We start from the raw sequence: 57671 nt of genomic DNA, 5'->3' as shown, positions 1-57671 counted from the left end.
ATAATCAACTCGTAATCGTTTGGCAGCGCATGATCGAGCAGGCTGGATAGAACGCGCACCACCTGTTCAACGTTTCGCCCCTCGTTGTAAGTCGGAACCACGAGCGAGAAATAAACAGGCTTGGTCGGTCTCTCAAGCTCAGAACTGTACGGAATTCTTAACGCACCAGAGGGCGGCGGGAGCAGGGAAGGAGGGACAATCATGCGACAATTTGAGTAGGACGACAGAGATTATTGGGCAGCTTGATACAGGTTAAGTTGAAACTCATCCAGGCTCATAGTTCCCCGGAGAGATTGAGTCTTGGCGATCGAGAATCGTTCCTCTAAAACTTGCTGAATTTGTTGACGTTCTACAGCCGTAGCAGGCGCAGACCAAATCGGAGCGGCACTTTCAAGCCAAATGACCCGACGATAGCGGGATTGAGCAAGTGCGGTTTTAAGATGGGTCGCGAGTTGACTGGCAGGCTGCGCCAATAAATCCACACGACTGGTAGACGGGATGTAGTACGCCAGACGATTGACGTGCCCCCAAGCCCTGGAGTCCATTGCGATCAGTACCGGAGTCGAGTCGAGTTGAACCGTTTCCGCCACTTGATGAAACATCGATCGGGGTCTCAAAGTCAAATCCCCGGTGTCGATCGCTAAATAAAGCAACAATAGCATGAGAGCTACGATGCCTTGGTTTGCCTTGAGTTGTCGAATTGCGATCGTCATCAGCAATAAACATCCTGGCAGCACAAAAATCAGCGCTCGACCCCATCCAAATCCCAGCGTATATTTTCGCGTCAATACATCGACACAAAATGCTAGGAGCAGGGGAAATATACTCATCCCCAACGTTACCGTCAAGCGCCATTTTTGACCAGACTTCCAAAGATAGATTACAGCGAGTCCGAGTCCGATACTGGCAAATAGTCCCATGAGTGCGATGCTCCCCGGTGTCAGACTGGTTGCCCAGTCGCCGACGATCAGATGCGTCCCTATCGTTTGGAAGAGATCTTGGAGGTGTAAAAAGGCAGGGTTGCCTTCTCGCACTCCGAATCGATCGAGGTCAGCATTTCGCAATTGTTTTAACGTGCCAGAAATTGCCCAAGGAATGGTGAGCAATCCAGCGATCGACATTCTCAATCCATGCTGAAACCAATGTTTGCGATCTAATACAAGGATTAACGCTGCGAGAACGACAACCCAGTAGGCGAATAGATAAAACGTTAGTAAGCCACCTACGATCGACACAATGAAAGCAATTTGCCATTTCCAACGCGGTCGATCGATGATTTCAAGCAGTGCCCAAACGCTGAGAATCGCCCACAAGACGAGCGGCGTATACATTCGGACGTTCAGCGAGTGGAATAGGTAAAGCGGATTCGTTGCTAAAAGTGCCGCGAAGAGTAATCCGCCGCGTCGATCGAGTAGTTTTCGTCCCAATCCGTAAGCTGCCGCGATCGCGCCCACACTCCAAAGCATCGGTAAAGTTCGCATCGCGATTTCGCTATTTCCAAACAGGCGCAACCAAATGTGGTGAGTGAGAAAAAAGATTGGGGGATGGGGTTCTCCGCTGTAAAGACCTCGAACTAAACCTTGTAACGTTTTTAGAAATGCGGAAATTGAACCTTCTGGTGGCAGAGATAAGAGAGTTGTTAACTGCGAAAGCGCGATCGTGCCATCGGGGAGCGCGTATTTCGGTCTTTGACCTGTAGAGAGCAAGAGCGACAATACTTCGTCGTACCAAAATTCGCGAGTTCCGAGATTGAAGAGGCGGAAACAGAGACCGATAACGATCGCACAACCGAGTAGCAATTCTAACGATAGCTTTTTCCGCCAGTAGAGCAGAGCATTGGGATGAATCATGATTTGAATAGCTGGAGGGCTGCAATTAGTCTTCCCGATCGAGGGTTCTCGGCTATGATTCAAGTGCTTAATTTGACAACGGTACTCAGGTTGTCCGGCTCAGATGGCAAAAAAGCGGAAAGGAAAATCTTCGATCGAGACTGATTCAACGCTGAGTTTGAAAGAGCGTTTAGCGGAAAAGCGCAAAGCAATTCAAGCTCGAAAAGCAGCGGTAAGTTTTATCTCAATGGCGACCATGACCTCGATCGTGGTGGGAATGGCGCTTTTTGCGATCGGCGGAATTAAAGGGGGAGGCGGCGGATTTGTCGGTGTTCTTACCCTGATGCTGTCGTTTAAGTTTCCGTGGTACGCGCTTCATGCCTTTCTGATTTATATGCCGTTCGGTGGCACGATCACTTACGCAACCGTCGGAAACAATCCGCTGATGCAGTTGGCGAAAGATGGAATGTACATTCCTGCCCTAGTCGCGATTTATCAGTACTGTAAGCAGCACAAGTTTTCGATGATGATCCCAAAGTCGATGAAGACACCGCTTTTATTGCTGCTGGTGTATTGCGTCTTGGTGCTGCTGTTTGTGAATGGAGCACAACAGTTTACAGGCAGACCTTCTGAGAAGCCTTTTTTCATGGGAATTCTGGGCTTGAAAGTGCTTCTCGGATATGCGCCGCTGATTCCTTGCGCCTACTATCTGATGAAGAGAAAGCAGGATGTCTACAATTTAATGCGAATTACTGTTGTAGTCGTGATCATCTGCTGTGGATTGGCGTTTGTGCAGTACATGATGCTGAAAACTGGACGCTGTAAAGGAACGGTTGGCGAAGGCGCGGAATTATTCAAAGCTTCCCTGGATGCCCGATGCTTTGTCGGTGGAGCGCTACTTTATACACCAGAACAAGGCGTAATTCGGCTCCCTGGAACGTTTGTGGCTCCGTGGCAGTGGGGCTGGTACTTGATTACGAGTGCATTTACGACGTTTGCGGTGACGTTCTTCGATCGTAATTTGATCTGGAAAATTATCGGCGGCATCGGAATGGTGATGACGATTATTATGGCGGTGATTTGTGGACAGCGAATTGCCTTGATGCTCGTTCCCACCGTGATCGTGATTCAGTTATTCACGACTGGGCAGATTGCCAATTTGAAGCGATTTATTCCGATCGGGGTTGGGTTAGCGGGCGCGATCGTGGTTGCGATGGCATCGAATCCAGCCGTGGTACAAGAACGAATCGATAGCGCGGTCGGTCGCTGGAATGCTTCGCCACCTGATGCGTTTATTCAAGAACAGTTTGAAATGGTCGTGTCTGGTGCGAGTCTGTTAGGAAAAGGATTAGGACGAGCTACGAATTCTGCACGGGCGCTGGGAGATACGAGACTGATTGAGACTTATTATCCCAAGGTTATGTATGAGATTGGTCCGATTGGAACCATCCTATTTCTCGTTTTGGTCACGACTTTAACGATCGCATGTTTTCGGGCGTTTCGAGGCATCAAGGATAAGAATATCCGGGGATATGGAGCCGTCTTCTGGACGTTTGTTTTGTGTATTAGCTACAACACTTATTACTATCCGTTGGACGTTGACCCGGTTGCAGTGTACTACTGGTTTTTTGCGGGAGTCGCGTTGAAGTTACCGGAACTCGATCGATTAGAGCCGCTGCCAATCGAAGATCCGAAGAAAAAGAAGAAAAAGCGCAAATAAGGCTCGATCGCACGTGGGCACACTAGGAGCAAATTTTCTTCAAGAGTTTCATGATGGAAGTCTTATTTTGCTTTGATACTCGCTACGAACAGCATTTTGGTGTAGCAGTGACATCGCTGTTAATCAACAATCCTGGACAGGTTTCTAAAGTTCACATCATTACCGATCGAGCAAGTCAATCTCTACAATCCAAGCTCGATCGATTGCAAAAAAATCACGCAGTTCCATTCTGTACTTATGAGATTGATGGCAAGCAATTTAGCAGCTTCAAACTGTCGGCGCATTTCTCGATCGCGGCTTATTTCCGTTTGCTTGCTGCCGAAGTTCTCCCAAGCGATCTCGATCGAGTTCTTTACCTGGATTCCGATTTGGTCGTGACGAGTTCACTTGCCGAATTATGGAGCTTAGACATTTCGGAGTATCCGATCGCGGCTTGGGGTCATCGAGTGGTCACGAACAAAAAGCGCCTAGAGTTGCAAAATGATTACTACTTCAATTCAGGCGTGATGTTGATTAATTTGGCAGCGTGGCGACGGGATCAAATTCCAACCCAAGCCATGCAATTTGTGAATGAACATCCTGAGATGATTCGCTTTGTCGATCAAGATGCTTTGAACAAAATTATTGATGGTGATTTCTTGCAGTTGCCAGAGAAATGGAATTCGCTGGTGGATTTATCGACGGAGCGATCGCAGTTTGGTGAAGATGCAGCGATCGTGCATTTTGTGGGTTCGCTTAAGCCTTGGCAAATCTGGTGTTTGAACCCTGATAAAGCGATTTATTGGAAGTATTTGAAACAGTCTCCTTGGTCGAATGCTTTTCCAACATTGCCGCAAAATTCTAAACAAGCACTTTCAGCGGGTCGCTATGTTTGGAATTATGTTCGTAGAGGTGGATTGAAGCCTAAAGTTGCAAATTAGCAGTTAAATGTTTGCCCGTTCTGAGAGTATCGGAGCGGGCAACAAAATGCCGCACCATGTGGTTCAAGATGTGGATCAAATAGAATTCGCGTTTTAGAGGGTGTTTGAGAAGGATAAAAAGCGGCTTGGCTGCGTTGCCAGTCCGCCCGGAAATGAATCTCCGGGCTAATGGAGGAAACCCCGCTGAAGCGGGCTAAGAGAGTGATACGGAGTTCTTAGCCCAGTTTAGTGGGCTTCCACGATTAGCCCGGAGATGAATCTCCGGGCGGGTAAATGCGATGAACGATTAATTTTCAAACACCCTGTTAGCTCCGCTGACCAACGAAATTCTCAAGGGTTGTACTCGCCTTGGTTGCCGCTTTGCCGATGAAACGATTGAACTTCACCACTGGGCTAGGTGGCTTTAGCGATCGCGGTTTTTCGGCAGGACTTTTGAGAAAACGGTAGTGTAGAAAAACTTCTTTGTGCGGAAGCTGTACGGCTTCTCCTTGGGACAGGCGAGCAAACTCGATCGAGGAATATCCCATGTAGTGCAGTCGATGAATCGGCTTTAGTCCGTCTTGGTTGTACAACACCTGATCCCGCACAACAAACGGATCACCATCGGCACAGTTTCCAGTGCGATCTTGTCCATCAGGGCTAAGTGTGAAATTAAACGCGGGACGATCGAGCCGAAAGGTGAGGTAGCTAAATAAGTCCGCATCACACCACCAAGATTTTTCGTTAATCCAAGCAATCTCTTGATCCTCAATTAGATGTTGCTTGAATACAGCTTGGTTCTGCGCGTTGAGCAGTCCACGTTTAGAACCAAAAAAGCTAGAGCAGTGAATTTTCTTCCGCGCTTCTGGTTCAGAGAGTTGAGTCGCTTGCTGAACGAGTTCCAGATTAAACGCTGCGATCGGGGTTGGTTTCGCGTGTTCCCAATCATCGAAAACAAAATCGTATTCGTGCAGTTTCGCAAACACTTTATCTAAAGGCTGCATTGCCAAACTGTCGGCATCGTAAAACACGAACTCTTCAGCCGGACCATCAAAGGCAGTCATCTTTCGCATTAATGGACTCTTGTACCATTTAGGGCGTTTGAAAGAGGCTTGTTTTGTGATCGGATGGGCAGCCCAAACTTCTTCTGTAAACGCATCCCAACGCTCGATCGAGTCTTTGTTTTCGTAGAAGATTACGTTGTCTCTCGTGTTGATTTCTTGCTTTAAGCGATCGCAGCGATGGTCATAAGGAATGACATAGATTGGAATTTCAGTGCTGACGTTCGCTTCGATGCTATTGATCAATGCAATGAACTGATCGTAGACCACATCATTGGCTAAGGTATAGATTCCACGAGATGACATGACAATAAACCTCATCAGTGCAAAGGCTTCTTTCATCTTTCCCAGAATGATTTAAGAAGAACGATCGCGTTACTGCGGGTTTTCTGAAGTGTGGTGCGTTGGAGTTGTCGGAACTCGATCGGTTAAAAAACTATTTCCGTCAAAGATTTAAAGAAAAAAAGCAACGGAAGCAATAAAATCGCGCTTGTCGTGACGAATGCCGCGATTTTTGTTACAAAGTCGCGATTTTTGTTACAAAGTCGTGCTTGTCGTGACGAATCGCTTGATTGATGTGACGAACGCCGCGATTTTTGTTACAAAGTCGCGATTTTGGTAAGGAACAGCGCGATTTTGGTAAGGAACAGCGCGATCTTGGTAAGAAACAGTGTGCTCTGCTCCACAAAGCGGCTCGCTTTCAGTATTAATGCCAGGAAATTCAGTAGGTTTTTTGCGTACAACAAATCAGAACGCACATTTTCAAGCAAAATTCGCTCTTTGTCTAAGGTTTGGAGTTCAAGTCTCTGGGAACACTAACGGCGTTGTTTCCTCTGGCATTATGACTCAGCCCTTTCTCTCTGTTGTCATCCCGACCTACGGGCGCGAAGAGCCGTTACGCGAGACGCTGATTGATGTTCTGAAACAGGATTATCCGAATTACGAGGTGTTAGTTATTGATCAAACGCCTGCGCATGAACCGGATATCCAGCAGTTTTTAGAAGAGTTAGCCCAGGTTGGAAAGATTCAATGGTTTAAGCTCGATTGGGCGAGTTTACCAGGGGCGAGAAATTATGCAGTTCGTCGATCGAGAGGCGAAGTCCTCGTCTTCATTGATGATGATGTGCAGCTTGAACCTGGATATTTAGCGGCACACGCGAAGAATTATCAGCGCTCAGACAAGATTGGTGCAGTCGCGGGACGAGTATTCGATCGGATGAAGTTAGCCGACTTTGAGGCAGGATTAGAAATTCAAGATTTGCCACCGGAAGCACACGATCCAGGAATTGCTTGGTATCACTTGAACTTAGTCCATACAGTCAAGCCGCAACAAGTTCTAAGTGCCCGTGGCTGTAATATGTCTTACCGCCGCGAAGTGTTTGAGAAATATGGCATCTGGTTTGATGAGCGGTTTCGGGGAAGTGCAGTCCGCGAAGAATCCGATTTCTGTCTGAAACTCCGAAAGACTGGATTAATCATTTGGTACGACCCAGAAGCGTCATTAGTGCATTTAGGTGAAGAAACGGGCGGCTGTCACGATATCAGTACTAAGTCGCTGAAATATCAGATGACCTTTTATCACAATCATTTTTTGATGGGCTTGAACAATCTCACTGTTTCACAAGCCGCACGATTCTTTTTCCGATTATTTGATTGCCATGTATTAGGTCGTCCGCCCTGTCATAAAAGCGGCTCACCGATCAAGATTGTGACGCGATTTGGGTTTTACACCTTGGGCTTTTTGAATGCGATCGCTACAGTTATTCGCTCTCTCTGGGACAACGGACAGATTTACACCCGTCAAGATGAGGTGAAACAATGAAAATCCTTGTTGCCAGCCATTCATATATTGTTGATCTCAACTGCGAAAAGCTCAAAACTTTAGCAAACTTAGAACCAGGAATCGAAGTCACGATCGTCGTTCCGAAGCGATGGAAACCGGGCGGCGTGATGAAAGATACGATCGAGACTCGCTATCGAGAAGAAGGTTCTTTTCGAGTGGTTCCCGTTTCTAACTTCAGTGAGAACAATCAAGGATTATTAACGTTTGGATCTGACCTAATTTCGCTGCTCAAATCGTTCAAGCCGGACATTATTCAAGTTGAACAAGGCTCGAAATCGCTTGCATACGCGCAATCTATCACACTAAATAAATTACTGAATCTCAAAGCGAAGAACGTCTTTTTTACTTGGTGGAATTTACCTTATTCATTAAGGTTTCCAGTCTCATTGCTTGAAGCGTACAACCTGAAAAATACCGATGGAATTGTTGTAGGCAATAAAGACGGAGCGGAAATTTTACGCGATCGCGGTTACACCAAAAAGATGAGCATCATGCCGCAATTAGGTGTAGATGATTCGCTTTTTTGTCCTCAGTCTCAGCCAAAACTTGCTGCACAATTAGGAATTCAACCAGATAATTTTGTTGTGGGGTTTGTCGGGCGATTTGTGCCAGAGAAAGGGATTCTTACTCTAATCAAAGCACTGGAGAAACTTCGCGATCGCAATTGGAAGCTTCTTTTACTCGGACGCGGCGAACTCAAATCAGAAGTACAACAACAAGCCGAACAATTTGGATTTAGCGATCGACTAATTTGGGTCGAAAGTGTTCCTCATGCGGATGTTTATCGCTATATCAATTTGATGAACACATTAGTTTTACCCTCTGAAACAACGTATCAATTTAAGACCTTAACTTCCGCAGGTTGGAAAGAACAATTTGGGCACGTCTTAATCGAAGCGATGGCGTGTCAAGTTCCGGTCATTGGTTCTGATTCGGGCGAGATTCCGAATGTAATTGAACAATCTGGATTGGTATTTCCTGAAGGGAATGTTGAGGAATTAAGCGATCGACTCAAGCAATTAATGGACAACAGAAACTTTGCTGAGGAACTAGGTCAGCAAGGATATCAACGTGCGATCGCGAAATATACAAATCGGGCGTTGGCAAAGGAATTACTGGAATTTTATCGATCGCTCTAACATGAAAATCTTACAAATCGTGCCGTCGATCTCATTAGTCTACGGTGGTCCGAGTCAGATGGTTTTAGGACTATCGAGCGCATTAGCAGAAGCGGGAATCGAAGTGACGATCGTAACAACCGATTCAAACGGCGATGTCGGACAAGCTCCGCTCGATGTTCCTTTAGGCGTTCCCATTGCTGAAAACGGCTACGAAATTATTTACTTTCGCTGTTCTCCGTTTCGACGGTATAAGTTCTCGATCGACCTTCTCCAGTGGCTATCTAAGAACGCTCAGAACTACGATCTCGCCCACATTCACGCGCTATTTTCTCCAGTGAGTTCTTGTTCTGCTGCGGTGGCTCGATCGCGTCAACTCCCGTACATTCTTCGCCCACTCGGAACTCTCGATCCGGCTGACCTTCAGAAGAAACGCCAACTTAAACGTCTCTATGCTGCGGTTTTAGAACGATCAAATCTCGCGAGAGCCGCCGCTGTTCATTTCACGAGCGACCAAGAAGCCAAAATTTCCGAGCGATTTAATACCGTGACACACGATCTCGTGATCCCGCTTGGTGTAAGTTTGCCACCCTCTAATTCAAGTTCAATTCGTGAAAAATTTAGCATTCCAAGCGGTAAGCCGATTCTACTTTTCATGTCGCGAATCGAGCCGAAAAAAGGATTAGACCTGCTACTTCCTGCTCTGGAGAAACTCAACCAAAATTTTCATTTCGTTCTCGCTGGTGCAAACCCTCAAGATCCGATTTACGAAACCGCCATTCGCGATCGCATTCAATCCTCACCGCTGAAAGACAAAACCTCGATCGTCGGTTTCATCACCGGAGCCGAAAAAACCGCTCTACTCGAAACCGCCGACTTATTCGTTCTCCCCTCGTATTACGAGAATTTTGGAATTGCCGTGGCAGAAGCCATGAGCGTCGGAACGCCTGTCGTAATCTCTAATCAAGTGCATATCTGGCAAGAAATCGAGCGATCGCACTCCGGTTGGATCTGTTCTTGCGATGTCGAGAGCCTGACTCAAACGCTCAATGAAGCGCTGCACGATCGAGTTGAACAACTCCGACGCGGCAAAAACGCCCAAATTCACGCCAAACAAAACTATAGTTGGAACGCGATCGCCCAACAAATGATCACCGCTTACGGCGAAATTCAACGCGCCAACAGCAAATCCGCAAACCCATAAAGGCTCACCAACAGGAGCAACGTTGCCATCACCTGAGTCGGACGCGGACGAATCGCTGGAATCAACGCCTCACGCACCAAAATCGACGAGCAAGCCCCCACCGTCAGCACCAATCCCAGCAGCAAATACGCCAACGCAGATTGAGCAATCCAGACACTAAACAACACCATCGACAGTGCCAACATCAGCGTTTCGATTAGCTGGGGAGGATTCTCCTGGCTCATAAACTCGATCGTGTACCAAAAACTCCGCCACTGCCGCATAGACCTTCCCCGCGCCAAAAAACTTGTCATGATCTATCTTTATCAGTTTTGTAAAGTTTTTTTCAAGTCCGCGATCGCAGTTTCGATCTCCACTTGCGGAAACGATCGATAAAACCGACTGACGCTTAAGAAAGGATCGGGAGCCGCCAGCACTAAGACGCGATCGCAATAATCATACAAGCGTTTGGTCAAAACCGCAGGAGCCACAGGCGCACAAATCCAAATTTCTCGTGGGTGCTGTTCTCGTAAAGCTTGTGCTGCCACAGAAATTGTCATTCCGGTCGCGATCCCGTCATCAACTAATAGAGCAATCTTGTCTGTCGCGGTGACATTCGGACGCTCTTGAAATTGTTCAAGCTGTTCTTTTGCTTTCTTCTGAGCGCGATCGACTGCTTCTTGCCAATCCGGAAGGCGGGAATTCAGCGATCGTAAAATGTGCCCATCAGCAGTTACAGCTCCGATCGCCAATTCTGGATCGTTTGGACGAGTAATTTTTTTAGCAACAAAAATATCTAAAGGACAGCGAAGCGCTTGAGCGATTTCGGCTCCAATTCCGACCCCTCCACGCGGCAAGGCGTAAACGACAAAAGGAGCCTCGATCGATTGAGCCTCTTTTAGAACAAGTTGAGCAAGTTGGCGAGCGGCATCGGCTCGATCGTCAAACAAAATGGCATCTGGAGACAATTGCGGTGAGAACATCGTTCCTCCTGCCAAAACCTAAAATCTAATCCCAGCTTAGATCAGGACTCTTGGTTCTGACAGAGACTTACGATTCACCTTCTAAATCGTTCATCCGCACTCTCACCGAATTGGCGTGTGAATGCAGCCCTTCTGCGGTCGCGAGTGTATCCACCGCACTCGCAACTTTTTGAAGTGCGATCGGCGAATATTGAATCAAGCTAGAGTGCTTCAAGAACGTCTCAACTCCAAGCGGTGAAGCATATCGAGCCGATCCAGAAGTCGGAAGCGTGTGATTTGGTCCGGCAAGATAATCACCTACCGCTTCAGGGGTCGAATCGCCTAAGAAAATCGCTCCAGCATGTCGAATGTTTTGCAGCAATTCCCACGGATCAGCCACTTCCAGTTCTAAGTGTTCAGGAGCGAATTCGTTTGAGAGTTCTGCTGCGGCTTCCAGAGACTCGACCACGATCACAATGCCGTAATGCGCGATCGCTTTTTCGGTTAAAATCCGACGCGGATGATCAATTAACTGCTGCTCCACTTCATCCGCAACCTTTCGCGCCAAAATTGGATCGGTGGTAATCAAAATTGCGGCTGCCAGCGTATCATGCTCTGCTTGCGCCAGCATATCCGCAGCAACGTGAGTCGGATGAGCAGTGTGATCCGCAATCACTAGAACCTCTGAAGGTCCCGCCAGCGAATCAATTCCGACCGTTCCATAAACAAGCTTTTTCGCCAATGTGACATAAATATTGCCAGGTCCCGTGATCACATCGACCTTCGGAACCGTCTCAGTTCCATAAGCCAACGCGCCCACCGCTTGCGCTCCTCCCACTCGGTAAATTTCAGTTACGCCTGCTTCTTGAGCCGCAACCAGAACCGCTGGATTAATTGCTTTATCTTTTCCGGGCGGTGTCACCATTACGACTCTTGGCACTTGAGCCACGATCGCAGGAACCGCATTCATCAAAACCGTACTCGGATAGCAAGCCTTTCCGCCTGGAACGTACAAGCCCGCACGATCGACAGGCGTATACCGTTTTCCAAGCACGACTTCATCATCGCCAAAATGCACCCAACTTTTTGGGACACGTTGACGGTGAAACGCCTCAATCTGTTGACGCGCTAGACGAATTGCGGAAAGGAGTTCGCCAGAAACTTGATGATACGCATCTTCAAGCTCACGCGCACTCACCTTCAATTCTTCGGGTGTTAATTCTTGTTGGTCAAACTCTAATGTGTACGCCAATAACGCTCGATCGCCTTGTCGTTTAACAGCTTGCAGTACCTCCCGGACTGTCGCTTCTTTATGTACAACTTGATCGTCATGAGTGCGATCGCAAATTCGTCGCAGTTCAGATCTTGCCTCAGCCCACTGAGTGATAATTCGCAGCATGGAGTTAGAAGTGTCAGTCGTAAAAGAACCCGTCCGAGATGATGCAGGGTTTGAATGATTCTAACGATCTCGCGCCTAAATTGGGGAGCTTCGTCTCGTCTTTATTTAGCTTAACCTGGATTTTAGCGATTCAGACACGATCGTTGGTTAACGGTGCTATAGTATTGTATCTGACTATTTTCTGTCCATTCTAGAAGCTTTCCAAGAGTCACCGTGGCAAATATCAAATCTGCTAAAAAGCGCGTCGAAGTCGCAGAACGCAACCGTCTGCGAAATAAATCCTATAAGTCAGCCATCAAAACGCTGATGAAGAAATACTTTACGGCTGTGGATCAGCTCGCGGCAAGTCCGTCAGATGAAGCGAAAAAGGCAGTCGATGAAGCAATGTCCGCTGCTTACAGCAAAATCGATAAAGCTGTGAAACGGGGCGTGCTCCACCGCAATACTGGCGCTCGTCGTAAAGCTCGTCTCAGTCGTGCCCTGAAGAAGCAAACCGCAGCAGCTTCCTAAATGCAACTGATCGATACTCACGTTCATATCAATTTCGACGCATTCGAGCCGGACTTGGATGCGATCGCTGCGCGTTGGCGTGAGGCAGGGGTCGTTCGTCTTGTTCACTCCTGCGTTGAGCCATCGGAATTCGATGAGATTCGAGCGTTAGCCGATCGCTTTCCTGAACTCTTTTTTGCGGTGGGACTCCACCCGTTAGATGTTGAGGAAAAATGGTCGGATACCTCAGTTTCGGAGATTCTGACCCTCGCGCAATCGGATCAACGAGTGGTCGCGATCGGGGAAATGGGTCTGGATTTTTTCAAGGCAGAGAATCGAGAACAGCAAATCGAAGCATTTCGGACGCAGTTAGCGATCGCGAAACAGTTAGATTTGCCTGCGATTATTCACTGTCGCGATGCCGCTGAAACAATGGCGCAAGTGTTGAGGCAGTTTTGCCAGGAACACGGACAAGTCAAAGGCGTGATGCACTGTTGGGGTGGAACTCCTGAAGAAACTCAATGGTTTCTCGATTTGGGGTTTTACATTAGTTTTAGTGGAACGGTCACGTTTAAGAATGCGAAGCAAATTCATGAATCGGCGCGAATTGTGCCCAGCGATCGTATTTTGATCGAAACCGATTGTCCCTTTCTTGCTCCCGTTCCAAAGCGTGGTGAACGACGGAATGAGCCTTCCTATGTTCAGTACGTGGCGCGTCAGGTGGCAGCTTTGCGGGAAATTCCGCTAGAGCAATTAGCCGCCCAGACGACTCGAAACGCTTGTCAACTCTTTGGTCTAACTGTTCCTGAACTTGCGACAGTTTGAATTTTGTCTTCGATTGAATCGGCTAATGCCCCCTAAATCCCCCAAATTTGGGGGACTTTGAAGGATAAAACCGCTCTAGTCTTCTAGAAATTCTTCTTGCTCTTAGTCCCCCAGAATGGGGGACTTAAGGGGCGAACCCCGAAGCATCGGAGCGCAGAACTGTCTCCATACAGAGATTCTGGCTAAGGGCAACACCCATCCCAGCCGAGCGCGAAAATTCTCCCAAACTGGATCACACAAATTCGCGGGATCGTCAAGACACAAAATGAAAAACTTGCGCCATAATGAGAGGAGTGCGAAAATTACTAGGCTCAATTTTGATCACCCCCAACCTGTTGACTCCTCAACCTCTCTTTTGAGAAGTTGACTCGAAAACGAATCAAGGCTTCGCGGCTCACCTTTTTCGTTCCAACCCTCAGAAACCTTGGAGGCTCAACTGGCTACTACCCCGTTCACTTAACTAAATATTTCGTTGTTTTGGGATTCTTAAGAAGCCCAAACTTTTTGCATTGACATATTTTTGCAATTACCGTAAAATCTGGGATTCGCGATCGCCCGCGACCCTTCAGAGGAGACGCATGACTGAGCAGCTGACGACCTACAACACTCCCGCCTTCGTGTTACCGGATCTAGTCGAGATTCAGCGGGCAAGCTTCCGCTGGTTCCTCGAAGAAGGCTTGATTGAAGAACTCGATAGTTTTTCGCCTATTACTGACTATACCGGGAAGTTAGAACTTCACTTCATCGGAAAGAACTTCAAGCTGAAACGCCCGAAGTACGATGTGGATGAAGCGAAACGCCGGGATAGCACTTACGCGGTTCAAATGTACGTCCCCACTCGCCTCATCAATAAAGAGACCGGGGAAATCAAAGAACAGGAAGTCTTTATCGGAGACTTGCCGTTGATGACCGATCGCGGAACGTTCATCATTAACGGTGCAGAACGGGTGATCGTCAACCAGATTGTCCGTAGTCCTGGTGTGTACTACAAATCAGAAACCGATAAGAACGGTCGTCGGACTTACAACGCGAGTTTGATTCCGAACCGAGGCGCTTGGCTGAAATTTGAAACCGACAAGAATGACTTGGTTTGGGTGCGGATCGACAAAACTCGGAAACTCTCGGCTCAAGTGCTATTGAAAGCATTGGGTCTGACCGATAACGAGATCTTTGATTCGTTGCGCCATCCAGAATACTTCCAGAAAACGATCGAGAAAGAAGGTCAATACGGCGAAGAAGAAGCGCTAATGGAGCTTTACCGGAAATTGCGTCCGGGTGAACCTCCGACGGTTTCAGGTGGGGCACAGCTTTTAGAATCCAGATTCTTTGATCCCAAACGCTACGACTTGGGCAAAGTGGGACGTTACAAGCTGAACAAGAAACTCCGCTTGAACGTACCCGAAACGACTCGTGTTCTCACACCGCAAGACATTCTCAGCGCGATCGACTATCTGATCAATCTGGAATTCGATATCGGCATGATCGACGATATTGACCACTTAGGTAATCGTCGCGTTCGTTCCGTCGGTGAACTGCTGCAAAACCAAGTTCGAGTCGGCTTGAACCGTTTAGAAAGAATCATTCGGGAACGGATGACGGTTTCTGATGCGGATTCTCTGACTCCTGCATCCTTGGTCAACCCGAAACCGTTAGTCGCTGCGATCAAAGAATTCTTTGGCTCGTCGCAGTTGTCGCAGTTCATGGATCAAACGAATCCATTGGCTGAATTGACGCACAAACGCCGGATTAGTGCATTAGGTCCAGGCGGTCTAACTCGTGAACGGGCTGGCTTCGCGGTTCGTGACATTCACCCGTCACACTATGGACGGATTTGCCCGATCGAAACTCCTGAAGGTCCGAACGCAGGTCTGATCGGATCACTCGCAACTCACGCACGAGTCAATCCTTACGGCTTTATCGCCACTCCTTATTACAAGGTGGAAAACGGTCGAGTTCGCAAAGATATCCCTGCGGTTTATATGACTGCGGACGAAGAGGACGATCTGCGGGTGGCAGCGGGTGACATCAACACCGATGAAGACAACAACATCATCGGGGAATCGATCGCAGTTCGCTACCGTCAAGATTTCACAACCGCAACGCCTGAAGAAGTGGACTATGTAGCCGTTTCTCCGGTGCAGATCATCTCAGTTGCGACTTCGCTGATTCCGTTCCTCGAACACGATGACGCGAACCGAGCGCTGATGGGATCGAATATGCAACGACAAGCGGTTCCTCTGTTGCGTCCAGAACGTCCTTTAGTGGGAACGGGCTTGGAAGCACAGGCGGCGCGTGACTCTGGGATGGTAATCGTGAGCCGTTGTGACGGTGAAGTGAGCTACGTTGATGCGAATTCGATTCGGGTTCGTGACGCTCAGACCAATAAAGAGATCGAGTACCAGGTTCAGAAATATCAGCGATCGAACCAAGATACTTGTTTGAACCAACGCCCGATCGTCTTTGTTGGGGATAAGGTGGTCGCAGGTGAAATTCTCGCGGATGGTTCTGCAACTGAGCGCGGTGAATTGGCACTCGGACAAAACATTCTCGTGGCGTACATGCCGTGGGAAGGTTACAACTACGAGGACGCAATTCTGATCAGCGAACGCCTCGTGTATGACGACGTTTACACCTCGATTCACATTGAGAAGTACGAGATCGAAGCGCGTCAGACGAAGCTTGGACCTGAAGAAATCACTCGCGAAATTCCGAACGTTGGGGAAGATTCTCTGCGCCAATTGGATGAAAACGGCATCATTCGCATCGGTGCATACGTTGAAGCGGGCGATATTCTCGTCGGTAAAGTCACGCCGAAAGGTGAATCGGATCAGCCACCTGAAGAAAAACTCTTGAGAGCGATCTTCGGTGAGAAAGCTCGTGATGTGCGCGATAACTCGCTGCGCGTTCCGAACGGTGAAAAAGGTCGGATCGTTGATGTCCGGGTGTTTACTCGTGAGCAAGGTGATGAACTGCCACCGGGTGCAAACATGGTCGTTCGCGTCTATGTCGCACAGAAACGGAAGATCCAAGTCGGCGACAAGATGGCGGGACGACACGGAAACAAAGGAATTATCTCGCGGATTTTACCGATCGAAGATATGCCCTATCTTCCTGATGGCACTCCTGTGGATATCGTTCTCAATCCGCTGGGTGTACCAAGCCGGATGAACGTGGGTCAAGTCTACGAATGTCTCCTAGGCTGGGCGGCTGAATGTCTCGAAGCTCGATTCAAGATCGTGCCGTTCGATGAAATGCACGGTGAAGAGAAATCGCGTGAATCGGTGCATGGCAAGCTCCAAGAAGCTCAAGACTCTCGGATTAAAGCGACCGCCGATGGCTACTGGCTTTATAACCCGGATGATCCAGGCAAGATCCAAGTCTATGACGGACGAACCGGAGAAGCCTTCGATCGAGCAATTACGATCGGTAAAGCATATATGCTGAAGCTGGTTCACTTGGTAGACGACAAGATCCACGCACGATCGACCGGACCTTACTCGCTCGTTACTCAGCAGCCGTTGGGTGGAAAAGCGCAGCAAGGTGGACAGCGATTCGGAGAAATGGAAGTGTGGGCGCTCGAAGCATTTGGAGCCGCTTACACACTTCAAGAATTGCTGACCGTGAAATCCGACGATATGCAAGGACGGAATGAAGCGCTGAACGCGATCGTCAAAGGGAAAGCGATTCCACGACCAGGAACACCGGAATCCTTCAAGGTGTTGATGCGAGAATTGCAGTCGCTTTGTCTTGATGTCGCCGTTCACAAAGTCGAAACCAAGGATGACGGCAGTAGCCGCGATATGGAAGTCGATTTGATGGCAGATGTCAATAGCCGTCGCGCTCCGTCTCGTCCAACCTACGAATCGATTTCGCGTGAATCGCTCGAAGACGACGAAGACTAGAACAACAGAGGGTGTCAGGGGTTGGGTGTTAGGGATTGGGTGTTTAGTCGATGACTTTATCCCCCTAGCATCCAGCATCTAACACCCCAAACCTTTTGTCGCTACATCAACTCAAGGACAACACGATGCCAAAGCTAGAACAGCGGTTTGACTATGTAAAAATCGGTCTGGCATCTCCGGAGCGCATTCGCCAATGGGGAGAGCGGACTTTACCGAATGGGCAAGTCGTTGGAGAAGTCACCAAGCCAGAAACAATTAACTACCGAACACTCAAGCCCGAAATGGATGGCTTGTTTTGTGAGCGGATTTTTGGACCTGCAAAGGATTGGGAATGCCATTGCGGGAAGTATAAGCGCGTTCGTCACCGGGGAATCGTGTGTGAACGCTGCGGTGTAGAAGTAACGGAATCAAGAGTTCGCCGTCACCGGATGGGATACATCAAACTCGCGGCTCCAGTCGCTCACGTTTGGTATCTCAAGGGGATTCCGAGCTATATGGCGATTTTGCTCGACATGCCTCTGCGTGATGTTGAGCAGATCGTTTACTTCAACGCCTATGTCGTTCTCAATGCTGGAAATGCTGAGAATCTGACTTACAAGCAATTGCTGACAGAAGATCAGTGGATTGAGATTGAAGACGAACTGTACAGCGAAGATTCGCAGCTTGTCGGGGTAGAAGTGGGTATCGGTGCGGAAGCATTGAAGCAGCTTTTACAAGACATCAACTTGGACGAAGAAGCAGAGAGACTGCGCGAAGAAATTGCAGTTTCTAAAGGGCAAAAACGCGCCAAATTGATCAAACGTCTGCGGGTGTTGGATAACTTCATCGCAACCGGATCACTTCCTGATTGGATGGTGCTGGATGTGATTCCTGTGATTCCACCGGATCTGCGTCCGATGGTGCAGTTAGATGGTGGACGATTCGCGACTTCGGACTTGAATGATCTTTATCGTCGTGTGATCAACCGGAATAACCGTTTGGCGCGTTTGCAAGAAATTCTCGCACCAGAAATCATCGTGCGAAATGAAAAGCGGATGTTGCAAGAAGCGGTCGATGCACTGATCGATAACGGTCGTCGCGGTCGAACTGTAGTTGGTGCGAATAACCGTCCGTTGAAATCGCTCTCTGACATTATCGAAGGGAAACAGGGTCGATTCCGTCAGAACCTTCTAGGGAAGCGGGTTGACTACTCTGGACGATCGGTCATTGTCGTGGGTCCAAAACTGAAGATTCATCAGTGCGGACTACCGAGAGAAATGGCGATCGAGCTTTTCCAACCGTTCGTGATTCACCGCTTGATTCGTCAAGGCTTAGTGAACAACATCAAAGCCGCGAAGAAACTCATTCAGCGCAATGATCCGACCGTTTGGGACGTTTTAGAAGAGGTGATCGAAGGACACCCTGTATTCCTGAACCGCGCTCCGACGCTTCACCGCTTGGGAATTCAAGCCTTTGAACCGATTCTGGTAGACGGTCGTGCGATTCAACTGCACCCGCTCGTCTGTCCGGCGTTTAACGCTGACTTTGACGGAGACCAAATGGCGGTTCACGTTCCTCTCTCGCTTGAAGCTCAGGCAGAAGCGCGACTCCTCATGCTGGCATCGAATAACATCCTTTCGCCTGCAACGGGTCGTCCGATCATTACACCGAGCCAAGATATGGTCTTGGGTTGCTACTACCTGACCGCAGAAAATCCAGAAGCCACGAAAGGCGAAGGACGTTACTTCTCCAGTCTGGACGATGCGATCACGGCTTATGAACAGAACGAAGTTGAATTGCACTCTTATATTTGGGTGCGATTCGATGGAGAAGTCGAAGGTGGAAACGGTGAACTGATCGAGCAGCAAGAAGTGGATGGCATTGTTACCAAGGTCTACGAATCTTGCCGCAGACGAGAAGATGCAGACGGCAGCGTGATTTCTCAATACATCAAGACCACACCAGGGCGGATTATCTACAACAAGACGGTGATTGATGCGTTAGCGGGCTAGAAGGGAGTCGGGATAAGGGAAATTCTCTTATCCCACACCCCTAACACACATCTCATGGCACAAATGGGGCACAGCATGGCAGAGCAGAACTCAGAAAAGCAAGTTTTTCGCAATCAGGTTATCAACAAAAAAGAACTCACCAACTTGATCGCATGGGCATTCACCCATTACGGCACCGCTCGCACCGCACAGATGGCAGACTTGATCAAAGATCTTGGCTTCCGATATGCAACACGAGCAGGGGTCTCGATCAGCGTCGATGATTTGCAAATTCCACCGACAAAGAAAGCGCTTCTTGATGCCGCAACTGAGACGATTCGCGACACTGAAGAAAAATACACACGCGGCGAAATCACTGAAGTGGAACGGTTCCAAAAGGTAATCGATACCTGGAACGGAGCCAGTGAAGAACTGAAAGATGAAGTGGTTCGACACTTTCGATCGAACAACCCCTTGAACTCGGTCTACATGATGGCGTTCTCCGGAGCGCGGGGTAACATCTCCCAGGTTCGTCAGTTGGTCGGAATGCGCGGTCTGATGGCAAACCCACAAGGGGAAATCATCGACTTGCCAATTAAAACCAACTTCCGAGAAGGTCTGACCGTTACCGAGTACATTATTTCCTCTTACGGTGCGCGGAAAGGTCTTGTAGATACAGCACTTAGAACCGCTGACTCTGGATACTTAACTCGTCGATTAGTGGATGTCTCGCAAGACGTGATCATCCGTGAACTCGATTGCGGTACAGAACGGGGAATTCCGGTTCGTCCGATGATGGATGGCGATCGCGTTTTAATTCCGCTGAAAAATCGTCTCCTTGGTCGCGTTGCGGCTCAAGATGTGCTTGATCCAGAAACTGGAGAAGTCATCATCGCCCGCAACGAAGCGATTTCCAATGACATTACTCAAATTATTGGGAAGAAAAAGGTTGAACAAGTCGTGGTGCGATCGCCGCTGACTTGTGAATCCGCTCGATCGGTGTGTCAGCACTGCTACGGATGGAGTTTGGCACACGCACACATGGTCGATATCGGGGAAGCGGTCGGAATCATCGCGGCTCAATCGATCGGGGAACCGGGTACGCAGTTGACGATGCGGACATTCCACACGGGTGGGGTGTTTACCGGAGAAATGGCGCGTCAAGAGAGAGCAAACTTCGATGGAACCGTAAAAGTTCCGAAGCGTTTGAGAACTCGCCCGTATCGGACTCGTCACGGGGAAGATGCGCTGATTGTTGAATCGGCTGGCTCAGAAATCAAAATCACCGTCGAAGGATCTGGCGGACAGCAGCAAGACTTCACCGTTTCGCAAGGTGCGACCTTGATGGTGAGAGACGGACAGAAAGTCAAAGTGGGTCAAACCATGGCAGAAGTTCCGCTGACTGGACGGGGACGTAAGACCACTGAAAAAGCATCGAAAGACGTAGCATCTGACCTCGCGGGTGAAGTTCGGTTTGCGGATGTTGTCCCGGAAGAAAAGAAAGACCGTCAAGGCAATACGACTCGGACTGCACAAAGAGGCGGTTTGATGTGGGTGCTATCTGGGGAAGTGTATAACCTGCCGCCGGGTGCTGAACCTGTGGTGAAAAACGGCGATCGAGTCGAAGCAGGAGGAACGATCGCAGAAACCAAACTCGTCACCGAAAACGGCGGTGTGGTTCGGCTGTCCGAAGTGCCTTCAGAAAACAGCAAAGGTGGACGTGAGATTCAGATCATTACCGCATCGGTGATGCTGGATGAAGCGCGAGTTCGGGCGGAAACGCACCAAGGGCGCGACCAGTATATGCTCGAAACCACGGGCAATCAAACCTTTTTACTGAAAGCGACTCCCGGAACTCAGGTCACGAACGGACAAGTCGTGGCAGAACTGAGAGACGATCGCTATCACACTCAAACCGGAGGAATTATCAAATACTCTGGTGTGGAAGTCGGTAAGAAAGGAAAAGCCAAACTGGGTTACGAAGTGATCAAGGGCGGAACGCTGCTTTGGATTCCTGAAGAAGCGCATGAAGTCAACAAAGACATTTCACTGCTGATGGTCGAAGACGGTCAGTACGTGGAAGCGGGTACAGAAGTTGTCAAAGATATCTTCTGTCAAAGCAACGGTGTCATTGAAGTGACTCAGAAAAACGACATTCTGCGCGAAGTCGTCGTTAAACCAGGCGATCTACACATGATCGATAGCCTGGATGATGTGATCACGCGGGAAGCCGTCTTGGTGAATCCTGGACAACAAGTAATGCCCGGATTAGTTGCCGATGAACTGCGCTACGCCGAGTATGTTGAAACGCCTGAAGGTCCAGCAATTCTGCTGCGTCCAGTGACGGAATTCAACGTACCGGATGAACCGTCTGTACCGAGCCAAGATTCGACGAAAGAAGATTCTGGACGGGCAATTCGCCTCAGAGCCGTACAACGCCTGCCGTATAAAGATGGTGAGCGCGTCAAATCGGTCGAAGGCTTGGAACTGCTCCGAACTCAGCTTGTGCTTGAAGTCGATCAAGATGCCCAACTCGCAGCCGACATCGAATTGATTCCTGATGAGACCGATCCGGAAGTCATGCGCTTACAGCTTGTGATTCTCGAAGCGCTGGTGATTCGTCGGGATATCGCGGCAGATGTGACTCAGGGCAGTACCCAAACTGAAGTGATGGTCAAAGATGGCGACCAGATTTCGGCGGGTGCGGTCGTCGCTCGAACGAAGATTCAGTGTAAGGAAGCGGGCGAAGTTCAAGGGATTCGACAAGGGGCGGAATCGATTCGACGCATTCTCGTGGTGCGCGATGCCGATACGGTCACGATCGAAGCTAACAGTCCCACCGCCAAAGCAGGCGAACTGCTGATTGCTGGAACTGACGTGGGTTCAGGTGTGACGCTTGAAGAATCCGGTCAAGTGCTCAACGTTACCGGAAACCAAGTCACGCTGCGGGTGGCTCGTCCGTACCGCGTCTCTCCGGGTGCAGTCTTGCACGTCGATGATGGCGACCTGGTACAACGGGGCGATAATCTCGTACTGCTGATTTTCGAGCGCACCAAGACGGGAGACATCATTCAAGGTCTACCGAGAATTGAGGAACTGCTCGAAGCTCGGAAACCCAAAGAAGCTTGTATCCTGGCTCGTCGGGCGGGAACGGCTCAAGTGGTGTACGGCGAAGATGATTCGGTTGAAGTGAAGATTGTCGATCGAGAAGGTTTGATTACCGAATACCCGATCGGACCTGGACAAAACGTGATCATCTCAGATGGTCAGGACGTGGCGGCTGGAGAACGGCTCACGGATGGTCCTGCGAATCCTCATGAACTGCTCGAAGTCATGTTCAAAGCGAAGCTAGAGGAAGGCGCGTTACACGATGCTTCACTGTTCAGCCTGCGGGAAGTGCAAACTTTCTTGGTGAACGAAGTGCAGTCGGTGTATCAATCTCAAGGGATTGATATTTCGGACAAACACATCGAAGTGGTGGTGCGTCAGATGACCTCGAAAGCGCGGGTCGAAGATGGTGGCGATACGACGATGCTGCCGGGTGAGTTGGTGGAAATCTACCAAATCGAACAGGTGAATGATGCCATGTCGATCACGGGGGGTGCACCTGCTCAATACGAACCTGTGTTGCTTGGGATTACCAAAGCTTCGTTGAACACCGATAGCTTCATCTCAGCGGCAAGTTTCCAAGAAACGACTCGCGTTCTGACAGAAGCCGCGATCGAAGGAAAATCCGACTGGTTGCGCGGTCTGAAAGAAAACGTGATCATTGGTCGTCTGATTCCTGCGGGAACGGGCTTCAATGCTTACGAAGAAGTCGGTAGTCCTGACATTGATCCGGTTTACGATCCGACGATCTTTGATGAGGATACGGACTTCTCGGACATGGTACTCGACGATCGTACTGCTCGTTCTTATGGCTTAGAGACTTTGGAAGAACGCCCAAGTTTCAGCTTTGAGAGCTTTGGAAGCACTGAGGAGAGCGATCCCGATGCGATCTTCTCGCCCATTCTGGATGATGACGATGACTTGATTGCAGATGATATGGATGACGATCTGTAAGCTCGATCGTTGATCATTTGAAACCTCTCAGAATCGTTCTGGGAGGTTTTTTTTGCATTTTGCTAGTGGTTGACTCCAACAATCCGCTAATGTAGAAGACCAAGGAAAAAATCACATCTCCTCACTTTTAGGAGTGGTGCTTCATGTCGAATTCCGTCGATCGTCGTCCGATTTTGCTCGATTTTGAAAAACCTTTAGCTGAACTCGAAGCCCGAATTACTCAGGTGCGCGAGTTAGCTGAGGAAAACGAGGTTGATTTGTCTGATCAGATTGCGCTACTTGAACAACGTGCGATCGAGCTTCGTAAAGAGATCTTCAGCGGTTTGACTCCTGGACAGCGGCTCCAAGTCGCTCGTCATCCCCGTCGTCCTAGTACCCTCGATTACATTCAAGCGATTAGTGATGAATGGATGGAGTTACATGGCGATCGAGGCGGACATGATGATCCGGCAGTCGTTGGAGGCGTGGGACGAATTGAAGGTCGCCCCGTCGTGATGTTGGGTCAGCAAAAAGGGCGCAACACCAAAGATAATATTCAGCGCAACTTTGGACAGGCTTCTCCGAGCGGCTATCGGAAAGCAATTCGATTGATGGAACACGCCGATCGATTTGGAATGCCGATTCTGACCTTTATTGATACGCCTGCGGCATGGGCGGGATTGGAGGCGGAACAATTTGGACAAGGAGAAGCGATCGCGTATAACCTGCGTGAAATGTTCGGGTTTGAAGTGCCGATTATCTGTAGCGTGATTGGGGAAGGGGGATCAGGAGGAGCTTTAGCGATCGGGGTTGGAGAACGATTGCTGATGTTTGAACACGCCGTCTACAGTGTTGCACCGCCGGAAACTTGTGCGACGATTCTTTGGCGGGATGCGACGAAAGCGGCTCAAGCAGCAGAAGCTTTGAAAATCACGGCTCCGGATCTGAAAGAATTGGGCATTGCTGACGAAGTTTTATCGGAACCCGTTGGTGGCGCACATAGCGACCCACTAGAGGCAGCAGAAACGCTCAAAGCGGCGATTTTGCGAAATTTAGCAGAGTTAGACCAGCTTACCCCTACACAGCGAAAAGAACTCCGCTATCAGAAATTCCGCAATATTGGCGTGTTCACGGAAGCGGGATTGCCGTCTCATGTCTAAGTCTTGAGCAGTGTAAAGCGACAAGATCTCTAAAATCAGGGGTGTGAATTTTGGCGTATTTGTTTGTCCGCAAACTCGCCCGGAAATGAATCTCCGGGCTAATTGAGGGAACCCCACTGAAGTGGGCTGAGATTGAGGTCTTAGGGTGCTGAAGCACCGTTTCTCCTATTAGCCTGGAGCATTTATCTCCGGGCAGACTCAATCGCAGTGACAGACCTTCATCCGCACAAAATTCTGGACATCCTCTAAGATTGCACCGTGGCAAGATATAATTAATAACTGACGTAACGATTTGTAAAACCCACTCATTTTTCTACTTTTGCAAACCCTTTCTACTCAAGTTTTTTCCGGTTCTTCGCTCTTCATTCGATCGCCGTTTTTCATCGCTACGCTCCATCGTCAATGACCGAAGACCGTTTTCCAGTTTCAGCCCCCTACTAAGTTTTTTGAGGATTCATGAGTTCCTCCACCCATCGACGTGCCCTGATTACTGGGGCAAGTAGCGGTATCGGACAAGCCACGACGATCGCATTCGCCAAAGCGGGAATCGATGTTGTTCTTGTCAGCCGCACTCAGTCCAAACTTGATGCTGTCGCAGCAGAAGCGCGATCGCTCGGAGTTAATGCTCACACTTGCGCGATCGATTTAGCAGAAGTCGCTCAAGTGCGATCGAAGCTCGAAGCCTGCATTTCCGAAGTCGGCAGCATTGACATTCTGGTGAATAACGCAGGCATGGGATATACAGGCAGTCTCGCAGAAATGTCGTTAAGCGACTGGCAGCGAGTCATGGATCTGAATGTCACCAGCGTTTTTCAGTGCATTCAAGCGATCTTGCCTGGAATGCGTGCTCAGAAACGCGGCACGATTATCAACATCGCCTCGATCGCGGCGCATCAAACTTTTCCAGACTGGGGCGCGTACTGCGTCAGCAAGTTTGGAATCCTAGCACTCTCGAAAACCCTAGCGGCAGAAGAACGTTCGCATGGAATTCGAGTGGTAACCCTCTCACCGGGGTCGGTAAATACGCCCATTTGGGACACCGAAACGGTGCAGGCAGACTTCGATCGCTCAGCCATGTTGACCCCAGACATTGTTGCTGATGCGATCGTACAAGCTGCCACCCTGAACAATCGAGCAGTGGTCGAAGAGATGATTCTCATGCCCAATGCTGGAACGTTCTGAGTCGAGACTTTCAAGTTAAACGGTTCGTTTTTTGCACACTTAATTTTGCAACAATCATGACTATTGCTTCTCCGAATGGATTCAGCGCCAAGAACAAATTAGAATCAAGACCCGATCGCAATACGCAGAACGGTCTAGAAGCCAAAATTAAACCGCCCAGTGAAGAAACCTCTGAAGAGATGATGGATGCGGTGCGGACGATGTTGGTTGGGGTGGGTGAAGATCCCGATCGCGAAGGCTTGCTGAAGACTCCGAAGCGGGTGGCAGATGCGATGCGCTTTTTAACCAGTGGCTACAATCAATCACTGGAAGAATTGGTCAACGGCGCGATCTTTGATGAAGGGCACAATGAAATGGTGCTGGTGCGCGATATCAATTTCTTTAGCTTGTGTGAGCATCACATGTTGCCGTTTATGGGTCGGGCACATGTGGCTTATATTCCGAATGAAAAGGTCGTGGGCTTGAGTAAGTTGGCGCGGATTGTGGAGATGTATTCGCGACGGTTGCAGGTTCAGGAGCGCTTAACTCGTCAGGTGGCGGAAGCATTGCAGGAAGTTCTTCAGCCGCGTGGGGTAGCAGTGGTGATGGAAGCTTCTCACATGTGTATGGTGATGCGTGGGGTGCAGAAGCCAGGTTCTTGGACGGTGACGAGTGCGATGGTTGGGGTGTTTCAGGATGATCAGAAGACTCGTGAGGAGTATCTAAACTTGATTCGTCATCAGCCTTCGTTTTGGTAGGTTTAGATAGTTTGTGATTGCTGAGATCTTGGAAGCCCCCTAAATCCCCCACGAGTGGGGGACTAAGAGATAGAAGAAGTTCTCTAGATCTCTAAGGATTTGCTACTGTTCAAAGTCCCCCAGAATGGGGGATTTAGGGGGCACAGTCCAATGACAACGAAGCTGAGAACTACGATCGACATCCCAATTGTCTAAATAGCTCTGTAACACGCTCCAGGTTTTTATCGCCTGGGGCGTTTTCTAATCCGCTGGATAAGTCAATCCCATCCGGTGTAACTAAGCTAAGAGCATCATTTACATTGTTCGGATTCAGTCCACCTGCTAACCACCAGCTACAAGTGGGACGAAATTGTTTCAGCATTGTCCAATCGATCGATAGTCCCGTTCCCCCAGCTTGAGTCGGATGGTAGGCATCAAGTAGTAAAACATCAACATGAGATTGATAGTCGATCGAGCATTCCAAATCTACTTCCGATCGAATTCGCAACGCTTTGATTACTTTGACATTCAAGGCTCGAACTTGCTGACAAAATTCGGGCGATTCTGCTCCGTGAAGTTGAACGATGTTTAAGTTTGCGATCGCAATCGTTTCTCGAATCGTATTGAGCGAAGCATCTAAGAACACACCTACACGATCGACTGATAGCTGATTAGTAATCGATCGAATGTTTGCAGCATCAATATAACGGGGAGTTCCCGGAACACAGATAAAGCCGATCGCGGTTGCTCCGGATTGTTCAATTGCGATCGCTTGATCGAGTTTAGTAATACCGCAGATTTTGACTTGTAAGCCCATCGTTAGAATTATTGTGTTTCCTCAAACGATAGCGTATCAAGAAGTAGAACCCGCTAGAGTAAGAACATCTGAACTTTTTGGGAAAATCGTATGATTGCTCATCCTAAATTTTCGTTTAGTCCCCAAGAGTACCTGGAATGGGAAGAACAGCAAGACATCCGCTACGAATATGCGGAAGGTGAAGTGTATGCAATGACAGGCGGCACAATTCCGCATAGTGCGATCGCGGTTAATTTTGTTTCTCTTCTCAAATCCCATTTGCGAGGTCGCGGTTGTCAGGTTTTAAATTCCGATGCAAAAGTTGGCATTACAGAAGAAGGACCGTTTTTTTATCCTGATGTGAATGTGACTTGCGATGAGCGCGATCGTACTGCATTAAAGTTTGTGCAATATCCCTGTTTGATTGCTGAAGTGCTATCACCCACGACAGAAGCGTATGATCGTGGTGGCAAATTTGCTCAGTATCGACAGCTTGAAAGCCTGAAAGAATATGTTCTGATTAGCTCAGATAGTATCAATGTTGAGATTTTTCGGCTAAATCAGAACAATAAATGGGAACTTACGCCGTATAGTAAAGGCGACGAGATTCAGCTTGTGAGTGTGGATTTGAAATTCTCGATCGATTTGCTCTACGAAGACATTAACCTCAATCTTGATGAAGAATCGCTTACGATAAAAGAATAGAACTCTGTAAAGCCATGCTGAAAGAAAAAGTAAAGCAACAGATCGATAAGCTGAACGAAGAGCAACTGAAACAAGTGGAAAGTTTTATTGCCTCGATCGAGCTTGAGTCTGAAAAAACACAAGCGTCTCTGCAATCTTGGGATGCTGTCACGCCAGAAGAATGGGTGAAAAGTTTCCAGCAATGGACAGCGCAACTTCCTAAAACGGGCGTGAGCTTACCGGACGAGGCTTTCGATCGGGAAAGTATTTACGGCGATCGGGGACGTGTCTGCGACGAATGACTCGATATTTAGTAGACACAAACATAGTTCTGAGATTTTCTAACCCAATTGATGCTCAACACTCATTAGTCGTTAATGCGATCTCCCATTTGGGATTGCAGGGAAACCAGTGTGTTCTGACAGCACAAGTTCTGATGGAGTTTTGGGTTGTTGCAACTCGTCCTGTTAACGTTAATGGATTGGGATGGAGTACCAGCCAAACACACGATCGGATTGTTGAGCTACTTAATGGCTTCTCTCTGCTAGAAGATCGGGCAGACATTTTTCCAATCTGGTTACAGTTAGTGAACGACAATAGTATCCAAGGAAAGCGATCGCATGATATTCGCCTCATTGCTGTCATGTTGTCGCATCGTATTGATCACTTGCTGACGTTGAATCCGACTGATTTTGCGGTCACTGCTCCCATCACTGTGATTCATCCTCAAACAGTGCAATAAAAAAGCCAGAGTTCGGAACTCTGGCACTGTGGATCTAGATTGAATTTGAGTTAGCGGTTCTCTTGCTGTTGCAAGAACTGACGCACTTCGCGACCCGGAACATAACCATAACCAAAGTTGGATTGATCACTGTCATCCATGATTTGAGGTGTGATCATCACGACAACCTCTTGGCGGGTATTGTTGCGGTTAGTGCTTCTGAACAATGAACCAAGCAATGGCAGATCACCGAGAATCGGTACTTTTGCCACCGTAGCTCGATCGGTTTCTTGAATGATTCCAGACAGGATCAGTGTTTGACCATCGCGAACTCGGATTGAGCCAGATTCGATGCTACGTCCAGTAATCAGCGTGATCTGTCCTTGAGGTGAGTTGACTGAGTTAGAAGGTGCAGAAATCACCGGATTTACTCGCAAAGTGACAAAGCCATTGTCATCAATCCGATCGACTCTTAAATTCAGAATCAATCCAGCTTCTCGGATGATAGGTTCCTCAATTAAGAAGCCCGATCGACGGAAACCGCTGAATACTTCTTGGGTCAGCTTCACACTAGAGCTTTCACCATCTTGAACTACGACAGTTGGATCAGTGAGAATTTTTGCATTTCCGCTAGTGACTTGAGACTGCAATCGCGCTAAGAAACGACTGGGAAACTGGAACAATGAAGGTAAACCAAAAGTTACTGAGCCAGGATCAGTGATACGTCCAGTTGCTGGATCTCTTGTTGGGGCAGTAATCTCCGTAACCCCTGGCTGAAATGGATTACTAGAAGTACCGAAAGGTGGACGAGATGCAGCGATATCGCCGAAAATAGGCACGTTTGTCCTTCCGCCGGAGTAAGGCGCACCGCTTGGAGCATCTGCGAATGGCTCAAGCGTAGCTCCTTCAGGGAAAAGGTTTCCTGTGATTGGTCGTCCGGTGAGCGAATTTGAAACTTCTGCGTTTGTTGGTGGACGAACTGAACCAAAGTTAAAGAGTGCAGCACCTCGATCGACACTGAAGAAGTTATTTCCAACGCCAAACGAGAAGCTGGTGTTGAAGTCATCGGTCTTCAGCAAGTTCACATCAACAATTTTCACATTGAGTGCGACCTGGCGCTTCCGGGCATCAAGTTGACCCAACAGACGGGTTGCAATTTCGACTTTGCGAGGTGCACCTGTGAGCGTGACTGAATTTAAGCGATCGTTCGACGAAACCGACAATCCACGCAGGATTAACGGCGCAGATCCTTCCGTCGCTCGAAGCGAAATGATCGATGGCGTTCTTCGTTCGATCACTCGTGCGCCTGCACCTTCTCCAACCGTCTGGACTTCAACTTGTTCAAACGGACGCTGAGTTTCTGCACCTTGTGTCGTCAAGAATGCGGCTGCATCTGCCACTGAAACTTGATTGAGACGAATGGTACGAGAAATAATGTTCCGAGCATCATCTGGCAAGCGAGGACCGACAAAGATTGTGCGTCCAACTCGGTTCACATCTAAAGCTGCACAATTCCCTGCACCACCACCAGCCGCACCAGCCGCACCACCCGCACCACCCGAAACCGGAATACAAGCAACTCTCAACACATAGTTAAACACATCCTGAACGGATTCGTTTTGGATGTCTAGAGAGATTGTTGGACCATTCGCTCTAGCTGCTCCTGCTGCGGCTCCTGGTTGTGCCCCTGCTCCCGATTCACTATATGCTAAGTTCAAATTCGCAGCACGAGCTAACAGCGATAGTACTTCCCGGACAGGAGCATCCCGCAATACTAAGCGTGGAATTCGTTCATTTGTGCCTAAATCGACCAAGGTTGGCGAGGTATCAATCTGAGAAATTGCCTGATCACCGACCGGAGGCGCGACGGCTCTTCTCAACAAAGGAGGAGTCGGAGCAACCGGAACCGTGGGCTGACCTTGATTCGGGACTTGAGCACTCGGTACAAAAGGAGCAACCGGAGTCGTTGAATTCGGTAGGGCTTGAGCAACGGGAGGCGTGGGCAAGGAAGCCGAAGGAGTCGATTGTGCCTGAGCAGTTGTGATCGGGACGGCAGCACTCGGTTGAGCGTTTGGAGTGCTACCACCCCCTGCACCGGACACATTGAAGATTACCCCTTGTTCATTTCGGGAAGCAATTTGTCCGATCGGGGCTGCACTCGTTCCTACTACAGTCACTTGAACACCGTTCGCACCAGAGGGAATCACCGAAATCTGAGCAATTCCAGGCGCGGGATTGTTCTGGCGGAAGGGTTGAGTGATTTGGGCATTGAACACATACGCATTCCAGGTATTGCCACGATTGACATTGAAAACTTGCGGCGCTTTGCCACCCTGGGTTTCGAGAACGACATCAAAGCCAGCACCATTGGGATTGACGCGAACATTGGTGACTTGAGTGGGATTCGCGATCGCAGGACTCACGAGAGCGAGAGTCGCGGCAGTTGCAATACTAATTGCTCGAAGCTCTTTCACGGGGTAACACTCCTGGTAGGGGGAATTAGGAATTGGGATTAAGAGGTGGGGAGTGGGGAGTGGGGAGTGGGGAGAAGCGGAAACACTGTCTTCTACTCCCTACTCCCTACCCCCTACTCCCTACGGTTTTGGAGCTTGTTGGGCAGCTTGAACCGCTTGTCGATCGACATCGGTTAGCGGCATCAGCGCATCCATTTGGAAGGTCGTTGTAATCTGGTTATCCGGTTGGCAGTTCGTTAGATAGCGAATCGTGCCATCGGGCTGAATCTCGTACAGTCCTTCCGCGATTTTGTTATCAACAACTTTCACGTTCAGATTGCGAATGAGAATCAACGGCTGCAAGCGCTCGATCGTTCTAAAAATCGACTGCGTTTGATTGAAGTTGCCGCGAATCTCCACATCGATCGATTGGCGCTTCAGCTTGTTATCGATCGACGCACCGAACGAACCATCATTGACCACGATCGCGCCTGCTTCATTTGGCTTAAATCGCTGCAATTTCGCTTCTGCCACCAGTTTTCCAAACTGATCTTCAAACTCCTGAGCGCCCCCTGGAGTTGCAAATGCCTGCCGCACATAGACCGGACAGCCATTCAATTTCGTGTTTCTCGCAGCAAGTAACCCAGCATTGTTACGCTCGATTAACTGATTGAGATCAAACAAGAGCGTGTTTAACGTTTTCTCGTTTGCAAACAATCCATAAACCTGATCGCGTTTCTGTTTCGCTTTCGCTAACTGATCCTTCGCATCTTGGATTTGCTTACGAATTGCGCCTTGTTGTTCAAGCTGCTGGGTCTTCTCTTGCACTGATGCACTCAGCGTTTGATTCGTCTCCCAGGCAGGCATCACCAGGTAATTAATCAATGCACCTGCACTAATCACACCAAGTAACCCCAGAAGAACACCGCTAATGGTGGGCGTAAATGTGATCCCAAACGCCGTGGGATAGTTTGGAGTATTCTCAAACTCCGAATCAGGAATAAAATCAGCGGTCATGGTGTCTTCGCTCCGTCTTTTTGAGTCGCTGCGGGAGTCGGCGGTTTCGGCGTAGAAGTCTCCGAAATTACACCGCGTTGTTTCAAGGCTTCGATCCGAGTCACCAAACCGACTGCACCTTTACGATCGAGTTCTCGAATCAGTTCCGAAGCAGGCACATCATTGATCGCCGTTGTAATCGTGAAGGAGACTCTTCTTGGCAAGCGAGGCGCTTTGAATTGACCGACTTCCCGCTCAACTCCTGGAAACTTCGGAATCTGTAGCGTTTTCTCCTCACCCAACTCCGCGCTAATAACTTTGGTTTGGTCGGCTCTCAAAAAGTTCGATTGCTGAAGCGTCAACATAAAGTCATTGACATCATTCATCGAACTTGCTGTGCCTTGAATTTGAATCCGAGAGGAAACGGGAGGAGCCGGAACAGCCGGAGTTGTGCCTGCTGGAGGAGGAGTCGCCGCAGTTGGAGCGACTTGCGTAATCGAAGCAAGCTGAATCGTTGCAGGAAGTCGATCGCGAATATCTTGAGTCATCGCAGACCAAGGCTTGATCTGGTTAAACACCGAAGCCAGTGCTTCTGCTTCAGCGGTTGCCTGTTTCGCTTCTTCCTGAACCTTCGATAAATTCTTTTTCTCGGCTTCTAAATTCCCAAGTTGAACATCGAGATCCGCCTGCTGTTTTTCTAAGTCCCCGTTCCGCAGCGTTAGAATTCCAAGAAGCGCTGCCGCCACCGCTGGAAAGAAGACTAATGCAGCAAATCCCAGATACAACGGACGACGATCGGTCGGTGAAATCGAAGGTTTATTGCGACCGCCACCGCGTCGTTTATCGGGCTTGATCTCTGGTCGATCGTTGAGAAAATTGACATCTAAACTGTACATTTACCACGCCTCCCGCAGTCCTAAACCGAGTACGACCCCCAGACCGGGACGAAGATTTTCTGGAATCTCACTGTCTCCGAGCGACAAGGATGAAATCGGATCAACCAAGCTACAGGGCAAACTCAATCGCTGAGTGAAAAATTCATCCAATTGCCCGATCGCGGCTCCCGGTCCCGCCAACATCACCTGAGCGACTTCCAGGTTCTCGCCTTGATTCAGGTAAAAATCAATCGATCGGCGCAATTCATCGCTCAGTTCTCCCAACACTCGCAACATTGCCGCTGCACCCGGATTACCACCAGGACGATTAGAATCCCCGGTCGGAATCGTCATGCCTTGAAGCAAATCAATGTTGCGCGAGGGTGGCAGATTCATCGCTCTCGATAGTGCCGACTGAATCTGATACGTCCCAATCGGAACCGTCCGCGAGAACTGAGGAACCCCATCGACCGCGATCGAGATTTCAGTATTTTCAAATTCGATATCCACGAGTGCGACCGCTTCTTGAGGTGCAAACTGGCGCAACTGTTCGCGAATCGTCCGAATCAATGAGAAGCTACTCACTTCTAGAACATCTACCGTTAATCCCGCTTGTTGGAACGTATTCAAGTAGGTATCAGTCACTTCTTTGCGGGTCGCGACGAGCAGGACTTGAACCTTTTCGATGCCGTCCTCGTCCACGAATAGACCGAGCTTTTGATAATCGACATCGGCTTCCTCGCGTGGGAAGGGCAAATACAAGCCTGCTTCTTGGTTAAGCACCATTTCGCGCAATTCTCGATCGTCGAGTTCTGCCGGAACGGGAATAATTCGCGTCACCGTATCGCGTCCACCGGGAACTGCCGTTGCCACCTGTTTCACTTTAATTTTGTGTTCGGCTAACGCAGATTGAATAATCTCAGCCATCGTGGGCGGATCGGTAATTTGCCCTTCGTGAAACACACCTTCAGGAATGGGAACCGTGACATAAGTACCTAGCCGAAAGCCTTGCCCCTGTTTACGAAGAAGCGCAATATTGAGGCGATCGGCGGCTAACTCAATGCCAACCCCCTTTGATTTTTTTGAGAATAAACTCTTGACGTTAACCACTGTTTGTTAGCCCGCTGTAAGTGAATGAGTAACAGGTGTTGTGCGATCGAGGAATCGCAGTCTGGTTTGAGAAAGTTTGAGTGATTACACGCAAAGTAATCAGAAAATCTGTTACTCTATGGAAAATTGAACGATATCAATCTCTCGTGTAACGAACTTAGACTGCCCAGGTTTTTGCAAGAATAAACAACTCAATTCAAAAAAGCTGAAAAATCTCTGAAAGTATTGCTGTTAAGTGTTCTGAGGCAATAAAAATCGAGCGAATTTCGGATAGAAATCACTCTAAATTGCTCAATTTACGAGAATTGTTTTTGCTAGAATTTACGATTTTTCGGGTGTTATTCGTTCAACTAAGTATCGCTACAGAAGCCTCCCTGATGTAAGAAATGACACTCCTATTTGTGCATACTACACGCGATTTTAAAAGTGGAACGACTAATTTTGTGAGGAACGGATCGTAGTGTTGGGATAAGGCATTGAGCCGTTTCTTGAATGTCTTGAATCAGCGAAGTAACCGGGATAACGCACTTTGAGAACGTGCTTGAAGTGAATTTTAGGCTTTGATAAAGTTCGATTCGATCGACTGTGGAAATACGGGGAGTAATCGAATCAGATCAAAATGAAATCCGTGGAATTCATATCAATTAGGAAATGATCGATCGACAACTTAGAGGATGTTTGAAAAGTAATCGCTCATCGCCTGAATCGCCCCTCGAATGGAATTCGGGGCTATCGGAACAAAGTCTGTTGAAACAGACTGAAGAGTATCTGACGACTGGCTTTCAGTCCCCTTTAGTGGACTTTCTCCGATAGACCGTGATTTCCAATCACGGGCGGAACGCAATCGCAGCGAAGAGTCTTTCTATACTTTTCAAACACCCTCTTATCTCGATCGACCTTTGCAGGTACTAAATTCTTGCGAGAATCCTGAATGCCCGCCGAATGGAATTCGGGGCTACACAAACAAAGTGTGCCTGACGCACACAATAGGGTGTTTAAGAAATAATCGTTCATCGCATTCACCCGCCCGGAAATGAATCTCCGGGCTAATTGTGGGAAGCCCACTAAACTGGGCTAAGAATTCCGTATTGTGTTCTGAGTCCGCTTCAGCGGAGTTTCCTCCATTAGCCCGGAGATTCATTTCCGGGCGGACTCGCAACGCAGCCAAGCCGCTTTTTATCCTTCTCAAACACCCTCTAACAGCCGTTTTTCGAGTCAGTCCGCCGTTGCAGACTTCGTTTCGCTACGGTACATTTCGTCGATCAATCCTCTTTCCGCATCGAAAAGTCCGCCGCTCTCGCGATCCGAATACTTCCTTGCGGCGACACATACGCAACTTCTGGAAAATACTGGGCAGGCGGCGTTTCCGGTGCGCGAGCCACATAATCCGCAATCCGAATCTGCGTCGGCTCCAATTGCAGCGCCATAATCAGAGACTTCGCATTCCCCTTGCATCCCGCATGAGCCACACCGCGCAACCGACCCCAGACGAGAATATCGCCTTCCGCGATAATCGTACTCCCCGGATTCAAATCGCCCATCACGATCACCATTCCGTTGTGGCGAATCTCAGTGCCCGATCGTAAAGTCATTTGAATATAAAGCGGTTCCTCCATTGCCGTGGCAGTCTCTTGCTTCGGAGCCAATGGATCGACGGCTGTAATTTGCTCGACTGAATAGCCAGCCGTGGCAGCGACGACCGCAGTTTGACGACGACGAGTATGAACCGATTTAAGTTGGAGTTGCACGTCGGTTAGGGCTTCCGCGATCGCGCTCAATTGACGAGTATCGAGCAAGCGATCGTCTGCGATCAAATGCACGATCGTATTCGGCTGCCACTGCCGTTCGCGTCCCATTAATAATTGTTTCAACTGCTGCCACAACTCGCCCCACGCCAGCGCCATCTTAGAGGCGGACTCGGATTCGGGCGGTAAGCTCAAGTGCAGAACTCCCTCTTTGGCTTTGAGGCGGACTTGGAGATCCTCGATCGCAATCTTCGGCACTTCGGGCGTTTCGAGCAGGGATAGATCGAGCAAATCCGCTTCGATATCCGGGCTAGAAACGGCTTCTGGGCTGGTCGGGGTGGAGTCGTTCGAGAGGGACGAAAGAGAAGTATCAGAAGTCATGCCTTAACTTGGGGCTGCAACGGATAGATCATATTCACTCACTGGGCGGTTTGCAACATTGTTTCGATCGACAGACGCGATCTCCCAGTTTTTTCACTACGGTGTGATGACAATTTTCTGCCAAATCGAGTGTGCGAATTAGAAGGAGTTAAGATGTCAGACCTGATTCAAGCCGTTCTAAACAGCGATGAGAAGTCCGATTTGCGTAACTTTGCCAGCGAGTTGAGATCGTTTGGCAAACGGTATCTGCTTAGAAACGAAATTTTGCAGTTGTTTGATGAATTTTCTCAACAGTTTAAAAAACATGATTCATCTTACCTGGAGAAATTGATTCGTTATGTGCAGGAAATTATTGTCGAAGATCGGAATCTGTATTTTATTCTTCGTCCAAAAATTGCGCGACAAGAGGCGTATCTGTTGCTGGAAGATTTGACGATCGAGCAAATTACGATTCAAGAATTGCTCGATATTCGCGATCGCTTTGTGAATCATTATCATCCGCAAGAAGGCGATGTCTTTGAAATTGATTTTGCACCTTTTTATGATTATTCGCCTGTTCTGCGCGATCCAAAAAATATCGGTAAGGGTGTGGATTTTCTTAATCGATATATATCGAGTCGGATTTTTCAGGATTCTAAGAAAGGACAGGAAACTCTGTTTCAATTTTTACAGTTGCATCAATATAACGGAATGCAACTATTAATTAATGGACGGATTCGATCGCCGGAAGAACTGAGCGATCGAGTCAAACAGGCTTTGGGAATTTTAAGCGATCGTGATCCAGATGATGCGTTTGAATCCTTTCGATTTGACTTGCAAAATATTGGATTTGAACCCGGTTGGGGAAATACCGTTGCACGAGTCAAAGAGACTTTAGAGATTTTAGATCAGTTAATTGATTCACCGGATCACCAGACTTTAGAGACCTTCGTTTCTCGAATTCCGATGATCTTTCGAGTTGCCATTATTTCACCCCACGGATGGTTCGGACAAGAAGGCGTTTTGGGCAGACCAGACACAGGCGGACAAGTGGTTTATATTCTGGATCAGGTCAAAAGTTTAGAGAAACAATTGCAGGAAGATCTTGCACTTGCAGGATTAGATATTAGTCCAAAAGTCATTGTTTTAACTCGACTTATTCCTAGTAGCGATGGAACGCTTTGTAATCAGCGACTTGAGAAGATTCATGGAACAACAGATGCCTGGATCTTACGAGTTCCATTCCGAGAATTTGATCCGAACTTGACGCAAAATTGGATTTCTCGATTCGAGATTTGGTCGTATCTAGAAACTTTCTCGATCGATGCCGAACGCGAACTCAAAGCCGAATTTCAAGGCAGACCCGATTTAATCATTGGAAACTACACGGACGGAAATCTCGTTGCATTCTTGCTTTCAAGACGTTTGAAAGTAACCTATTGCATCATTGCTCACGCGCTTGAGAAATCAAAGTATCTATTCAGCAATCTTTACTGGCAGGAATCCGAAGATAAATACCATTTTTCGCTGCAATTTACAGCCGATTTGATCGCGATGAATGCGGCAAATTTCATCATTAGTAGCACCTATCAAGAAATTGTTGGAACCCCAGAAAGTGTCGGGCAATATGAATCCTACAAATCCTTTACAATGCCCGATTTGTATCACGTTGTTAATGGAATTGAACTATTTAGCCCCAAATTTAATGTCGTTCCTCCCGGTGTGAATGAGGCAGTTTATTTCCCATTTACTCGAACTGAAGATCGATTATTGAACGATCGACAACGCTTAGAAAATCTCTTGTTCACTGATGAAGATCCGGATTCAATTTTCGGCACACTTGATGATCCGATTAAGCGCCCCTTATTTTCGATGGCAAGGCTCGATCGCATTAAAAATCTCACTGGACTTGCAGAAGCTTATGGAAAGAGTGAAGCGCTCAAAGCCCGCTGCAATCTAATTCTGGTCGCTGGAAAGCTGCGGGTAGACGACTCTAGCGATTACGAGGAAACTAGCGAAATTGAGAAATTGTACGAAATTATCGATCGATACAATCTCAAGGGCAAAATTCGCTGGCTCGGTGTGCGATTGCCAAAAGGTGACACTGGAGAAGTCTATCGAGTAATTGCCGATCGACAAGGCATTTTCGTACAGCCTGCTTTATTTGAAGCGTTCGGCTTAACTATTCTGGAATCGATGATTACTGGACTTCCAACCTTTGCAACTCGATTTGGAGGTCCACTTGAAATTATTCAAGACAAAGTGAACGGCTTCTACATCAATCCAACCGATCACGAAGAAGTTGCAGACGTGATTCTAGAGTTTCTGGATCAATGCGATCGCGATCCGAACTATTGGAACGAAATTGCTCAGAAAGGGATCGATCGCGTCTACAGTACCTACACCTGGAGAATTCACACGACTCGACTGTTATCGCTGGCAAAAATCTACGGCTTCTGGAACTACACCTCTCAAGAAAACCGCGAAGATTTACTCAGATACGTCGAATCGTTGTTCTATCTCTTGTACAAACCTAGAGCGCAACGATTGTTACAGGAACAAATGCAGCAATAGAATTACGATCGCCCTCAAAATAAACGAGGGCGATCGCAGTTCAAGATTCTGGCAATTGATTCGGATCAAATCCTTGCGATCGCAAAAACGCTTCCAATTGCTCGACCCGTCGTCGTTCTTGATCGGCTCGCTGCCGTTCCTGTTCCGCTCGTTCATCAGAAGCCAGCAACAAATTCCCCTCACTATCCCACCACCGCAGCCACGGTAAGGTTTGATTGGCATACTGTCCTTCCCAAATTCCCAATTCCACACCGATCGAAGGAATGGGATAATGCCCTCGCTCGTTCGGGCGACAGCGTTGGTAACGATTCGCAATCAGTTCATACATTTCCACAGAAGATTTCTCTACTTCGTAGATCGCATAGAACGGGATATGAATGGCTTGCTCATACACCCAAAACTTACCCGCTTTGGCAGACTCGCTACTGAATGGGGAAGTGTAATCGCGCTCCTCTGTCCCATCACCAGAGACAAACTCGATCGCGATTAACGGCGCAATAATTTCCTTCCACATCACATACGATCGGCGCGTCTGCCCATCCAGCAACGGGGGCACATTCGGAACATAAAACCAGTCTGGCGCTTCGGCTCCTCGCTCTGGTGGATCAGTTAATCGCCAATAGATGCCGCAGTCTTGCCCGATCGCATACTGTCCATCCGGGTGCAAAGCATCCAAAGTCGGTCGAATCGAAGTGGTGAGCAGAATACTTTGCGGATGTTCCTGGAAGTTTTTCACGAATGTACCATCGGACTCTGGCAACTGAGTATGATCCGGCAAGCTGAGGGGGGGTTTAGCGATCGTCATACAGGGCATCCTCCGATCGAACAGCGATTGCTCTTAATTTTAATATAATTCTTTTGTTCTACTCTAATCAGTCGAATAAAAAAGAGGGATTGCTCCCTCTCTTCTCTAGATTTAGAAGTTAGATTTCCGATTCGATCTCTTGCTTTTTGCGGTACTTCAGTGCGATCGCGCCGACTAAAGTTAAAGCTGCGATCGTGCTGGGTTCTGGGACTTTCGCGGGCTTCGGTGTGGTCACTCTGGGGGGTGGAGTTGGATTGCTTGGTGGTGTTGGTGGAGTTGGATTATTCGGTTTCGTGCCATCGATCGGGGTATCAAACAACGGCGGATTCGGATTTGCGGGGGGATTTGGATTTGTTGGCGGATTCGGATTTGTTGGCGGATTCGGATTTGTGCTGGGCGGATTCACCGTGATAGATGTACCGCGACCTGTACCACTTGCACCTGAAAGATTCAGAGATGCACTATCAATGCTTTGATAACGAACTCCAAAATTGCTCAGGCTCAGTGTATTGACGCTTCCACCCAGAGCCAGGGTGAAGCTGAATTTTCCAGAGTCAAAGGTTCCAGGAAGCGAAGTACTATTGTTGACTCCTCCGTTGCTTCCACCCTGACAGTTACTTCCAGAATTGAAGCAGACATCAACGTTACCGAACTGATTCGGGAAAGCACCGTTTAGATGAGACCGATCGAAGACTCCGCTCGTGTTCGCACTCAGTAGCGTTCCACTGGTGTCGAAACCAAATCCCGAAACCCGCGAGAAGATGTCACCACTGGAAGTATTGTCGAGCAGGGCATCAAAAGTCGCGATCGTGTTTCCGTTCTGGGTGGTGAAGCCTTTGAAGGTTAAATCCACAAATGAAGTTAATCCGCTGACGGTGTTGGTACTCACATTGCCGTCAAAGTTGATTCGGAAGATCTTACCCAAGTCTGCAAGTCCGACTGAAAAAGAACTGGTTGCAGGTGTCGCTGATTGCGTTGGAGCAACAACAGTTTGGGTTGGAGTTTGGGCCTGCGTTGTAGTCTGTGTGGGAGTTTGAGTCTGGGTGGGGGTCTGCGTTTGGGTCGGTGCGGGAGAGTTGCGGTTGCCGTTGCCGTTGCCATTGTTTGCTCTTGCAAGTGCTGGATTTGCAACGAGTAACAGCGTTAAACTCGCAACTCCAGAACAGAGCATTAAGAGAGTCGGAGACAAGTTCTTGGACATCTGAGTAAATTGAACGTTATGTGTATACGCTATTACATTAATCTATTGAATATTCATGATGATTTTGCTGACTTAGAGAACTCTTCATACAAATTCCGTACTTCAGTAATATTGCGGTGAACCTGGACTCGATTTGAGGGATTTTCTGCTGAAAGAGAAGCGAAATTCCGCTGCTCACTGAAAACACACTTCAGAATTTGATTAATTTGCAAGATAAAATTCAGTAAAAACTCTGAAATAAGGAATTCTGTTACGCGCAAAATTAAGCAAGATACCAGCTTTTACGGATTCTGCATTTTTACTGAGGTCAATTGAGAAAAGAACCGATGACTAACCGCCCTGAAATCAATTCTTTGCGCTCCCGTGATTTCAGCATTGTCGCTAGGATTGTTCTCGACATAATGGTTTCTGTTTTGACAGTGCCGTGAGTCAAGAAATATGAGTGCGATCGTTCAATCGTTGTCTTCTCTCAAAAAGCTACTGATCGGGTTGTGCTGTGTGGCGTTACTATGTTTACCTGTTGCCGCTCAAGAGATTAATCAACTCAAACAGCAACAGCAGCAATTAGATCAACAGCGATCGCAGGTTCAAAAAGAGCGGGAGAAAGTCCAACGCCAAGAGCGATCGGCGCAAAAAGACCTCAATGGCATTCGGCGCAATATTCAAGCAACAGCAGGTCAGATTCAAACCACGGAAGCGAAGTTGAATAATGCGAGTCGAGTATTGAAGAAACTAGAAGCGCAACTGGGAGAAGCAGAGAAAAGCTATCAGCAAAGACAATCTGCGACTGCTTCCCGCTTGCGATTTTTGCAACGTCAGCAAGAGAGTCGGGGTTGGGCGGTTTTATTGCAGAGTGAGAATTTGAATGATTTTCTCGATCGACGTTTCCGCTTGAAGCAGATTTACAAGAACGATCGACGAAATTTAGCTGATCTCAAAACTGAGGCGGAAAAGGTCGATCGGCAACGTCAACAAGTCGAACAGCAAAAGATTAATACCACGTTGTTAGCTCAACAGTTGATGGTTCAGAAAGCTCAATTCGAGCAGCAGGCAGAATCTCAGAAAGAAATTGTAGAACGGCTCAGAACGAATCGTCGTGCTCTTGAAGCCGCAGAAGCTCAACTTGAAAAAGATTCTAAGAGCATTGGTGAACTGATTCAAAGACGAATTGCGGAAGAACGTGCGAAAAATGGCATCGTTATCTTAGGAACGGGACAGTTTAACTTGCCGAGTGATGGTCCAATTACTAGCGGATTCGGCTATCGAACTCATCCCATTTTGGGCTATCAACGCTTTCATGCGGGTGTTGATTTTGGTGCAGACTTTGGACATCCGATTTTGGCTGCCGATCGCGGAACTGTGATTTTTGCAGGTTGGTACGGCGGCTATGGAAATTCGATCATTCTCGATCACGGCAACGGAATTACCACAATGTACGCTCACGCTCAAGAACTGTATGTGTCTGAGGGCGAAACTGTAGAACGTGGAAAAACGATCGCGGCTACGGGTTCTACTGGACTATCGACTGGACCTCATTTGCATTTTGAAGTCCGAGAGAATGGTGAACCTGTTGATCCCATGAACTATCTGTAAATCCGAGTAAAAAACTGGACGTGATACAACACACGTCCAGTTCATCCGATCGAATCAATCTAACCTTGATTCTTAACGATCGCGATTTGGATTGCTTAAATTGTGCTAGACCACTTCAGCCATTCGACGGGCTTGAATCTCCAGATAAATCAATAGTGCATTGATATCGGCAGGATTCACACCCCCGATTCGGCTGGCTTGCCCGATCGTTAACGGTCGAACTTTCGAGAGTTTTTCTCGCGCTTCTTTCGAGAGCGTTTCAATCTCGTGATAGTTTAACGTTTCGGGCAGCTTGCGATTCTCTTGCTTGCTGATTTGATCAATCTGATGTTGTTGGCGCTGAATGTAGCCAGAGTATTTGATATCAATCTCCGCCCCTTCTTTCTCAGCTTGGTTCAGATTTGTATTGCCTAAATTGTATTGCTCTAGATCCACATAGTGAAATCCAGAACGACGCAGCAATTCAGCAAGTGTGATTGATCCTTTGATTGCTTGTTGAGTCGATTGTGCGATCGCTTTCCCCACTTCATCCAGTTCTTTCACTCGCGTCTCATGCAGTCGTTCTTTCTCTGCTGCAATGTTCTCCTGCTTTTTAGTGAACATTGTCCAGCGTCGATCATCGATCAGTCCGATCTCACGTCCCACTGGGGTTAAGCGCTGATCTGCATTGTCCGATCGTAGAATTAAGCGATACTCCGATCGAGAAGTTAGCATCCGATAAGGTTCGCGTAGATCCTTCGTACAAAGGTCATCAATCAATGTACCAATGTAGCTTTGTTCACGCGGGAAAATCACCATCTCTTGACCCTGACACAACCTTGCCGCATTGATACCCGCGACCAATCCTTGTGCTGCTGCCTCTTCATATCCAGTTGTACCGTTGACCTGTCCAGCACAGAACAATCCACTGATCTTTTTAGTCATCAGCGTTGGATAGCATTGGGTTGCTGGCAGATAGTCATATTCGACTGCATAAGCGGGACGAAGCATTGCACAGTTCTCTAGACCTGGAAGCGATCGCAACATTTGCAATTGAACTATCTCCGGTAATCCCGTTGAAAATCCTTGGATGTAAAGTTCTGGAATGTCTCGACCTTCTGGTTCGATAAAGATCTGATGGCTTTCTTTATCTGCAAACCGCACGATCTTATCTTCGATGCTTGGACAGTATCGCGGTCCTTTCGCATCTACCCAACCGCCATAAACAGGGGATAAATGTAAGTTCTCACGAATGATTCGATGTGTTTCTGCTGTGGTGCGAGTTAAATGACAATCCATTGTTTCTCGCTCGACCCAAACTTCTGGATCAAAGCTGAACCAGCGAGTTTCTGAATCGCTCGGTTGACGTTCGAGAACATTGAAATTGACAGAACGTCGATCGACTCGTGCAGGCGTTCCCGTTTTTAATCGTCCGGTTTCAAATCCAAATCGATTCAACGTATCGGTTAAGCCGATCGCAGCAAATTCTCCTGCGCGACCTGCATCCATTGATTTATTGCCGACCCAGATTTTTCCACCTAGAAACGTTCCGGTGGTCAGCACAACTGCTTTACATTCAAATGCGACACCGAAGTAAGTTTCGACCCCGATCACTTCATCATTCGCGTTCAGAACTAGATCCGTTGCCATGCCTTCTCGGATCGTTAAATTCTCCTGATTTTCAACGATCGTTTTCATGATCGCGGCATATTCGCGCTTATCGGTTTGTGCCCGTAATGCCCATACTGCGGGACCTCGCGACGAATTGAGAATCCGTTTTTGCAAGTAAGTCCGATCTGCCATTTTGCCAATCTCACCGCCCAAAGCATCCGCTTCATGGACTAGCTGAGATTTTGCAGGTCCACCGACTGCCGGATTACAAGGCTGCCAAGCGATTTTGTCGAGATTCAGCGTCAGCAGCAACGTCCGACAGCCCAAACGTGCGGTCGCCAAAGCCGCTTCACATCCCGCGTGTCCGGCTCCCACAACTACCACATCATACGAATCAAGAAACTCTACGCTCATAGTTCATCGGCTTATCGTGCAATCTCTATTCTAAGGGGCGAACTTGAAACTCAAGCAGGATACCGGGAATGTTAGAGAAATCTAGAATTATGAATAAAAATCAGATATTCTAATAAGTACACCTGTTCTAAATCGTCATGACTGACCTCTCTCCTCCTAAACAGAAATTACTCGACTGGCTAGAAGATCATATCGATCGATATCATTCTGTGCCGTCTTATGGCGAGATGGCAGCGGCATTAGGCTACAAGTCGAAAGATACAATTCGGTTTCATTTAATTGATCTTAGAGATGCGGGTTATGTCGCTTGGAAAGAAGGCTCGGTCAAGTCGCTCGTCATTTGTAAACCTCGATCGAGAAACATTCCAATTCTGGGCGTAATCGCAGCAGGCGGATTGGTCGAAACCTTTCCCGATGCTGATGTTGGAGAGTATGTTGATGTGTCAACGTTGCCGCATTTTGTCGGAAAACGACGACAGCAGATGAGTCAGTATTTTGCACTGCGGGTTCGGGGAGATAGCATGATCGGGGCAGCGATCGCAGATGGTGATGTGGTTATTTTGAGAAAAGAATCCGAACCCAACACGATTAGAAACGGTGAAATTGTTGCGGCACGATTTGAAACGCAAACGACTCTAAAGCACTTGTTCTGGAGCGGCGATCAGATTATTTTGCAGCCTGCAAATCCGAGCTATCCAGTGATCGAAAAGCAAGCCGAAGAAGTGGCGATCGAAGGAGTCTTTGTCGGCTTGGTACGCGGATTAGTATAGATTGCTGTCTATGCTGTCAAGCAACATCTCTCCTGACTACTACTCCGGAACCGAATCTCAGTTTTTTGAATAGCCGATATGAGAAGTTGCATCAGTCAACGATCGCTCGAACTAACTTCTCTTAAATCGTGCTATCTTCGCAAGAAATTAGGGCTATTCGGTGCTAACGTTCATCAAATTCTGGAGAGGTCATTGTGAGACGTTACTATCCCTACATCCTCGCGATCGCTGCTTTATCGACGATGCCTTTACGAGCGATCGCGCTAGAAGAATATGGCGGCGGTTGGGGACCATCGCTCGATACAACACTCTCGATCGGGAGAGACATTATTCACGATTCGATGATGAGGGAAATGCTTAGGGAACAAGTCGAAGGCTCATCGCTTTCTTCTAGTCCAACCCGTTCTTCCACTCCAGCTCAGACGAGTCCTCGTAAAACTCCTCAATCCGCTAGTCCAGCTTCGCAGCGTCAACCTGCGAACTTGACCTTTAAGCCCTCAATGGAAGTCCGCAGACGCAACTTTGCTCAGTTTGTCGCCAGAGCGCGGGCTGCTGATCCGGTAGCTGCTGGACAATTGGAGCAGCTTTTCGCCTCCCGCAACATCATCGCTGAAATCGATCGAGCGATCGCGCCTCTAGGTGCAAAAACGAATAACGTGGCGGATACGATGGCGCTTTATGTGATTGCTGCTTGGCATGGAGCGCGAGGTAACATTGCCAAGCCAACGCCCAAAGAGTTCCAGTCCGTTCGGAATCAAATGGCGAACATTCTGACCTCTTTACCTACCGTCGCGACTCTGACTGACGCACAAAAGCAGGAAATGGCAGAGGGATTGTTGATTGAAGCGTTACTGGTTGATCAAGCAATGCACTTCGCGGCAAAAGATCCGAGCCAGCTTGCTTCGATGAAGACAGCCATTAGTAGGGCTGCTGAAAAATACGGCTTTAATGTCATGCAGTTGAATCTGACTGATCAAGGACTGACATTAGCACGTTCTTAGCTCAGGATAAACGGCGCGGAAGGTGCGATCGAAACTCTTGCCTCTCCGCCAAACTGAGGAGATAGAACGTGAGGCTTCTGTCTTGACCAGCTAAGGTTTAGCTCTCAGGGCAGAGATTCCCAAGAATCGAAACTGAAACAATAGAGCCATCATCCTCAGAGTTTGTTCTATGACTTTTAGTTTCTTTGATTTAATCTGGGTATTTTTCATTTTTTCATCTTTACAACCGCTCTGGCAGCGAAGACAAACCGAGACAAAACGGTTTAGAACGCTGAAAGACATCGAGCGGAAGCGAAATAGCCGCGTGATTTTGCTGGTTCACCGTCAAGAATCGATTAGCTTGTTGGGGATTCCTTTATCTCGCTACATTACGATCGAAGATTCTGAACAAATTCTTCGCGCAATTCGGTTAACTCCGCCCGATGTGCCGATCGATCTGATCTTGCACACTCCAGGCGGATTAGTGCTTGCAACTGAGCAAATTGCTCGTGCTCTGATTCGTCACCCTGCAAAAGTAACCGTCTATGTTCCCCACTATGCGATGAGCGGTGGAACAATGCTGGCATTAGCAGCAGATGAGATTGTAATGGATGCGAATGCGGTTCTGGGTCCGGTTGATCCGCAGTTGGGTAACTTCCCGGCAGCTAGTGTGATTAAAGTCGTAGAAGAAAAGCCGATCGGGGATATCGATGATCAGACTTTGATCATGGCGGACTTGTCACGGAAAGCGATCGCTCAAGTTCAGCGGTTTGTTCGCACATTGTTAAAAGATGCGATTCCACAACCAAAGATTGATCCAGACAAAATTGAAAACGTGATCGATGCGTTGACGACTGGAAAAGTAACGCACGATTATCCGATTACGGTGGAGGAAGCATCGGAGTTGGGGTTGCCGATCACAGTGGGACTCGATCGAGAGATTTATGATCTGATGGAATTGTATCCGCAGCCTCAAGGCGGTCGTCCTTCGGTGCAATATATTCCATTGCCGTATGAGCGCCGTCCGACGTTGCCGGAACCGAAAGGTAGACCGTTACCGGAAGGAGCGCGGGTGCGGGATTAATTCGGAAGTTCTAGCTCCGTTGCAACTTTGCCCTGAGTTGAAATCGGGCGAGACTGAAACGGAGCTAAGAGGGTGTTTGAGAAGGATAAAAAGCGGCTTTGCTGCGTTGCCAGTCCGCCCGGAAATAAATCTCCGGGCGGGTGAATGCGATCAACGATTACTTCTCAAACACCCTCTAAGAACCCGAATCCTACAACACTCGCGCCCGCAACCAAGAGATTGGCAACAACGACATTTTCCGCATCCCCGGCACATACGCCCGACGATTGAAATTGTCGTAATTGTTATTCTCGATCGCATTCAAAATTCGGCTGTACAGCATTAACGCTGACCAAACGGGCCATCTCGCATCCGCATTCAGCGAACCAATTCCCCGTTCTGCCTGCGTATAAAACTGCCGCGCTCGATCGATTTGGAATTTCATTAATGCCTTCCATCGATCGTCATTCACGCCTTTAAACAAATCATCTTCGGTGTAGTTAAACCGCTCTAGATCTTCTAAAGGCAGATAAATTCGACCCCGACGCGCATCTTCACCGACATCGCGCAGAATATTCGTCAACTGTTTCGCCACACCAAGCGCGATCGCATCATCCAGTGGAGAATAACTCGCATCAGGACGATACCACGGCACACTCTTGTCCGGCTCTGCCAAGCCCATCACATTAGTAGACATCAGACCGACCGTACTAGCTACCCGATAGCAATACAGATAAAGCTCATCAAAGGTTTGGTAACGGCTGCGATAGAGATCCATTCGCTGTCCAGCGATCATGTCGCGGAAGGGTTGAATGTCGATCGGGAACCGTTCCACAGTATCGACCAGTGCCACATCAAAATCATCTTCGGGATAGCCCGCGAAGATTTTCTCTAAGCGGGTTTCCCACTGATCGAGCGTGTCATCGGTTGCCAATTTGCCGTTCAAGCCGTCTACTAATTCATCGGTGCGACGACACCAGACATAAATTGCCCAAATCGCCCGCCGTTTCTCAGCAGGAAATAACAGGGTCGCCAAGTAGAAAGACTTGGTGAAGTGTTCCATCAATTGGCGGCACTGCTCGTAAGCTTCATCGACAGAAGCCAACGATCGTACAAAGGAAGAGGGTTGTTCGGGCAATTGCAGCATTCGTAAGACAGATGGAAGGGTTGACAAAGCGCTAATTGCTACTGGTGACTAACCGTTTGGGTTTAGTCTCGGTAGAGACAGGCGCGTTCGTAATTGCCTGCGCTGTCAGCTTACCAGAAAGGACGGCTCCTTCCATACTCCCCAAATATTGTTGCATCGTGTAGCTTCCCGAAAGATAAAAGTTGTCGATCGGGGTAATTTGATCGGGTCGAAACGCTTGTCTTCCCGGTGATGAGGTGTAAACAGAGCGCGGCGTTTTCACGACTTTGTATTTCCGCAGTTTGGCAGGATTGTCACCTGTTAAGTGCTGCGGGAATAACCGCTCTAGATCCTTCATCGTGGCTTCGATGATTTCTTCGTCGGATTTGTCGATCCAATCTTTTGCTGGAGCTAATACAAGTTCAAGCATGGATTGATTTGGATCTTCGTATGCTTTGCAAGTCACGCTCATATCGGCGTACACACTGAGCAAGTCCGATCGAGAAAAGAGAAGCTGATCAATGTCGGTGAGCTTGCGATCGAACCATAGATGCAAGTTAATCACCGGAACCCCTTCTAAGCCTTCCAGCTTTTGGAAGAAGGGCATTTCTTTCCACGGTTGCGGCATCAGGACTTTCATCACATCGACCGACATTGCAGAAACATATCGATCGGCGGTAATGATTTCATCGGGTGCGCCATCTAATCCGCGAATCAAAAATCCTTTCACGGTATTGTCATCGTTTAGCAATATTTGCTTCAGCGGTTTTTTCAGGTGAACTTCGCCGCCGTTTGCTTCGATGTGATCGACGATCGGCTGACACAATCTTTCAGTGGGCGAACCATCGAGGAAGGCAATCTTTGAGCCGTAGCGTTCTTGTAAGAACTTATTCAGTGCAGTCAGAATAATCGTCGCTGAGACTTCATCGGGATTGATAAAGGTCAACGCTTTTGAAGCTGCGATGAAAATATCAGAGCTAACTCGCTCTCCGATTCCCTGACGTTCCAACCATTGCAATAGGCTGTACTTGTCCATGTCTTCGACGTATTTTTGACCCCTGAGGACACCGGGCCAAAGACCGATCGCAAATCGAATCTTTTGCTCCCAGGTCAACATATCGTTATTTTTTAGAATCGACATGATGACATTGAACGGAGCCGGGATGTCAGGAACCTTGAAATACGAATAGGTTTCTGGCTTCTCTGGTTGATTGAAAATCAGCGCGTGTTCTTTCCACTGAAGTCGATCGAGAATATTCAACTCGCCCATCAGTTGCAGCATATTCGGATATGCCCCGAAGAACGCATGAAGTCCGGTTTCGTACCAGTCCCCGTCTTCATCCTTCCAGGCTGCGACCAATCCGCCCAAGACATCGCGGCTTTCCAGCACGATCGGCGTATGTCCAGCATCGACTAAATATTTCGCACAGGCTAATCCTGCTAAGCCGCCTCCGGCGATCGCTACACGCATTCGTCCGTTCACCTACTTGTGATCGACAATTCGGTTCAATTATACGTTGCGAACCGTTACATTTTTTGACTTGCTGCAAAAAGTTGGGTGCAGTTGGGTAGAGACGATTGTGCGATCGATCATTCAGCAAATCCTGATACTGAAAGCGCTGCATCGTTTTTTACATTTGATTCCGTACAATTTCAGTGTTTTTAATCTGAAACAGGACTCATGCGAGTTGTCAGCAAACTAAAAGAATCACTTAAATAAAATAAACTCGCGTTAGGATACGGAGCGAATTCGATCAGAAACATTACAGTCTCACTACTTATTCTTTCCGCTCACTGTTTTTCGCTGGGCTTTCTGAAGTTTGGTGGTGCTTAACTAAGTCAAATGTAATGAATCCGATCGACCTCGTATGCTTCGATACCTTGCTTGATTGAGTTTGTTTGGTATGTCTGTCTGGGCTGACAGTTGATTGTGTTCTTTAAGCTGTCGCCGTGTTTTTGACTCGTTCCTGATTGTGCGAATTGCTGCACGAAATCGTCGCCGTTCCGAAAATCGCGGCTGAGTTTGTCGTCGAACAAAGAGGAATTTTGAATGGTGTTAGACCCGACTCCTAGTATGCAGGGAGATATCGGTAGCTTTAGCTTGCCAAAAAATGTCACTGCTGCTTTATCTACTGACCCGAATCCGGATACGCTTTTTCCCGCGCTCAATGTCGTTGCTGCTTCGAGTTCAACGACTTATGGAGCGATGGGACTTAAAGCAGAATACTTCAATGATACGAACCTGACCGAAAGAGCTATTATCCGCACAGATCGCACGATCGATTTCAACTGGGGAAGAAATTCTCCCAACCAAGCGGTGAACTCGGATAACTTTTCCGTTCGCTGGACAGGTCAACTTTCCCCGCTCTATTCCGAGCCTTATACCTTTTCCGCTGATGCAGACGATCGCATTCGAGTGTGGGTGAATGATCAGTTACTCATCGATCGATGGGATGTTCCGAGCGATCGGAATTCGACGATCGATCTTGATGCAGGACAGAACTATGACATCCGAGTAGAGTACGCAGAAAACGGAGGAGATGCGAGCGCAAAATTACAGTGGTCGAGTCCGAGTCAGACGAGAGAAATCATTCCGCAAAGTCAGCTAAAATCGCCGTTCATCAGCACGAACACGAATCCCGGTGCGGCTTTGTTTAGTGATGTGCGAGACATTGATATTAATAGTCTCACTCCGGTTAACGATAGTTTAAGCGCTGAGAATCTTTCGGATTTCTACCGATTTACTCTGACACAATCCACTGCGATTAACGTCACCATTGGAAGTCTAGCTGCTAACGTAGATCTCAAACTGCTCAATGAGCGGGGCGATATTATTAGCACGTCTGCCAATGATGGAACCATGATGGAATCAATTGCCGCAGTTTTGAGCGCTGGAACGTATATGCTCCAGGTCTTTTCCAATCAGCCCGTGAATAGCCAGTATGTGATGACTTCTGCGATCGCGGATACGATTCGAGAACGGGCGAAACCTGCTGATACCTTTATTGACTCGATCGGGATCAATACGCATTTACGCTACACCGGACTGACGTATGGACGCTTTGATGATTTGGTTGTGCCGCGCCTGAAAGAGATGGGAATCCGTCATATTCGCGATGGTGGAAACGATCCGAATCTCTATCCCAAAATTCGACGACTGGCAGAGAACGGAATCAAGACGACGCTGATTATGGACCCACGCGACGGGGTGACTCCGGATAATGCCGTTTCGCTGATCAAAGCAGGAATGCCGGGGATCGAAATGGTTGAAGGTCCGAATGAGTGGGATGTCGGCAACATGATCTATAAGGGTGCGGGCTATCCAGATGGACTGCGGATGTATCAATCCGAGTTATATCGCGCAGTCAAAAATGATCCGGTTACTGCAAAGTTGCCTGTGTTGATTCCGTCGATGGCGCAACCAGAACATGCAGAAAAGATTGGATCGCTGGGTGAATATAGCGATTACGCGAATATGCACAGTTATTCGGGGGGACGAGTTCCTGCGTTTGACTTCGATCGACGTTGGTTGCCCTTAACGCGGAAATATTCGGACAACAAAACGATTATTGCCACGGAAACCGGGTATCACAATGGGATTAACGATCGAGAAACCACACACAAAGCGGTGACTGAGCAAGTTTCGGCGAAGTATATTCCACGCACGTTCCTGGAGTTTTTCAATCGGGGAATTAAGCGGACGTTTCTCTATGAGTTTCTGGATCAGCGTCCCTTGCCGGATGCAGAGAATAACTTCGGGATTATTCGGGCAGATGGAACTCCGAAACCTGCGTTTTATGCGTTGCGGAATATGATTCAGGTGTTGAATGATAAGCCTGGAAGTACTGCAAACGGGTCGCTATCGTACTACTTCAGTGGCGATGTCAAAGATTTACGTCATACGTTGCTGCAAAAGAGCAGTGGTGACTTTTATCTGGTGATGTGGCTGAATTCTGAGAGTACCGATGCGACGAAGACCCAGCGAGTGACGGTGAATTTGTTGACTCCGACTCAGGAAGCAGCGACATTTTTACCGAATCGATCGGCTTCTGCGACGGCAACGTTTAATACACCAAGTCGGGTGACGATGGATGTTCCGGATGCACCGATTATTTTGAAGGTTGTGCCGAAATCGTGATGATGTGAATGCGATTGGATGAGAGTCTGTCGCTGCGATTGAGTCCGCCCGGAGATAAACGCTCCGGGCTAATGGGAGAAAGGAGGCTGAAGCCCCCTAAGAGTGCAGTTTCAGCCCTCTTCAGAGGGGTTCCCTCGATTAACCCGGAGATAAACCTCCGGGTGGGACAGCGGATGAACGAACCCGCCAAAATTTACAAACCATCTGTCATCCAGCAATTCATCGAATCGATCGCAATAATTCCAAATGTTTGCCCACAGGCGCGATCGTATTCGCCGCAATCATGCCACTCGCTGCCACAGCAGGCAATCCAATTCCCGGAAAGGTCGAATCTCCACAGCACAACAAGCCTGATATCGGAGTGATCGCACTCGGAAACAATCCATCTGTGGCGCGAATGGCGGCTCCATAGGTTCCTCGATATCGACGCAAAAATCGTTGATGCGTGATCGGGGTTCCGACCAAAGATAGTTCAGTTCTCGATCGAATATCCGGTATCACCCGCTCCAACGCTTTCCACATGATTTGCGATCGCTGTTGTTTCAGTTCCTCATAATTCTCGCTCTGCTCCCAAATCTCATACGGTTCGTTCCCCGGTGTGTACACATGAATCGCGTGTTTTCCCGGTGGTGCAAGCGATGGATCAAGAATTGATGGAATCGAGATCAGTACAACATTCTGAGGCGCAGTAATGCCTAAATCCCAATCGTTCACCACAATATGATGACAAGCGATCGAGTCTAATCCCTGTGCATCAATGCCTAAGTGCAAGTGCATGAAACTCTCGCAGGTTGGTGTGGCTTGGCGTTCTTGCTCGAATCGTTTGGGGAAAGTATCGACTAGCTTTAACGTGTCCCAGATGGAAGCATTTGAAACCACATAGCGCGATCGTAGTTCTTCCCCATTCTTCAATCGAACACCGACTGCCTTTTGATTCTCGACTAAAACCTTTTCTACATGCGCTCTCAATCGAACTTTGCCGCCATGCTTTTCGATGCCGCGAACCAAGGCTTGGACGATCGCGCCACTTCCACCCGCTGGATAGTCCAATTTCACATTCGGGCGATACCAATCCGCGAACATAAACGCGACTTCAGCCGCATTCGTACTATCCGCAGGCAATCCTGAGAGTAAAAAACACAATAGATCGAGCCAATTGCGAATAAATGGATCAGTCACGACTCGATTCATCACGGGCGCAAAGGCTCCGGTTAACTGAGAAAGCCCGATCGCGTTTTGCACCATCGACGGTAAAAACTGTCCAATGCTTAGAATTGCTCCCAAGTCATATCGCACCGCAGCAGGAGGAAGCGCGATCGCAGCTTTCGCCAACGGAGTCATCACTTCCTGCAATCGTCGCCATTCTGCAACCGCTGATTCACCGCGTAATTGGTGTAAGACTTCAGAAAATTGGGACGCTCCGACTTGAGTATCGAACGTGCCTTCTGGCAGACAACAGCCCCAAGTATCGTAGTTCAACCATTCGATATCTTCGTCGATCGCATCTAAGACTTGCCGTAGTGGATTCGGAGACGGACTGTACGACATTCCCGAATACAGCGAAGGACCGGAATCAAAAACGTATCCATCACGCTCGAAACTGTGAGCGGCTCCCCCTGCGATCGAGTGACTTTCACACACCAACACTTTAAAGCCATATCGCGCCAGAATCGCCGCACAACTCAAGCCCCCGATCCCGCTTCCGATGACAATCACATCGATCATGATTCAGAATTTCTATCTTTTGTTTAATGTATCGTGTCGAATGATCAGTGTGACGAAACGAATGCTTGATGAAACGGTGTTGAACCCTGGACGGTACGAGATGAACCCTGGACGGTACGAGACGAACCCTGGACGGTACGAGATGAACGTTGAATGTGACGGAACGAATGCTTAATGGGACGAGACGAACCTTCGATCGCACAGGACGAACCTTCGACTGCACGAGACGAACCTTCGATTGCACAGGACGAATGTTCTAACTTTCGTTTCGATATTACTTTGATTTGGAAATTGTCACGATCGTTCACCCCTGCCGTAAATCTTTGTAGCTCAAGACTTGCGCGATTTGTTGCTTGCGCTATGCTAGTGGGCGATCGACCCCGAATTTGAAGAATTTTCTTTATCTAATTACAAAATCGTGCTAGATTCTGAACGCTTCAAATTCCGAATTCTGATATCCTATAGAACCTGTAATTAGGATATTCCGTTCATTTCCAAGGCGGATTTTTATTAATGGCGCGTATCATCGTAATCACTTCGGGAAAAGGTGGAGTCGGCAAGACCACCACGACCGCTAATCTCGGCATGGCATTGGCAAAACGGCGACGGAAAGTTGCTGTGATTGATGCTGACTTTGGATTGAGAAATTTAGACTTATTACTAGGACTCGAAAATCGCGTCGTTTATACAGCGGTGGAAGTTCTCGCTGGACAATGCCGATTAGAACAGGCACTGGTGAAAGATAAGCGATTCCAGAATTTGGTCTTACTGCCTGCCGCCCAAAATCGCACCAAGGAAGCCGTCACTCCTGATCAAATGCGGCAGTTGGTCAATGCTTTATCACGGGTGTACGAGTACATTCTGATCGATTGTCCTGCCGGGATCGAGATGGGATTCCAAAACGCGATCGCGGCTGCACGAGAAGCGATTATTGTGACAACTCCCGAAATTGCAGCGGTTCGAGATGGCGATCGCGTCATCGGACTGCTCGAAGCGAACAACATTAAGCGGATCAATCTAATTGTGAATCGCATCAGACCGAACATGGTGCAGGCAAACGATATGATGTCCGTCGAAGATGTTCAGGAAATCTTAGCGGTGCAACTGCTTGGAGTCGTGCCTGATGACGAGAAAGTGATTGTTTCAACGAATAAAGGCGAACCACTGGTATTATCAGAAACACCTTCGCAAGCCGCGATCGCATTTGATAACATTGTGCGCCGATTGGAAGGGGAGCGAGTACCCTTGATGAGTTTGGAACCGCCAAAAGAAGGGTTCTTTGCTCGATTGTTTGGTCGATTCTCAGGTAAGAACTAAATTTTTCCACCGTTTGCATCTCTGCTCATGATCACTGAACTTCTCGAACGCTTATTTCCTCGTGGTATTGACAATAGCCGCACTGATGTCAAACGTCGGTTGAAGCTGGTTTTGGCACACGATCGGGCTGATTTACCACCGCACATGGTCGAGGAGTTGCGGAAGGAAATTCTTGATGTGGTGTCGCGCTATGTCGAACTTGATGAAGGGATGGAGTTTTCGCTGGAAAATCATCAGCGATCGACTTCTTTGATCGCCAATTTGCCGATTAAACGGATTCGCACTGCTCCAGATTCGACTCCTGTAGACGATGCGGTTCAACTTGATCTAACGCTTACCGAAGCAGTCTTGACCGAAGATCCGCCCAAAACTGAACCGATTAAGCCGCCTCCCCCTCCCAAGCTCAAAGAATGAACCGAATCACGGGTAAAACAAAGCTACTCGGTGTGATTGGCGATCCGATCGAACATTCGCTCTCTCCAATCATGCACAATGCTGCGATCGCACAGATGCAGATCGATTTCGCGTATGTTCCCTTTCACATTCGACCTGAAGATTTGAAGACTGCGATCGCTGGATTTAAGGCAATCGATCTCAAAGGATTCAGCGTCACGATTCCGCATAAACAAACGATCATGCCGCTGTTGTCTGAGATTACCGATGTGGCGAAAGCGATCGGGGCGGTGAATACGGTTTGGAAAAGCGATCGCGGTTGGTGTGGGACAAATACCGATATTGTTGGCTTTATTGCACCGATTAAAGATCGAAATTGGAAAAGCTCGATCGCGCTTGTTCTTGGAAATGGTGGAGCCGCGAGAGCCGTTGTTGCTGGATGCGATCAACTTGGATTTTCAGAAATTCATGTCGTCGGACGTAATGCTGAGAAGCTTCAGGAATTTGCTCAGTCTTGGAGCTTAGATTCGCTTTCGGTTCATACCTGGGAAGAACTCTCTAAACTTCTGCCTAATGCGGATTTGGTTGTGAATACGACACCAATTGGGATGTCCCCGCACTCGGATCGATCGCCTTTGATGGAAGAGCAGGCGGATTTGATTAAATCTGGTGCGATCGCTTACGACTTAATCTATGTGCCAAATCCAACGATGTTTCTACAACAAGCACAACAAAGAGGGGCTGAAGCGATCGACGGTTTAGAAATGCTCGTCCAACAAGGTGCAGCAGCGTTGGAAATTTGGACAGGGCAGACTGTACCCGATGATGTGATGCGTCGATCGCTGCGGGTTCATCTTGGCTTTGAGTAGAGATACCGAAATGCACTCCAAACAAATGGAATGATCAGCGCTGTGATCCAGAAGTAATAACCGCGCTCTAAGTGCTGTAGCCTCATATCAGTGTTTCCTGCACCACCGGGTATTCTTTGGTAAAAGAGCCAAATCGTGTTGGTGATACCGATGAAAAGAGCCGCCGCACTATACACGATCGCACTCTCCTGCTTTCGCATCAGAACAAATACAAGACTCATGAGGTAGGGGATATTCGCATACCAACCGAATTGCAACATAAGTGCACCTAACCAACCGATGAATAAGACCAGGATTCCTGAATAGATATCTGGCTCAGAGATAGGAATTTTCGTATCAACGAAGTAAAAGACAGGGTTAGCAAGAGAAATCCCGTACAGCAATAAACTGACAAAGACGACAGCAGTTTTCATGGGAATTTAGAGTGCGATCGACAATGGTTTAGAGTCTCTACAAGTCCATTGAAGTACAATCCGCTTTGAGTGCGATCGCATTTATTTCTTGATTTCTCCGAGTTAATTTCTGCATCAAAATCGTAGTTCGTGATACCAAACTTGATAGCGTGAGAATATCCTTTTCTGGAGTTCGCAATGTCTTCTCTCCTATCGGATGCCTCTCAACGATTACAACAAGCTCTGAAATACACCACGCTTTCAGAAGATGCGATCGAGTCCCTGAAATACGCGAAAGCTTCTTTATCGGTTGCCATTCCAGTGCGAATGGATGATGGTTCGCTGAAAGTATTCCAAGGCTACCGAGTCCGCTACGATGATTCGCGTGGAGCAGGCAAAGGAGGGGTCAGATATCATCCGAATGTCACCTTGGATGAAGTGCAATCGTTAGCATTTTGGATGACGTTTAAATGTGCAGCTTTAAGCTTGCCGTTTGGCGGTGCAAAAGGCGGAATTGCAGTCAATCCGAAGATACTATCGCGGCTGGAATTGGAGCGATTGAGTCGGGGATACATAGATGCGATCGCAGATTTTATTGGACCTGATACAGACATTCTTGCGCCCGATGTTTACACGAATGCGATGGTGATGGGCTGGATGATGGATCAATACAGCATCATTC

The 57671-nt window shown here is 48.2% G+C and carries 46 protein-coding genes and 1 pseudogene (2 of these 47 cut by a window edge); 27 read left to right on the top strand and 20 right to left on the bottom strand.

Going from position 1 to position 57671, the window contains the following annotated elements; translation table 11 throughout:
* Both ACQ4M5_RS26775 and ACQ4M5_RS26770 read right to left on the bottom strand, forming a co-directional pair.
* Positions 1-203 carry the 5' portion of a glycosyltransferase gene (locus tag ACQ4M5_RS26775; protein ID WP_430678790.1) on the bottom strand. Its footprint begins 1027 nt before the window's first position, so the window shows 203 of its 1230 coding nt (coding positions 1-203); it begins with the start codon at positions 201-203; its stop codon lies off the left edge, out of view.
* Positions 204-230: 27 nt separating this feature from the next.
* Complete coding sequence (locus tag ACQ4M5_RS26770; protein ID WP_430678789.1) at positions 231-1850, bottom strand: glycosyltransferase family 39 protein; 1620 nt, start codon at positions 1848-1850, stop codon at positions 231-233.
* A gap of 103 nt (positions 1851-1953) precedes the next feature.
* On the opposite strand from ACQ4M5_RS26770, the gene hpsL reads away from it, so the two are divergent.
* Together hpsL and ACQ4M5_RS26760 are read left to right on the top strand one after the other, a co-directional pair.
* Entirely contained in the window at positions 1954-3549 is a 1596-nt protein-coding gene (gene hpsL / locus ACQ4M5_RS26765) for a hormogonium polysaccharide biosynthesis protein HpsL (protein ID WP_430678788.1), read from the top strand.
* 50 nt (positions 3550-3599) lie between these two features.
* A complete protein-coding gene (locus tag ACQ4M5_RS26760) occupies positions 3600-4469 on the top strand; it encodes a glycosyltransferase family 8 protein (protein WP_430678787.1) in 870 nt (289 codons plus the stop codon).
* A 305-nt stretch (positions 4470-4774) separates the two neighbouring features.
* On the opposite strand, the gene ACQ4M5_RS26755 is transcribed toward ACQ4M5_RS26760, so the two are convergent.
* Positions 4775-5815, bottom strand: coding sequence for an Npun_R2821/Npun_R2822 family protein (locus ACQ4M5_RS26755; RefSeq protein WP_430678786.1), 1041 nt, complete (start codon positions 5813-5815; stop codon positions 4775-4777).
* 535 nt (positions 5816-6350) lie between these two features.
* Here ACQ4M5_RS26755 and hpsN point away from each other — a divergent pair.
* The 3 genes from hpsN to hpsP are packed head-to-tail and all read left to right on the top strand — an operon-like array spanning position 6351 to position 9674.
* Positions 6351-7331, top strand: a complete 981-nt coding sequence (gene hpsN, locus ACQ4M5_RS26750) for a hormogonium polysaccharide biosynthesis glycosyltransferase HpsN (protein WP_430678785.1) — start codon at positions 6351-6353, stop codon at positions 7329-7331.
* Positions 7328-8491 carry a hormogonium polysaccharide biosynthesis glycosyltransferase HpsO gene (hpsO, locus tag ACQ4M5_RS26745; protein ID WP_430678784.1) on the top strand — a complete coding sequence of 388 codons (1164 nt, stop codon included), beginning with the start codon at positions 7328-7330 and terminating at the stop codon, positions 8489-8491. Before hpsN ends, hpsO begins: the two co-directional genes overlap by 4 nt.
* A gap of 1 nt (position 8492) precedes the next feature.
* Entirely contained in the window at positions 8493-9674 is a 1182-nt protein-coding gene (hpsP, locus tag ACQ4M5_RS26740) for a hormogonium polysaccharide biosynthesis glycosyltransferase HpsP (protein ID WP_430678783.1), read from the top strand.
* Here the strand turns inward: hpsP and ACQ4M5_RS26735 are convergent.
* The 3 genes from ACQ4M5_RS26735 to hisD all read right to left on the bottom strand — a co-directional run bounded on the left by ACQ4M5_RS26735 (position 9641) and on the right by hisD (position 12014).
* Positions 9641-9967 (bottom strand): hypothetical protein, encoded by a 327-nt coding sequence (locus tag ACQ4M5_RS26735; protein WP_430678782.1) that lies wholly within the window; start codon positions 9965-9967, stop codon positions 9641-9643. The genes hpsP and ACQ4M5_RS26735 overlap by 34 nt on opposite strands.
* 12 nt (positions 9968-9979) lie before the next feature.
* Complete coding sequence (locus tag ACQ4M5_RS26730; RefSeq protein WP_430678781.1) at positions 9980-10636, bottom strand: phosphoribosyltransferase; 657 nt, start codon at positions 10634-10636, stop codon at positions 9980-9982.
* Between the two features lie 67 nt (positions 10637-10703).
* A complete protein-coding gene (gene hisD, locus ACQ4M5_RS26725; protein ID WP_430678780.1) occupies positions 10704-12014 on the bottom strand; it encodes a histidinol dehydrogenase in 1311 nt (436 codons plus the stop codon).
* A 213-nt stretch (positions 12015-12227) separates the two neighbouring features.
* On the opposite strand from hisD, the gene rpsT reads away from it, so the two are divergent.
* The 7 genes and pseudogenes from rpsT (at position 12228) to folE (ending at position 26320) form a co-directional block, all read left to right on the top strand.
* Entirely contained in the window at positions 12228-12524 is a 297-nt protein-coding gene (rpsT, locus tag ACQ4M5_RS26720) for a 30S ribosomal protein S20 (protein ID WP_430678779.1), read from the top strand.
* Complete coding sequence (locus ACQ4M5_RS26715; RefSeq protein ID WP_430678778.1) at positions 12525-13328, top strand: TatD family hydrolase; 804 nt, start codon at positions 12525-12527, stop codon at positions 13326-13328.
* A 578-nt stretch (positions 13329-13906) separates the two neighbouring features.
* A complete protein-coding gene (rpoB, locus tag ACQ4M5_RS26710) occupies positions 13907-17230 on the top strand; it encodes a DNA-directed RNA polymerase subunit beta (RefSeq protein WP_430678777.1) in 3324 nt (1107 codons plus the stop codon).
* A 125-nt stretch (positions 17231-17355) separates the two neighbouring features.
* A pseudogene (locus ACQ4M5_RS26705) lies at positions 17356-23262 on the top strand (DNA-directed RNA polymerase subunit beta').
* A 143-nt stretch (positions 23263-23405) separates the two neighbouring features.
* Complete coding sequence (locus tag ACQ4M5_RS26700; RefSeq protein ID WP_430678776.1) at positions 23406-24401, top strand: acetyl-CoA carboxylase carboxyltransferase subunit alpha; 996 nt, start codon at positions 23406-23408, stop codon at positions 24399-24401.
* Between the two features lie 456 nt (positions 24402-24857).
* Entirely contained in the window at positions 24858-25583 is a 726-nt protein-coding gene (locus ACQ4M5_RS26695; RefSeq protein WP_430678775.1) for an SDR family oxidoreductase, read from the top strand.
* A gap of 56 nt (positions 25584-25639) precedes the next feature.
* Positions 25640-26320: a GTP cyclohydrolase I FolE gene (gene folE / locus ACQ4M5_RS26690; protein ID WP_430678774.1), complete on the top strand. Its 681-nt coding sequence runs from the start codon at positions 25640-25642 to the stop codon at positions 26318-26320.
* Between the two features lie 169 nt (positions 26321-26489).
* Here the strand turns inward: folE and ACQ4M5_RS26685 are convergent, their stop codons facing one another.
* Positions 26490-27116 (bottom strand): phosphoribosylanthranilate isomerase, encoded by a 627-nt coding sequence (locus tag ACQ4M5_RS26685; protein ID WP_430678773.1) that lies wholly within the window; start codon positions 27114-27116, stop codon positions 26490-26492.
* A 90-nt stretch (positions 27117-27206) separates the two neighbouring features.
* Between ACQ4M5_RS26685 and ACQ4M5_RS26680 the strand changes: the two genes are divergently transcribed.
* Genes ACQ4M5_RS26680 through ACQ4M5_RS26670 form a run of 3 tightly spaced genes read left to right on the top strand, consistent with a single transcriptional unit; the run spans position 27207 to position 28521 of the window.
* On the top strand, positions 27207-27800 hold the full coding sequence (locus tag ACQ4M5_RS26680; protein WP_430678772.1) for a Uma2 family endonuclease: 594 nt from the start codon (positions 27207-27209) through the stop codon (positions 27798-27800).
* Positions 27801-27814: 14 nt separating this feature from the next.
* Positions 27815-28081, top strand: coding sequence for a hypothetical protein (locus ACQ4M5_RS26675; RefSeq protein ID WP_430678771.1), 267 nt, complete (start codon positions 27815-27817; stop codon positions 28079-28081).
* Positions 28078-28521: a type II toxin-antitoxin system VapC family toxin gene (locus ACQ4M5_RS26670; protein WP_430678770.1), complete on the top strand. Its 444-nt coding sequence runs from the start codon at positions 28078-28080 to the stop codon at positions 28519-28521. The genes ACQ4M5_RS26675 and ACQ4M5_RS26670 overlap by 4 nt, the downstream gene beginning before the upstream one ends.
* Before the next feature lie 50 nt (positions 28522-28571).
* Here ACQ4M5_RS26670 and ACQ4M5_RS26665 read toward each other — a convergent pair whose 3' ends face one another.
* The 5 genes from ACQ4M5_RS26665 to minC form a co-directional block, all read right to left on the bottom strand.
* A complete protein-coding gene (locus ACQ4M5_RS26665; protein ID WP_430678769.1) occupies positions 28572-30974 on the bottom strand; it encodes a secretin N-terminal domain-containing protein in 2403 nt (800 codons plus the stop codon).
* Positions 30975-31094: 120 nt separating this feature from the next.
* Positions 31095-31970, bottom strand: coding sequence for a hypothetical protein (locus ACQ4M5_RS26660; RefSeq protein WP_430678768.1), 876 nt, complete (start codon positions 31968-31970; stop codon positions 31095-31097).
* On the bottom strand, positions 31967-32845 hold the full coding sequence (locus ACQ4M5_RS26655; RefSeq protein ID WP_430678767.1) for a PilN domain-containing protein: 879 nt from the start codon (positions 32843-32845) through the stop codon (positions 31967-31969). Before ACQ4M5_RS26655 ends, ACQ4M5_RS26660 begins: the two co-directional genes overlap by 4 nt.
* Entirely contained in the window at positions 32846-33934 is a 1089-nt protein-coding gene (gene pilM, locus ACQ4M5_RS26650) for a type IV pilus assembly protein PilM (RefSeq protein WP_430678766.1), read from the bottom strand.
* A gap of 1262 nt (positions 33935-35196) precedes the next feature.
* Complete coding sequence (gene minC / locus ACQ4M5_RS26645) at positions 35197-36060, bottom strand: septum site-determining protein MinC (RefSeq protein ID WP_430678765.1); 864 nt, start codon at positions 36058-36060, stop codon at positions 35197-35199.
* 153 nt (positions 36061-36213) lie between these two features.
* Between minC and ACQ4M5_RS26640 the strand changes: the two genes are divergently transcribed.
* Entirely contained in the window at positions 36214-38613 is a 2400-nt protein-coding gene (locus ACQ4M5_RS26640; protein ID WP_430678764.1) for a sucrose synthase, read from the top strand.
* A 40-nt stretch (positions 38614-38653) separates the two neighbouring features.
* Here the strand turns inward: ACQ4M5_RS26640 and ACQ4M5_RS26635 are convergent, their stop codons facing one another.
* Positions 38654-39418, bottom strand: coding sequence for a Uma2 family endonuclease (locus ACQ4M5_RS26635; protein ID WP_430678763.1), 765 nt, complete (start codon positions 39416-39418; stop codon positions 38654-38656).
* Between the two features lie 118 nt (positions 39419-39536).
* Positions 39537-40619, bottom strand: coding sequence for a cistern family PEP-CTERM protein (locus tag ACQ4M5_RS26630; RefSeq protein ID WP_430678762.1), 1083 nt, complete (start codon positions 40617-40619; stop codon positions 39537-39539).
* Positions 40620-41057: 438 nt separating this feature from the next.
* On the opposite strand from ACQ4M5_RS26630, the gene ACQ4M5_RS26625 reads away from it, so the two are divergent.
* Positions 41058-42212: a murein hydrolase activator EnvC family protein gene (locus tag ACQ4M5_RS26625; RefSeq protein ID WP_430678761.1), complete on the top strand. Its 1155-nt coding sequence runs from the start codon at positions 41058-41060 to the stop codon at positions 42210-42212.
* A 105-nt stretch (positions 42213-42317) separates the two neighbouring features.
* On the opposite strand, the gene mnmG is transcribed toward ACQ4M5_RS26625, so the two are convergent.
* A complete protein-coding gene (gene mnmG, locus ACQ4M5_RS26620) occupies positions 42318-44216 on the bottom strand; it encodes a tRNA uridine-5-carboxymethylaminomethyl(34) synthesis enzyme MnmG (RefSeq protein ID WP_430678760.1) in 1899 nt (632 codons plus the stop codon).
* A 137-nt stretch (positions 44217-44353) separates the two neighbouring features.
* Between mnmG and lexA the strand changes: the two genes are divergently transcribed.
* From lexA to ACQ4M5_RS26605, 3 genes are all read left to right on the top strand, one after another.
* On the top strand, positions 44354-44986 hold the full coding sequence (gene lexA / locus ACQ4M5_RS26615) for a transcriptional repressor LexA (protein WP_430678759.1): 633 nt from the start codon (positions 44354-44356) through the stop codon (positions 44984-44986).
* A gap of 194 nt (positions 44987-45180) precedes the next feature.
* Complete coding sequence (locus ACQ4M5_RS26610; RefSeq protein ID WP_430678758.1) at positions 45181-45987, top strand: DUF6683 family protein; 807 nt, start codon at positions 45181-45183, stop codon at positions 45985-45987.
* 169 nt (positions 45988-46156) lie between these two features.
* On the top strand, positions 46157-47050 hold the full coding sequence (locus tag ACQ4M5_RS26605; RefSeq protein WP_430678757.1) for an SDH family Clp fold serine proteinase: 894 nt from the start codon (positions 46157-46159) through the stop codon (positions 47048-47050).
* Between the two features lie 190 nt (positions 47051-47240).
* On the opposite strand, the gene ACQ4M5_RS26600 is transcribed toward ACQ4M5_RS26605, so the two are convergent.
* Positions 47241-48203, bottom strand: coding sequence for a phytoene synthase (locus ACQ4M5_RS26600; protein WP_430678756.1), 963 nt, complete (start codon positions 48201-48203; stop codon positions 47241-47243).
* A gap of 4 nt (positions 48204-48207) precedes the next feature.
* Positions 48208-49626: a 15-cis-phytoene desaturase gene (gene pds / locus ACQ4M5_RS26595; RefSeq protein WP_430678755.1), complete on the bottom strand. Its 1419-nt coding sequence runs from the start codon at positions 49624-49626 to the stop codon at positions 48208-48210.
* Between the two features lie 579 nt (positions 49627-50205).
* On the opposite strand from pds, the gene ACQ4M5_RS26590 reads away from it, so the two are divergent.
* Complete coding sequence (locus ACQ4M5_RS26590) at positions 50206-52293, top strand: PA14 domain-containing protein (RefSeq protein WP_430678754.1); 2088 nt, start codon at positions 50206-50208, stop codon at positions 52291-52293.
* Between the two features lie 219 nt (positions 52294-52512).
* Here the strand turns inward: ACQ4M5_RS26590 and ACQ4M5_RS26585 are convergent, their stop codons facing one another.
* Positions 52513-54018 carry a phytoene desaturase family protein gene (locus ACQ4M5_RS26585; protein WP_430678753.1) on the bottom strand — a complete coding sequence of 502 codons (1506 nt, stop codon included), beginning with the start codon at positions 54016-54018 and terminating at the stop codon, positions 52513-52515.
* On the opposite strand from ACQ4M5_RS26585, the gene ACQ4M5_RS26580 reads away from it, so the two are divergent.
* The 5 genes from ACQ4M5_RS26580 (at position 54017) to ACQ4M5_RS26560 (ending at position 56597) form a co-directional block, all read left to right on the top strand.
* Positions 54017-54193 carry a hypothetical protein gene (locus ACQ4M5_RS26580; protein WP_430678752.1) on the top strand — a complete coding sequence of 59 codons (177 nt, stop codon included), beginning with the start codon at positions 54017-54019 and terminating at the stop codon, positions 54191-54193. The two genes, ACQ4M5_RS26585 and ACQ4M5_RS26580, sit on opposite strands and share 2 nt — an antisense overlap.
* Positions 54193-54408, top strand: coding sequence for a hypothetical protein (locus ACQ4M5_RS26575; protein WP_430678751.1), 216 nt, complete (start codon positions 54193-54195; stop codon positions 54406-54408). The genes ACQ4M5_RS26580 and ACQ4M5_RS26575 overlap by 1 nt, the downstream gene beginning before the upstream one ends.
* A 123-nt stretch (positions 54409-54531) precedes the next feature.
* Entirely contained in the window at positions 54532-55335 is an 804-nt protein-coding gene (gene minD, locus ACQ4M5_RS26570) for a septum site-determining protein MinD (protein ID WP_430678749.1), read from the top strand.
* Positions 55336-55362: 27 nt separating this feature from the next.
* Positions 55363-55749: a cell division topological specificity factor MinE gene (gene minE / locus ACQ4M5_RS26565; protein WP_430678748.1), complete on the top strand. Its 387-nt coding sequence runs from the start codon at positions 55363-55365 to the stop codon at positions 55747-55749.
* Entirely contained in the window at positions 55746-56597 is an 852-nt protein-coding gene (locus ACQ4M5_RS26560) for a shikimate dehydrogenase (protein ID WP_430678747.1), read from the top strand. Before minE ends, ACQ4M5_RS26560 begins: the two co-directional genes overlap by 4 nt.
* On the opposite strand, the gene ACQ4M5_RS26555 is transcribed toward ACQ4M5_RS26560, so the two are convergent.
* Both ACQ4M5_RS26555 and ACQ4M5_RS26550 read right to left on the bottom strand, forming a co-directional pair.
* Positions 56579-57010, bottom strand: coding sequence for a hypothetical protein (locus tag ACQ4M5_RS26555; RefSeq protein WP_430678746.1), 432 nt, complete (start codon positions 57008-57010; stop codon positions 56579-56581). The two genes, ACQ4M5_RS26560 and ACQ4M5_RS26555, sit on opposite strands and share 19 nt — an antisense overlap.
* Before the next feature lie 37 nt (positions 57011-57047).
* Positions 57048-57188, bottom strand: coding sequence for a hypothetical protein (locus ACQ4M5_RS26550; RefSeq protein WP_430678745.1), 141 nt, complete (start codon positions 57186-57188; stop codon positions 57048-57050).
* Here ACQ4M5_RS26550 and ACQ4M5_RS26545 point away from each other — a divergent pair.
* On the top strand, positions 57188-57671 hold the start of the coding sequence (locus ACQ4M5_RS26545; protein WP_430678744.1) for a Glu/Leu/Phe/Val family dehydrogenase. The gene runs 803 nt beyond the window's last position; only the first 484 of its 1287 coding nucleotides appear in the window; its start codon is at positions 57188-57190; its stop codon lies off the right edge, out of view. The genes ACQ4M5_RS26550 and ACQ4M5_RS26545 overlap by 1 nt on opposite strands.

This window comes from Leptolyngbya sp. AN10, assembly GCF_050565645.1.
GTDB lineage: Bacteria > Cyanobacteriota > Cyanobacteriia > Leptolyngbyales > Leptolyngbyaceae > Leptolyngbya.
This window is presented reverse-complemented; position numbering and strand designations above follow the sequence as displayed.

What these genes read in the sequence shown, in the direction of transcription:
- hisD (WP_430678780.1), bottom strand. Translation starts at nt 12,014, where the DNA reads ATGCTGCGAATTATCACTCAGTGGGCTGAGGCAAGATCTGAACTGCGA.
- ACQ4M5_RS26580 (WP_430678752.1), top strand. Translation starts at nt 54,017, where the DNA reads ATGATTCAGAATTTCTATCTTTTGTTTAATGTATCGTGTCGAATGATC.
- ACQ4M5_RS26700 (WP_430678776.1), top strand. Translation starts at nt 23,406, where the DNA reads ATGTCGAATTCCGTCGATCGTCGTCCGATTTTGCTCGATTTTGAAAAA.
- ACQ4M5_RS26675 (WP_430678771.1), top strand. Translation starts at nt 27,815, where the DNA reads ATGCTGAAAGAAAAAGTAAAGCAACAGATCGATAAGCTGAACGAAGAG.
- ACQ4M5_RS26755 (WP_430678786.1), bottom strand. Translation starts at nt 5,815, where the DNA reads ATGTCATCTCGTGGAATCTATACCTTAGCCAATGATGTGGTCTACGAT.
- ACQ4M5_RS26605 (WP_430678757.1), top strand. Translation starts at nt 46,157, where the DNA reads ATGACTTTTAGTTTCTTTGATTTAATCTGGGTATTTTTCATTTTTTCA.
- lexA (WP_430678759.1), top strand. Translation starts at nt 44,354, where the DNA reads ATGACTGACCTCTCTCCTCCTAAACAGAAATTACTCGACTGGCTAGAA.
- ACQ4M5_RS26680 (WP_430678772.1), top strand. Translation starts at nt 27,207, where the DNA reads ATGATTGCTCATCCTAAATTTTCGTTTAGTCCCCAAGAGTACCTGGAA.
- ACQ4M5_RS26715 (WP_430678778.1), top strand. Translation starts at nt 12,525, where the DNA reads ATGCAACTGATCGATACTCACGTTCATATCAATTTCGACGCATTCGAG.
- mnmG (WP_430678760.1), bottom strand. Translation starts at nt 44,216, where the DNA reads ATGAGCGTAGAGTTTCTTGATTCGTATGATGTGGTAGTTGTGGGAGCC.
- ACQ4M5_RS26635 (WP_430678763.1), bottom strand. Translation starts at nt 39,418, where the DNA reads ATGACGATCGCTAAACCCCCCCTCAGCTTGCCGGATCATACTCAGTTG.
- ACQ4M5_RS26735 (WP_430678782.1), bottom strand. Translation starts at nt 9,967, where the DNA reads ATGACAAGTTTTTTGGCGCGGGGAAGGTCTATGCGGCAGTGGCGGAGT.
- rpoB (WP_430678777.1), top strand. Translation starts at nt 13,907, where the DNA reads ATGACTGAGCAGCTGACGACCTACAACACTCCCGCCTTCGTGTTACCG.
- ACQ4M5_RS26730 (WP_430678781.1), bottom strand. Translation starts at nt 10,636, where the DNA reads ATGTTCTCACCGCAATTGTCTCCAGATGCCATTTTGTTTGACGATCGA.
- minC (WP_430678765.1), bottom strand. Translation starts at nt 36,060, where the DNA reads ATGACTTCTGATACTTCTCTTTCGTCCCTCTCGAACGACTCCACCCCG.
- ACQ4M5_RS26640 (WP_430678764.1), top strand. Translation starts at nt 36,214, where the DNA reads ATGTCAGACCTGATTCAAGCCGTTCTAAACAGCGATGAGAAGTCCGAT.
- hpsN (WP_430678785.1), top strand. Translation starts at nt 6,351, where the DNA reads ATGACTCAGCCCTTTCTCTCTGTTGTCATCCCGACCTACGGGCGCGAA.
- ACQ4M5_RS26590 (WP_430678754.1), top strand. Translation starts at nt 50,206, where the DNA reads ATGGTGTTAGACCCGACTCCTAGTATGCAGGGAGATATCGGTAGCTTT.
- ACQ4M5_RS26555 (WP_430678746.1), bottom strand. Translation starts at nt 57,010, where the DNA reads ATGAAAACTGCTGTCGTCTTTGTCAGTTTATTGCTGTACGGGATTTCT.
- ACQ4M5_RS26660 (WP_430678768.1), bottom strand. Translation starts at nt 31,970, where the DNA reads ATGACCGCTGATTTTATTCCTGATTCGGAGTTTGAGAATACTCCAAAC.
- ACQ4M5_RS26575 (WP_430678751.1), top strand. Translation starts at nt 54,193, where the DNA reads ATGGGACGAGACGAACCTTCGATCGCACAGGACGAACCTTCGACTGCA.
- ACQ4M5_RS26760 (WP_430678787.1), top strand. Translation starts at nt 3,600, where the DNA reads ATGATGGAAGTCTTATTTTGCTTTGATACTCGCTACGAACAGCATTTT.
- ACQ4M5_RS26655 (WP_430678767.1), bottom strand. Translation starts at nt 32,845, where the DNA reads ATGTACAGTTTAGATGTCAATTTTCTCAACGATCGACCAGAGATCAAG.
- ACQ4M5_RS26625 (WP_430678761.1), top strand. Translation starts at nt 41,058, where the DNA reads ATGAGTGCGATCGTTCAATCGTTGTCTTCTCTCAAAAAGCTACTGATC.
- minD (WP_430678749.1), top strand. Translation starts at nt 54,532, where the DNA reads ATGGCGCGTATCATCGTAATCACTTCGGGAAAAGGTGGAGTCGGCAAG.
- ACQ4M5_RS26770 (WP_430678789.1), bottom strand. Translation starts at nt 1,850, where the DNA reads ATGATTCATCCCAATGCTCTGCTCTACTGGCGGAAAAAGCTATCGTTA.
- ACQ4M5_RS26585 (WP_430678753.1), bottom strand. Translation starts at nt 54,018, where the DNA reads ATGATCGATGTGATTGTCATCGGAAGCGGGATCGGGGGCTTGAGTTGT.
- ACQ4M5_RS26560 (WP_430678747.1), top strand. Translation starts at nt 55,746, where the DNA reads ATGAACCGAATCACGGGTAAAACAAAGCTACTCGGTGTGATTGGCGAT.
- folE (WP_430678774.1), top strand. Translation starts at nt 25,640, where the DNA reads ATGACTATTGCTTCTCCGAATGGATTCAGCGCCAAGAACAAATTAGAA.
- hpsO (WP_430678784.1), top strand. Translation starts at nt 7,328, where the DNA reads ATGAAAATCCTTGTTGCCAGCCATTCATATATTGTTGATCTCAACTGC.
- ACQ4M5_RS26630 (WP_430678762.1), bottom strand. Translation starts at nt 40,619, where the DNA reads ATGTCCAAGAACTTGTCTCCGACTCTCTTAATGCTCTGTTCTGGAGTT.
- ACQ4M5_RS26670 (WP_430678770.1), top strand. Translation starts at nt 28,078, where the DNA reads ATGACTCGATATTTAGTAGACACAAACATAGTTCTGAGATTTTCTAAC.
- hpsP (WP_430678783.1), top strand. Translation starts at nt 8,493, where the DNA reads ATGAAAATCTTACAAATCGTGCCGTCGATCTCATTAGTCTACGGTGGT.
- hpsL (WP_430678788.1), top strand. Translation starts at nt 1,954, where the DNA reads ATGGCAAAAAAGCGGAAAGGAAAATCTTCGATCGAGACTGATTCAACG.
- ACQ4M5_RS26685 (WP_430678773.1), bottom strand. Translation starts at nt 27,116, where the DNA reads ATGGGCTTACAAGTCAAAATCTGCGGTATTACTAAACTCGATCAAGCG.
- minE (WP_430678748.1), top strand. Translation starts at nt 55,363, where the DNA reads ATGATCACTGAACTTCTCGAACGCTTATTTCCTCGTGGTATTGACAAT.
- pds (WP_430678755.1), bottom strand. Translation starts at nt 49,626, where the DNA reads ATGCGTGTAGCGATCGCCGGAGGCGGCTTAGCAGGATTAGCCTGTGCG.
- ACQ4M5_RS26695 (WP_430678775.1), top strand. Translation starts at nt 24,858, where the DNA reads ATGAGTTCCTCCACCCATCGACGTGCCCTGATTACTGGGGCAAGTAGC.